The sequence below is a fragment of the Spirosoma sp. 48-14 genome (assembly GCF_001898575.1).
Classification (GTDB): Bacteria; Bacteroidota; Bacteroidia; order Cytophagales; family Spirosomataceae; genus Spirosoma.
This window is the reverse complement of the sequence record NZ_MKUD01000023.1, coordinates 1-57,671: the sequence shown is the minus strand read 5'-3', so window position 1 is coordinate 57,671 and position 57,671 is coordinate 1. Positions and strand designations below refer to the sequence as shown.

The window sequence follows — 57,671 nt, the reverse complement described above, 5'->3', positions numbered from 1 at the left end:
CCTGCTGCTGGGCGGTGAAGTAATCGATGGTGCGTTGGTCCTGAACCGGGTCTTTGAAAAAGCCGTCCTGCGTTTTGAGCCGCTCCGCTACGTTCGGTACTGTCGCATTCTCGAACGTAACGCTTGTGGATTGCCAGGCTTTCTGAAGCGCTGATGTCGTTTTGTACTTGGTTCGGAGCCAGTTGCGGAAGTAGTCGGTCATGGCCGGGCCAGTATCCGGGTCGTGTTCGATAAAGCCCCAGTAATGCCATTCGCCATAAATACCGCCCGCTATATGCATACCAATCAGGGCGTTACCTTCTGGCGTTTTCGAAAGTTTCTGGCACAATTCAACTAGTTTCTGGCCCGATTCCTGCCGCCAGCGTGTAGAAGCCAGACTGGCCCGTAAAGCGGCATGAATGTCGTGTTCTTCATTGTGGTACGGAGGGCTAGCCCGCAAGGTAGTATCCACGGGTGTATCGGCAAATTGAGTGCATTCTTCCGGGTGTGCTTTATTCCACCAAAAGGGAGCATTGACGTGAATGCGGAGCACGACACCCGCATCGGGGCATTGGTCGAGTACCCCCCGAATTTGCCGCTGCGCCTTTCGAATATCGAGTGTATCGCTGTTTTTGGTCCAGATGTCTTCGAACCACAAATCGACCTGAAACAGCCGAAACCCAATCTGACAAAAATTAGCCAGGTTTCGGGCGGGTACCTCCTCCCACGACCAACGTCCGCCGTAGGCATGGGTGAGCGCGTAAAACGTTGGCGTTTGCGGGTCCCCATTCACAAACAAGGTGGGTCGGCCATTAAACGGCTTTATCTCAGCCGATTTGGGTGATTGGGCCAGCAGTGATTGCCAACAAAAAAGTAAACTAAGGATATAAATGCCCGTTACGCGCCATTGGCGACCTCTGTAGGTTGTCATTTCGTTTTGGTTTTGAGCCAATCCATCAATTGCTCCTGATACTCGCCGAGGTAACTGTGTTCGACTCCCTCGATTTCTTTCCACCACAGTTGTACACCAGCCTTCAGAAAATCATCTTTGAGTTTACGGTTCTCGGCGTTCAGCCACTCCTTTTCGCCCCAAACCATCCAGACCGGCATGGCTTTAAATGTTGCGGCTTCCTCAAAGGTCACGTTTTTGCCTAGCGCTGCTGAATACAGCCCAACGGCTGCCCAGCGGGCTATCGTTTTTTGAGCAATGCGGAACGTACCACCGCCCCCCATCGAGAAACCATACAGGTATTGCCGTTTTGGATCGGTCTTGAACTGACTATCGAAATCCTGTAGGCACTCAAAAATATCGGTCTCAGCTATGTCGCGATAGCCTTTGTCGCCCCTGCCCCAGGGAAGAACCATAAAGCCCTCCCGGCGGCTCATTTGGGCGGTAGCACCCGCTGGTTTGGGTTGTAAATAATCGTAGAGCATGTGCCAGGGCGGATTGTTCGTGCCGCCACCACTTCCATGCAGTTCTACATAAAAAGGGAATTTCGTTTTCGGACGGGTATAGCCATTTGGCAGAAACAACCAGTAGTAGCTGTTTTTTTTGTCAGTTTTGGATTTGAAAGCCATGATGAGGGGCCGAGTGCCTTGTAAGTACGTTTCCCACTTCGCTCCCTCTGACTGAAAAAAGGCCAGTGTTCCTATAGCAGCCTTGATGTGTTTGTCATCAGGACGCAGCCCGTGCGTTGAATCCAGACTCATCTGTATAACCGACTCGAAATGGCGTTTTAATAGTGGGTTTTTCTCACTTGCGGCCAGTGTTCGAAGGTAAGCAACCAATTGCTGTATGTCAGTCCGATCACTGGCCAGTGGTAGTTTAGGCGCTTCGCTGCTGCCCGTAGCTGCCGATTGCGCATGCCCAGTCAGGTACGTAACGACTATAGCGAGCAGCAAAGCGTATTTCTTGACGATAAAAGCGAACGTATTCATTCGATGTAGTAGATTCCGGTTGCAAACAACACGTCTTGGGGGGCTTGTTTGTCCTGCTTTATCCTGACAGTCGACAAAGCAGGACAATGCCTTGACGGGAATTGACGTTCTTGCCCACCATTCGTTTATTGTCCTGTCAAGAACTATGAAATCGTTTTTTAAAGTCCTTCTACTCAATGCAATATCTGTTCATAGCCTGTCCGTAAGCTTCAGCCAGCCGCAAACCCAGTTTGGGGAAGGTACGGGTGAGTATGGACAATTTTTTACCAGCCTTAAAACGCAGTTAATCAATACGGAATACCGAAAAACGGTCCGGTTTGGCGGGAAGGAACGCAAGCAGTTTGTGCAATGGATACGCGACAATGTACACGTAATGAAGGCGATGAAATACCTGGAACCCGACATCAGCAGCTTCTGGCAATTCTTTATGGAAAACCAGACGCACGAAGGCCTGTATTACGATTACTATTACCCCATGGTGGCCCGCGAAAGTCACCGCATGAATCTGTTCGATAAACGATACTGGAAGATCATTGCGCGAGATACCATTCAAATGCATCGTCTGCCTGTCGAAGCTGATCTGGAATATCTGATGGTCGAAGGGGGGCACTACATCTGGCAGGCTACCGGCGACACAGCTTACATACACCAATGGATTGACAAGCTCGAAAAAGGGCTGATGTATGACATGACCGATCCATTACGCTGGTCGAAGAAGTACCAGTTGATGAAGCGCGGCTATACGCTCGATACCTGGGATTTTATGCAACTACCCACTACTCGGGCCGAATATGTTCGGCAGGGGAACGATGTACAGACGGGTATTTTTGACATCGACGAGAAAACGCCCATGGGAATCATGCATGGGGATAACAGCGGCCTGTATGCTGCCTGTCGGCAATTGGCGCAACTGTATGCCGTTTTGGGAAACGCTGCCAAAGCTACCCACTGGAACGAACAGGCGGATGGGATTCGGAAACGGACGAATGAGCTTTGCTGGAATGGTCGTTTTTATGCCCATTTCGTTCCCGATGATCCAACGCCATCCTACCTCAACATGGACCAGAAGAACACGTTGAGCCTGTCGAATCCCTATGATATAAACCGAGGCTTACCGAATGAAACTATGGCCGAGTCGATCATTCAGACTTACCTCAGCTTGAAAGGTAAAAATGTAGAGAATGCCTTTGCCGAATGGTTTGGCGTTTATCCACCCGTTGAACCAAGTTACGCCGATTACCTGCCGGGATCGTATATGAATGGCGGAGTGAATACCATTGTGGGAGGGGAGTTGGCGAAAGCTGCGTTTCAGCACGGCTACGAAACGTACGGGGTAGATATCCTGAATCGGATGATACAACTTAACGAAAAACATGGTGGCAAACTGCCCGTTTCCTATAAGCCTGACGGCACCGTAGATGCTGGCATTCCGGACAACTGGGGCCAGGCCGCTGTGATGAGTGCGATGGTAGAAGGTCTGGCTGGTGTAGTTGATAAGGGGGCTTTGTTTGAACAGGTTGAATTAACCCCCCGATGGCTGGCTGCTGGAAAAAATGATGCGACTGTTACCATCACCTATGGGCCCTCCGGCAAATCCGTCAGTTATGTTTACCAGCATACGACCAAAGCGAAGGCCATTACGCTTTCTATAAAGGGTGATCCTAAGCAGTACATTGTCCGACAGCTTTTACCAGCTGGCAAGCAGGTTAAGGGCCTCATCGTCGATGGGAAAAGGATGACGGCTACAATCGAAAAAGTTTTAACTAGTCAGTATGTGGTTGTTCCGACTATACCTGGTGGCGACCATCGGATTAAACTAATGTATCGATAGCCCGATGATGTGTTTTCCTGAAAATTTACCGAGATTTTTCTGAACGGTGGTTGGGTAGGAGGGAAGGGCAGAGAACGGCTCTTTTTGCGTCCAATAAACCCGTTCAATTTAGTAGTATGGGGGTGGGCCTGTTTGGCCGGACACTCTACTTTTGAGAGTTTGATAAAATTGGTTTTCAAAATCAATCGGAGGTCGGTAGCCTAAGCCCGAATGCAATCGACTTATTTTTACCGTCAGCTACCTTGCGCTGGTAGTAGATCTGTAGCTCACCTTTCATCCGGATCGCTGACATGGCCCCCAAATGAAAGAGAGATTTTAGACGTGAACGAGCATGTTGGCTCATGCTCCCGATCGGTATTCAAAGGGTGCCACACCGGCGTGACAGGCCAGTTTTTTAGGATCGTTGATAGCCTTGAATTCGTTGGTAGCCACCAATACTTCAGTCGCTATGGCATCGGGAACGGAGGTAATCCAGGCAAAAAGCTTCTTCAAGCGATCATCACTTTGGATGAGCGTATCGATCTGTTTTTCGGCACTTGCCAAATCGGCAGTGATGGCTTTTAAGGAGGCCTGGCAGTTTTTGGCCAGTTGCTTTTGGTGTGACTTTTCCGCGAAGCCCTGCTGTTCGTCAATAGGTTGTTGAAGTTGCTGGCGAACGCGAAGAAGCCGTTGACGAAGGGCACTTAATGTGGTTAGTATTGCAGAATAGGCCTTGGTGGATGCCAAAGGCACATTTTGTCGCGAAAACGGAAGGCGTACTGGGCAATGCGGATTGCGTCAATGGTGTCGCTCTTACCGCGCTGAAGGCCCCCGGCCTTCTTAATTTGAAGACTACTTTCCAACCAAATAGGTAGCTTCAATTTGTAAAGGGAAGATAAAAGATGCGCACAATAAATGCCTGTATGTTCGAGACAGCCGACCGATTCTATTACCGTAAATCCAGGCAACGCCTTCATCAATTTGACGGTTGCCCTAATCGCTGCTGGTGAGTTAACCGATTGGGCTTGCAATACTATGGTTTTGCCATCAAAGACGGCCCAGTCAAGTGTAGCTTTCGAAACGTCAACACCGATGAAGTAGCGAATGTCCATGAGAGATAGTAATTTAGGCAGGGCCGCCCTTATATCCTCAGCAGCAAAAGTACCAGAGCACTATCCCATTCCTTTTATACATTTTACAGTTTTATTTACCACGTTTACGGGTAGCGATTTCCCTAACTGATTGCCGATGTAGTTTTGATAAAAAAGGGAGAAGGCGATAATTATTTACAATACCATCAACCAGTATAACGAGACCTTTAACAACAGGACACAGCACCCCCTTATCAGCCCAATTCATCACCCGAGCGCATGTCAATCACGGCATTATCGAGCAGTTTGAACAGAAGCTGAATGCGTATTTGCAGAGTGAAACGCTACGAATCAATGGCGTTCCAACGGTTGCCTATTTCGCCCATGAGTTGAACCTTTCGGCCAACTATTTTGGTGATTTGATCAAGAAAGAAACGGGTAAATCGGCACTCGAATTCATTCAGCTACACCTGATCGATCTGGCAAAAGAGCGAATTTTTGACACCAGCAAATCGGTGAGCGAGATTTCGTATGAACTAGGCTTTAAATACCCGCAACATTTTACGCGGTTTTTTAAACAGAAAGTGGGTATTTCGCCAAATGCCTACAGAGGCCTTAATTAACTCAGATACAGTTTTCACGGCCAGGGCAGCTTGGTGAAATGGCCTGGTTTTACCGCCAGAACACAAAGATGCAGAGCATAATGATTGATTGTCAATGCTACGTTTCTTTGTGTTCTAACAGTAAATGAGTAACTGGCGGAGCGTTGAGAAGGATGACTCAGATGGATATCGCGTGTTATGTTCAGAAATAACCCCCTTTCTCGGTGATTTCCTGTATTGACTGACCTTCGTGAACCCAGTTGAAAATCATCTTCTCATTGGCAATGATTTCCTCAGCCCGCATCAATACGGAATAGGCGATGTCACGCGGAACGACGAGCACTCCGTCGATATCGCCCAGGATAATATCGCCCGGTTTGATGGTTACATCGCCAATCTGAATTGTAACCTGGTAGTGCGTAATCAGGCAGCGGCCCAGACTTCCATTCGAAATGCGGTATTTGTAAAAAACCGGGAAATCGGCTTCCAGAATCTGATGCGTATCCCGAATGCCTCCGTCGATACAGGCTGCCTTCACTTTTTTACCTTTGGCAGTGGCCGTCATAACGCCCCCCCAGAGTGTCGCTTTGCTATCGCTGGTTGTATCCCAGACTACAAAGGCGTCTTCGTGCATCTCTTCGAGCATTTGGGTGCGAAATTCCATCTCCCCCCGGATCATGGCATTAGGAGCACTTTTTACGGTAAAGGCAACCCCTGCTACTGTTCGATACTCGCGTAGGGGCAGAATATGGCCGGGTAATGCCTGGTTCAGCAGACAGAATTCACGCATGACGTCGTTGACAGCCCCTGTGTAAAGCTGTTCGAAACGCGCTAGCAATTCTTTTTCCGGGATGGGGAACGTGGTGTCGGAAACGCTTTCACGCTTTTCGATCAACTTCTCCAGATTCATCAATCCGACTTCTTTCTTATACTGATCGACACTCATGATTTTTCATTTAACTAGTTTATAATCAATTGAATAATGTAATTCCTTTGGCGTTTGTCGTCATACTGTTCAATGCACCTTGTTCGGCTTCGGTAACAACGAGTCCAAGTTTGCCGGTAGGGTCGAAGGCGCAGTTGGTTGGGTTTTTGCCAACTGTATTTAGTTTGCGAACAACCTTCCCCTCAGGAGAAATGATGTGGATATAGCCTGTACCATACACCGCAACGTACAGATTGCCATCGTCGCCAAATGCCATACCGTCGGGACCGCCCGGCCCTTGTGGCCCTTCAACGGTTGCCCAGACAGTTGCATTCGTCCATTCGCCGGTGTCAGGGTTCCACTCGCCTTTCCAGAGTCGATGTTTGTAGGTTTCGGCTAGTACCAGCGTTTTGCCGTCGGGGCCGAACGCTAGTCCGTTGGGGAAATATTTGTCGGTTGTAAATTTCTTTACGGTGCCATCCCGCATCCGAACGACTGCATAACCTGTTGGCTCCTGACGCGAATCGCCGGGGCAGGTGAACAGCAGATTACCCATAGCATCGAAGGTCAGGTCGTTAGGCTTGTTAAGCGGTTCCCCGTTTAGTTTATCCAGGATCGTTTCTGTTGTTTCGGTTATGGGATCGAACCGCCGGACGGCTCTCTGGGCCGAATCACAAAACCAGACACGCCCTTGTTTGTCGAGGGCAATGCCGTTAGGCCCTCCGCCTACATGGTAGCGTTTTAGTTTCCCATTTTTGTACTGAACCAGATGTTCGCCTTTCAGCTCAACGGCCCACAGGCTACCATCAGCAGCAAAAGCAGGTCCCTCGGGGAAGTTGAGCCCGGTGACTATACTGGCGACTGACGATGAGCCGGGGAGTGGGTGATGCGTGTGAATCCGGGCAATTTCATCGGCCGATAGCGCCCGGTCGAACACGGCTAACCCACCGAGTTGCCCAACGAAATCGTTGCCGATGGCCCCTAACCGATGAACAGCCCCAACCGTAAAGTCGGCCCCATCTTCTCCGCCATCGAAAATTCCTTCGTCGTAGGGGTATGGATTTCGGTCGGTGCGGGCGTCGAACTGGCCATTGCGGTACGATTTAATAAAATGTCCGTCGTAGGTCATGGCAACGAATGTCCACTCATCGTACCGAATCGGCGTTTGTCCAATCGACACATCGACACACCACTTTTCGCCGGGGGTGGGGCCACCTACACCCGAAATGTGTCCGCATACCTGACTTTTACTGTCGCGGAGCCGGATATTCAGAAACAGGCAGTATTGCCGTTTTTTCTGGGTTTCGTTCCACATCCCGGCAATGGCTTCGCACTCGGCATTATCCCGACTTTTGACCTGTCGTTTCACCCAGGCCAGCACGGTCACCTGCGCCTGTTTGCCGCGAATATTCAGACCAGGACAATCAGCGCGGGGAATGGTCAGGTATTCATGTTCCCGAATGTCGAGTGAACGATCCGACAAAACGCCTTCGTTAAGCATCGAAATCGGCCCGGTAGGCTCCTGCAACTGATACTTAAATTTACCTTTGGAACGTAGGGGCTGCTTGCCAGCAAAATCCCAAAGGCATAGCAAATTCGGGATTGCGAGCAGGTCTGATTTTGTGGATGAAGCGTGGGTCAGGTTGGTCATTATCAGGCCGCTGAGTAAGGTTGACTGGGTTATAAAATGGCGTCGGTTCATAGGGCAGCTTCTTTGTCTCGGTCAAAAAACAGGAAGGCTCCAGCCCATAGGAACAGGCTTCCCAGTACATACACGCCCGACAGACTGGCCAGACCAATTGTCAGGCCAAGCGTTGGTTTCAGAACGCCTAGCAGATAAGGGGCAATAGAGCCAATCAGAAAAGCACAGGCCAGCATCAGGCCATAAGCCGACGATCGGATTTTGGGCGACACCACTTCGTAAAGTGAGGCAACAATATTGGAGTCGTACCAGCCCCGGAAAATACCGAACAAAAACAGCGCTATGTAGGTAAATGTCGGTGTGTCGCTCATGCTGATACCGTAGATGAATGGGGCACCAAGCAATAAGCCCAGTGCCTGCACGACGAGTCGGCTTCGGGGATTGGCTTTAGCATAATGATCCGCGATTTTGGCTCCTGATAGTACGCCCAAAAAGGCACCGAGGTGATGATAGAAGAGCGACGAAAACCCGGCATCGGTCAGGCTCATGCTGAACTTATCGACCAGAAACGACGGCATCCAGGTTAGGTAGCCAACATTGACAAACACCATGCAACCAAAGCCCAGCGTGAGCATAATGACTGTCGGCTTACGAATCACGATGCGAGCCGTTTCGCCCATTTCAGCCAGCATCGGCTGACGGGCTTCGACGGTAGCTTTCACCAGGTCTTTCGGGATACGACTGAAAAAGACGAAAGCCAGCGCAACGCCCAGACTGCCAAATAGATAAAATGCCTTTTGCCAGCCATACTGTTCGCCGATGTACCCAGCGATAAGGCCGCTCAGGATAATGCCGAAGTAAACGGCCGTCTGGTGGATGGATAGGGCAAACGAACGGCTTTCTTTGTACGTCTCGCCCAGCAGCGCATTGGCGGAAGGAGCGTAAAAGGCCTCTCCGCCCCCTGTAGCCACTCCTCGCAATACAATAAACTGCAAGACACTGGAACAAAAGCCGGTCATCAGGGTGGCGCATGACCAGAACAGCAGACAGAAACCCAGAATATTCCGTCGCGAAAACCGATCACCGATGAACCCCGCGATGGGGACCAACAGTCCATAGGTCCAGACCAGTGCGGAGGCAATCAGGCCCAGTTCGGCATCAGTTAGGCCGAGATCTTTCCGAATGAGAGGCAACACGACGCTGAAAATCTGTCGGTCGGCCTGATTCAGAAAGAACGCCAGCCAGAGCAGGGCCAGTAACTCCCACCGGAATCCAGTCGGTTTTTGGGTAATCGAAGGCGGTGATTCAACCATAGTTAAGGGATTTTGGCGGTTGTGGGTGTGGCATTCCAGGCACTAACGGTGATCTTGGCGTTTGGTCGGGTGGAGGGTTCGCGCCAGATCACGTCCAGGTCGATCTCCTGTGTTTCGCCGGGCGCTATCCAGGTAAAATTATCTGAAGCGACAATCGCACGTTTGGTGCCTGTGATATCGACTCTGGCCATAAAGGCAGGCACTTTACCTGTGTTGGTTACCTTGACCCGAAGTTGACTTTGATCGGTGCCAGTAGGTTTCTGACTAACTACTGAAGTGGTCAGTGATGTAGTCGTTTTTGCTACCGTTGGTTTCAGAAATGGCCCTTTTTCCAGCGTTGGCCAAGGGATGGGGTCACTGGTATATTTTTGGTAAAAGGCCTGATCGTCGAGCATCGACAGGCTGCGTGGGTAATAAAACGAGCGTGACAACAGCTTACCCGAACCATCGTGCAGTTCGGCCACGAGAAGAAGGTATCGGTCGCGGTAATCTGCCGGAATCGTGTATTCGCCCAGGTTGGCGGAACGTACCGATGTACCAGCTGCAACGGCTACCTTTTGTTCCTGTTTCCAGAGTGGTTTGAAGGTATCATCAAATACCTGTACGGAAATTTTTGCGCCGGGTATTGCCTGTGGTAACGAATGCATTACGTTGACAGGCAACTTAATCCGTTCGCCTGCTTTCCAGAGCAGACGCGGAATATCAACTGCAACATGTGTAGGCTCGTAGGTCCGTTTGAGAAAATAATAGGGTGCCCCCGCGTTGCCAAACCAGTCCATCATCTGAATGGCGATAACGGGCCAATGTCGTTTGAATACCCATGGCAGCAATCCTGTCGTAACCGGATAATTGCCCTGCATTTTTTCGGAGAACACTTGATAAAACTCCCCGGCTCCCACCTGCGACGCTTCCGTAATGGCTTCAATCGTCGGATCGTTCATGTCCGCAATATGTGATGCCCGACTCAACATGCGGGGTACGCGGCTGGGGCCGTATTCGGTAAAGTGGTGAATGAACTCCGGGTGGTCCTTGTAAAATTCCTTATCCCACATGCGCCCCAGCCCTGTAAATTCTTTATTGTCAACGGTTTCGTAGAACATGTTGGCCTCAGGCATCGAGTGCATACCCGTTTCTGATATCCAGGGTTCGTAGCGGTAGCCAACACCGTACCAGGTCGGGTCCATGTCGGGGTAAGTATGAAGACTACCGTCGTCAGGCGTGGTACGGACGTATAATCTCGACTTATCGAAAATGTCCAGATTGCGCTCCAGAATGCCCATCGTAGCTGCGTTGCCGTAGGAATATGGATTAAATTCGTTGCCTCCACACCAAACCGCCAGCGACGGATGATTCCGCAACCGAACGATGGTCTGCACAACTTGCGCTTCCCAAATGTCCTGCGGATACAGGGGAGTATCCTGATTGCCAATTGGAAAATCCTGCCACACCATGATGCCCAACTCGTTACAGATTTCGTAGAAGTGCTCGGTTTCTAGTAGGCCACCGCCCCAGATGCGGATCAATTGAACCCCCATTTTTTTTGCGGCTTCAAGCGTCCAGCGGTAGCGTTCTTTCGAGGTTTCGAGCAATACGTCCTGTGGAGTGAAGTTCATGCCTTTCACAAAAAACTTCCGGCCATTGACCACAAACTGCCAGTTTTTCCACCGATCTGCAGTACGTGGGCCAGCCGACGCAATCCGCTCGATGGTACGTATGCCAAACGGAAATTGAATCTGGTCAACAACCTGATGATCTTTTTTAAGCACCACTCGAACCGTGTAGAGATTGGCTTCGCCCAGTCCGTTCGGGTGCCAGAGTTTAGGATTCGTTACGGTTAACTCATCGTCAAACCAGGTACGTCCTTTAAAGGCTTTGAATGGCTTTTCCTGCGTAAAGGCAACTTTCCCGGCTTTATCAACCAATTCGACAACTACGGATAAGTTGGCATTGGAAAGTGTAGTGCCTGGTACACGGCCATCGTAATGGTGCATCTGCGCGTTTTTCCACGGATGCAACTGGTAACCGAGTGAATTGGTATCGACCAGTACTTCACTCGAAAAGTGGAGCGTGGCTTTTCCATTCTGGATCGAGGTAGTGGTCAGATAAGGTCGTTCGAGGTGGTAGGGCTGCACAATTTCGAGCCGAACATCCTGCCACATACCCACGCTGAAAAACATCTCGCAGCCCGAGCTTCCCGAAATCACCCAGGGCTTAATAATCCGGCCACTGGCGCGTGGGTTGTAACCTTTACGCGTCTCAATCATGTACTCCCCATTACTGTTACGGGGCAGGCTTTCATAGTCGGTGGCTTTATTACCCCAGTTTCCGGCCCGTACTTCTACCAGCAATTCGTTTTGTCCGCTCGCTTTTAGCAGCTTACCAATGTCAACAGTTGGTCCGCCGAACATGCCTTCGTGAACACCTACTAACGTGCCGTTCAGCCAGACTTTAGAAAAATAATCGACTCCATCGAAACACAAGAATACGTAGCTACCGGATTTCGCACGGGCGGGTGTCGAAAACGTTTTGCGGTAGTACCACGCTTTCTCATCCATAAACTTATACTGGTCGGAGTTTTTGTGGTAATACGGATGGGGCAGTTTGCCAGCCTTGAAGTACGACCAGTGTACCGAGTTCGGAATGCTGGTCTGAAACGCATCCTTACGTGGAGCTTTCAGGTCGGTTATGGGGGCATCGGTATGCGACAGTTCCCACCCATCGCCCGACAACGATACGTGTTGTGTTCCCGACCGGGGTGTAATCCGGTACGGTTGCCAAAGCTTATTTTTCTCGTCAGCGAACGGATTGTCGGGTGCGTTGCCCGACGAATTGTTTTGCGCTGAAACCGAAGCGATCCGCAGTAGCGTTATTAGGAATAATAAAGAAATGTATCTACTTTTCATAATTAAAAGACTAAGCTTATGGAAGCACTCCGATTTGTCCAGCGCGTCACCGATGATACGTTGGTATTGTCTATGCCTGCCTCATACAGGGAGCAGGAAGTAGAAATTATCGTTCGCAGGAAAGAAACGGCGGCTAAACCCAAATTAACGGTAGAGGAAAAACTGGCGATTCTGAAAAAATATGAAGGATCGTTCCCTAAATGGGAGCCAGGGCCCGACTTTGAAGACGAAATGTATACACAGGAATGATCATTTTTCTTGACTCTTCTATCCTGATTGAACATTCGAAGGGCAATAGAAAGGAATTGATGATAGAACTGTTGAGCCGTGCACGAACCTTGCAGGAGGCTCAACGTATTCCCGACATACTTGGTAGCCATGATCCTCGTAGCCTGCTTAATCTGTTTGAACAAGCGACCGATCAACACCCTCCAGCCAACGTGGTTATTCGATTGATGAAGGCTTACAATATGTTGCCTAATGATGCAATTATTCTGGCTCATTGTCTGACTGCGAATATTTCTTATCTGGCTTCGTACGACTCTGATTTTCAACTTGCCTGCCAGGAGGAAGGCATCACGCTCATCGACAGTGTCGACGTACTGAACGCTCATTTTCCCGCTTCATAGGTTCCAGGCTTCCCATAACCACGCATAAGCAGCAAACCCCCGTCGATAGTAATGGTCGAACCAGTTATATAGCTGCCCGATGCGATTAAATCGACGAGTACACTGGCGATTTCTTCCGGTTGCCCCAACCGCCCGGCGGGTATACCGTCGTTCACTTCCTGAAGCAAGTCTGGATTTTCCCAAACCGCCCGATTGATGTCGGTTTGAATGGCGCCAACCGCCAGTGTGTTGACTCGAATATTGTGCGGGCCTAATTCCATAGCTACACCTTTCATCAATATTTCCAGTGCTCCTTTGGTAGCGCCATAGAGGCTTAGTCCCAATCCTGGCCGGATACCGTTGACCGATGTGATGGTCCAGATACTGCCTGCTACGGCATGTTTCACCATGTTTCGGGCAACGGCCTGTGTAAGAAAGGTGGTGCTTCGAAAGTTGACACCGTTGAATTGCTCGAAATCGGCTTCCGTTACGTCCAGAAAATGCTTTTTGTACGAAACACCCGCATTGTTCACCAGAATATCAAGTCCGCCCGCTATGTTCCAGGCTTGTTGGCCTAGCTGGATAGCCTGTGCCGTGTCCTGCAAATCGGCCTGTACTAGGTGAGCCGTACCTCCTTTCTGTCGGATAAGGTCCGCAACGGTTTCGGCATCTTCCCGGTTTTCGTGGTAATGCACGACTACGTCGCAGCCTTCTTCGGCTAGTCGAATCGCAATGGCCTTTCCAATGCCCTGCGATGCTCCGGTGACTAATGCTTTTTTCATTGTATGTATTTTTGACAGGATTTACATGATGAACAGGATTATTTATTCAAAACAAATCATGTCAATTCTGTAAATCCTGTCGAAAGAAAAATCACATGCCTCCCACCGTGGGATACCAATCGGGTCGGTATGGGTCTTGGTGGAAACGGGCGTAGTAATCGCCTTTTTCTTCGTAATACTTTTCGTAATGCTTCATCTTGTCCTCATCCAGCGACACGCCTAAGCCGGGACCGGTTGGGACTTTGATGCAACCGTTTTCGTACTTCATCAAGCCCCCTTCAATGATGTCGTCGGTGAGGTAGTGGTAGTGTGCATCGCCCGCGAAATTCATTTGCGGAATCGTTGAGGCCGTATGGATCATGGCTGCCAGTTCGATCCCAAATTCAGCTCCGGAGTGCATGGCAACGCCCAGATTGAACGTATTGCAAACAGCCGCCAGATCTTTCACCCCGCGTGGGCCTTCCCAATAATGAATATCAGTCAACACAATATCGACCGCACCCATGCGAATAGCGGGAGCCAGGTCATCGAATTTGGCAGGATACATGTTGGTCGCAATCGGAATCCGTATCTGTTTGCGGACGGCCGCATTGCCCTCTAACCCCCACGAAGGGTCTTCAAAATATTCGATGTTCAGGTCTTCCAGCCGACGGCCAATCTGTACGGCGGTCTGCACCGACCAGAGCCCGTTCGGGTCAATACGTAGTCCGAAATCATCGCCCAGTTTCTGGCGGCAAAGTTCCAGTACCCGCGCTTCTTCTTTCGGTGATTTTACCCCTGCTTTCAGCTTCATTGAATTAACACCCAGCGTTTCATGCAGCTCGACGCAGAAATCGGCCATATCCTCGGCCGTTTCGTCGTGGCCACCGCCGGGTCGGTCGTAACGCCAGAACAGGTAGGCAATAAACGGCACCTCGTCGCGAACACGCCCGCCCAACAAATCACTCAGCGGGCGATTCAGCACTTTGCCCTGAACGTCGAGGCAGGCCATTTCGATGGCGGCATACAGCCGGGCGTTCGACATGTAATAAATACTACGGAGTACTTTCAGCTTGATTTTTTCGAGATGAAACGGGTCTTCGCCTACGATACGCGGCTTTAGTTTTTGCAGAGCGCCCCGCTGATCGCCACCGCCCACTTCGCCCAACCCAACGATACCTTCGTCGGTAATGATTTCGAGAATGGTGCGTAGGAAATAGCCGGGGTGTACGCCCGTGTTGTGCCGGAGTTGCGCGTTGAGCGGAATAGCCACGCAGCGCGTACGGATGTCAATGATTTTCATGAGCGAAAGAGTGAAAGAGCGAAAGAGCGAAAAGGCCATTTCATTCGTTCAGTTAATGTTTATAAGTCAAGTTGTAGTGTATTGACCTGATCTTTAGCCAGTTTAAATGTCTTTTCGATAGTCTTCTTGCCGACGGTCACTTTTACGGTATAGTCGCCATAAAAGCCCCGGAATGTGATCGGTTTTCCATCAGTTATGGATGTCGTGAGTGCGGTTTTCCATTCTTTATTAATCAGATCGTTTAGAATAGTAAAAGCCGGTTTGGGCGAAAAATCGCGATTGAGTAGCCCACCGTTCCATTTGTCTTCACCCGCCACAGCTGTACCGTCGACCGTATTCCAGTAAATTATAGCTTCAACGGCCGGATGGCTAAACCAGATTCGGTAAAAGTTTCGGGCCATCTTAGCCTGCTGTTGCAAACCCGTTTCGTTGTTGGGCAGCGTCGGGAAGGTAATTTCCGATACGTGCAGGGGAACACCGAACGAACCAAGCAAATCCATAGCCCGAAACAATTCGGCAGGCGTGTGCGCCAAACCCTTCACGGTATTGTCGAACATAGGCTGTTCAAACAAATGGAACTGCATCCCAATTCCGTCAATGCGGGCATCTTTCAGTTTTAAGTTCTCGATCAGCAGGTAATAGGGTGTGAATTCCCGGCGGTATCCCTGCCACGAACTGGGGGTATTTTCATTGATAAATAGCCGTGTACTTTTGGGGAAATAGGCTTGTGCCGCCCGAAAGGCTTTACTGGCATAGTCGGGAGGCATGGGCACTTTATAGCGTGAAATCAACAGTTCGTTGGTTACGTCCCAGGTTTTGATGGTTTCGCCGTAGCGCTGGGCCAATTCCTGAATATGTCGGTCGATGATCGGTTGCATTTTCGATGTATCGGTTGGCATCCAGTCGGGAATGGCAAACATGGCTTCGTCCCAAACAAGGGTATGACCGCGTGGGGTGATCCCATTTTTACGGCAAAAGTCGAGCGCGACATCGGTGGGTGGTCGACGGTAAATGGGTTTACTATCGGCCGTGTAGCGCGGCTTTCCCTGCTCAGGTTCCAGCGTTTTCCAGTAAAATGGCATGGTTGCCAGATTAAACATCGACCTAAAAAACGACTCGTATTTTTCGTTTTCCTGCGCTGTCGGAAACCCGTTGAGCATAAAGATATTAGCCCCAAACAGAAACGCGTGTTTGGTCTGACGAATGTCGACGGTTGCTTTGCGGATCGGCTTCCCCTGTTTATCGACCAATGTCAGTGTGAAATCGCCCTTTCGGTGGGTTTCAATACCTCGTTGAATACGTGCTTCAGTGGCCGGGTCGCTCCACAACGAATCGTATCGAGCCGATTGAGCCAGACTTTGAACCGTAACGAACAGAAAAAACAAACTCAGACAACGCATAGGCTTAGGTAAATGGATAATGTGTAATGAAAAATGGATAATGAACCGTAAACAAACAAGGCAGTACAATCCTGATATACAATGTATTATCAATTGTACATTATTCATTAATTTTCAGTCCAGTACCACAACCTGCGTACGTGTGCCGCTTTTGGGGAACTGAACGTCTTTCTCATATTTCTTTCCGTTCCGCTGGGTGACCAGCTTATACGTACCATAGAAACCACGATAACTGACCGCGTTATTTTTAGGCGATGTCGTCAGGTTTGTGCGCCATTCCTTGTTAATCAATCGGTCAAGAACGTCGTAAGCAGGCTTTTTGGTGAAATCACGATTCAGGAGCCCACCTTTCCATTTGTCTTCGCCAGGAACTACCGTACCGTCTGATTTGATACGTGCCGGAGCTGCCGTTCCATCGACCAGATTCCACCAGATAATGCCTTCTACTTTCGGATGACTGAACCACAGTTTGTAATAATTCTCAGTCATCACTGCCTGATATTCAGGCCCCTTGTCTGATAAAGCAGATACTGTAATTTCAGTAATGTGAATCGGCAAATTGAAATCTGAATATAAATCGAGTGTATTGAACAACGTAGTGGGCGTCATGGCTTTCCCTTTCAAAATCTGCTCATATTCCGGCTCACTGAAGTTGTGAAACTGCATGCCAATGGCGTTGATTTTGGCGTTACGTAACCGCAAATTTTCGAGGAGCAGATAATCGGCACTGTATTCGCGTTTGTTGCTACGGTTCCAGATTCCAGTCGTGAAATTGAGCGTAAACACATTACTATTCGGAAACAGCCGCTCGCTTTCCTTAAACGCCTTAAACGCAAAATCTTTAGGCATCAGCACGTCGGGGTGGCGGTCGGTTACTTCATTCACCACGTCCCAGATCTGAATATCATGACCATACCGCTCACCGATTTCCTGAAGACGCTTGCTGATTTTCTGCTCCATGATTTTTTCATCCTTAGGCAGCCAGGTTGGAATTGACCAGCGCGGGTTGTCCCACACGAGCGTATGGCCTTTGGGGGTGATGTTATTTTTTCGAGCAAATTCCAGCACTACATCGGGTGCCGGACGTCGGTAGCTGTATGGGCTATCTTTCCCGAATCGCAGTTTACCCGGCTCCGGCTCCAGTTCAGGCCAATAGAAGGGAATTGTTACGAAGTTGAATAGCTTCGTAAAGTACTCTTCGTAGAGTGCATCTTCTTTCGGATTCTTGAACCCTTTCACCATAAATCCATTGGCCCCGAAGTAAAAGTCATGGTGAGTTTGGGTTAGAGAAACCTCGCCCGGCGAAACCGGATTGCCGTCCTTATCGGTAAACTGAATGGTGAAGGCACCCATGCGGTTTTCGCGGATACCGTCGGCAATTCGTTGTTGCACTGCCGGGTCACTCCATTGATTCTTGTAGTCGTCGGAAAGCTGGGCTGAAGCCTGAAAGGCAAAGGCCACCAGCAATAGGATATGAATAAACTGCCTCATGTACTGTAAGTCAATACGGTCAAAATGATAAAGGAAGCATGCAACTCTAACAATCAGGTAGTCAACATGGGTCGACTACCTGACCAACCAACCTATCTGAAAATGAATGGACAATGAACAATGAAGAATTGATAGTGTGAGAGTAGGCAGACTGATAAAATGCATTGTCCATTGTCCATTATCCTAATACCCAGGATTCTGATCGGTGGCGGCAAGCGCCGTATTATAATTCAACTCCGATACCGGAATGGGCCAAAGCAGATGTTTGTCAGCTACATCTTTCCCGACCGCAGCTTTAATAACAGCCTTTAGTTTGTCGGTCCCTAACCGCTTTAGATCGTGCCAGCGTTTTGCTTCCAGTTGGGTTTCGTACCCACGCTCTTTCAGTACCAGATCGTTAAAGGTGCTGGCGGTATAATCGCTTAGTTTGAAATCAACGCTGGAGACGGTCGTTGGATTAACACCATACGCACGTCGGTGTACCTGATTGAGAGCCTCCATCGCATCGGCCGTTGGACCGTTCCCGGCCCGGCTCGCGGCTTCGGCGTAGAGGAGCAGCACATCGGCGTAGCGGTACATGGGGAAGTCGTTACCACAGGCATCCTGAAACGGGGCCTGCGGGTCAATGAATTTTTTACTAAGTGTACTGGTTGGGCCTAAGCCAAGATCCCAGACGTACCAGTTGCCTTTGCGCAAATCCTTGTCGTCCCAGGCTGCGTAGACCGAATTCCGTATATCGGAGCTGATGCCGTAGAAACCGCCCGCGCCGACAAATTTGGTACCGGGGTGGTTAGGAAACATAACAAAGTACATGCCCTGGCCGGCCTGGCGGGTATATTTTAGGTAAAAAATCTCCTCGGTTGTTGTCACTACAGACGGGCCGAAAATATTCTGTAAATCGTCGGTTTTCGTAATAGGTACGAGCGAGTATTTTCCCGATTGGATTACCTCATTGGCTTTGTCGCGGGCTTCGGCATTTTTCCCCTGATAGAAATACACATCGGCGAGGACAGTTTTGGCCGACCATTTCGACGGGTGACCTACCTGAGCTGGTTTGTCGGGCAGGGTTGTTTCTGCATTCTGAAGATCGGATACAATTAACTGGTAAACCTCGCTGGGCGAACTCCGCTTAACATTGGGCTGGTCCAGGTTCGCTTCCGTACGCAGAGGCACTGCCCCCCAGTTTTTGACGAGCGTAAAATAGGTCAGTGCCCGCAGGAAACGTGCTTCACCTACATATTTGGCAATGTCGGTGGTCGAAACACTTTTAGCATTGGGAGCATTCTGAATAACCAGGTTAGCATTCCGAACGCTGAGGTAGAAGACCGTCCACATATTGCCTACCCGAACAATATTCGTACTGTTTAACCCCTGAAAATCGCTCAGGATAGCGTAACTGCTTCCCGACCGTCCGTAACAGTAATCGGTGTAGGCTTCCAGTTGGGCTGCATATTCGCCCCCGATACCACTGGTTGCGTTGCGCAGGCCACTGTAAATAGCAGCTACGGCAGCATCCAGTTCGCTGGTTGTATTATAAAATGTTTCGACGGCAATGGATTTTGGGTGTTCTTCCAGTATATCCTGGCAGGACGAAAACAGTACCGAGAGGAAAAGAAACGTAGTTAGGCCGGGTCGGAGAGGAGACCCTTTTCTAACGTAGCGATGTAAAAAAGTAGGTATGAAATTCATGACTCAGTAAGGCCTTGGTTTAAAGTGATTAGAAGCCAATTCGCAACCCAAACGTGACCGATTTGGTAGTTGGGTACGTATAATAGTCGATCCCCTGCCCAATGGAGTTGGCTCCCCCCAGCGAATTGACTTCGGGGTCCCACCAGGAATACTTGGTGATGGTGAGCAGATTTTGTCCGCTGGCATAGATCTGTATCCGGCGCAAATTGTTAAGTCCCCACTGTTTCAGAGGTAGTGTATAGGCTAACTGAATGTTACGGAGCCGCATGAACGAGCCGTTTTCAATATTCCGATTGGAGAAATTATAGGAATTTTTGCTTGATATAACGGGGTACTTCGCGTCGGTGTGCGTTGGTGTCCAATGGTTGAGGTATACCTCATGGGGCATGTTTAAGCCGTAATTGAAATCGAGCGTATTGCCAATCGCGCTAAGGTTTGCTAGGTCATTCCCCTGCACGCCCTGAATAAAAAATGACAGTTCCAGCCCCTTGAAAGACACTGACGAATTGAAGCCGTAGATGAACTTTGGATTCGGGTTGCCAATAACGGTTTTATCGTTCTGATTAATGACGCCATCGCCGTTTAAGTCCTTGTAAACGACCTGCCCTTTATCGGAATAACCTTGCTCAACGTAGCCATAGAAAACCCCTACGGGTAAACCCTGCCGGAGCAGGTTGGCCGCATCGGAAATCAGCGTAACATTGAAATTGCCGCCCAGAATATCCTGGTTATTGTAGAGTTTAATGACTTTACTGCGGTTGAACGCGATGTTAGCCGATACATCCCACTTAACCGCTTTGTCGATCACTCGGCCATCTACCGAAAATTCGAAGCCTTTATTCTGAATCTCGCCAACGTTACGGATTGTGGTGGTATACCCGAACGAACTGGGCAATTGCACCGTATTGAGCAAATCGCGGGTGTTTTTTATGTAATAATCGGCCGTAGCATGTAGGCGATTGTTGAAAAAGGACATATCGACACCCGCATCGGTTTGTTCAGTCGTCTCCCATTTCAGGTCGCCGGGTAGGGTTGTACTGGGGGCAAATGTCGTGTAGAGGGCATCATTGAAAACCGTTTTGCCCGATGAGAGCATGTTGAGCGTTGCGTAGGCATTGATTGCCTGGCTACCCGATAGGCCCCAGCTCGCCCGTAATTTGAGGTCCGACAGAAAAGCAACGTTTTTCATGAATGGCTCTTCCGATACACGCCAGGCCAGCGCTCCAGAGGGGAAATAACCCCATTTGTTGCCCTCCGAATATTTCGATGAGCCATCGGCCCGGAAGCTAATGGTGGCCAGGTAGCGGTTGTTATAGCTGTAATTAATACGACCCAGATACGACAGGAGCGTACTAAAACCATAACTCGTGCTCGGTATGCCGGGTGTAGTGGCCGATGCCAGATTATACGTCTCGGTAACGTTGCTAAGGAATCCCGTGCCCGAGCCACTCAATGAGGTATTAAGAAAGTCCTGGTACGTAAACCCGGCTACAGCCGCCAGGCTGTGTTTCTGACCAATCGTTTTTAGGTAGCTAACCGTATTTTCGCTGAGAAAACTGGTGGCTCGGGTAACGCCAACGCTGGCATTGCCCAACGAGTTGATCAGCCTGGTTGTCTGGTAGGTATCGGTGCGGTCATCGGCATTCTCAATACCACCCGATATTTTTATAGCCAGCCCATCAAACGGTTTAAAGGTCAGGGCAGCATTGGCCAGAATCCGGTTTGCATCTAGCTTGTCGCTCGTTTCATTGATCACATTGATGGGGTTTACAATTCCATTAGAGATAAACGGATAGGCCGTTGTTAAGACCCGATAGCTGCCATCGTCGTTATAAGGTGTCAGGGTGGGCGGGGCCGAAATAGCGGCTGAAATCAAGCTTGATCCCCGATTACCCCCCGAGTTATTCTGGCGGTTGGACGTGATTTTGCTTAAGGTAGCCCCATAGGTCAGTGAGAATTTTGAACTCACATCGGTGGTAATATTTGCGCGCAGTGAATACCGCTTAAAATCACTGTTGGGAATGATTCCCTGTTGCGTAAGCAGGCTCCCACCAATAGAGAAATGGGTTTTTTCGTTACCTCCACTTACGGTCAGGTTGTGCGTTTGCATGGGCGCTTTCCGGAATACGAGATCCTGCCAGTCATAACTCTGGCTAAATCCGTCGATCTGAGCTTGAGTGAAATAAGGGGCTTTGCCATCGTTGGTAGCTTGCTCGTTGTAAAAGGTCGCGTATTCTTTTGCATTCATCAGGTCCAGTTTTTTCCGAAGCGACTGAACGCTGTAGCTTCCTTCATAGTCCACCTGAACTTTGCCTGCTTTGCCCTGTTTCGTGGTAATCAGAACGACGCCATTTGCCCCCCGTGACCCATAAATAGCAGTAGCCGATGCATCTTTAAGAATTTCCATCGACTCAATATCGTTGCTATTCAAAATAGACGGACTGCCACCCGCAATAGGGAAGCCATCAATCACATATAAGGGTTCATTGCTTCCCTGAACCGAGTTCGCCCCCCGGATACGAACACTAATGGCGGCACCTGGTGCCCCCGTATTCTGAATCACTTGTACTCCAGGTGCCCTGCCCGATAACGCCTGTAGCACGTTGGGAGCCGGAAACGAAGAGAGTTCTTTGGCTTTTACCTGGGCTAGTGAGCCGGTCAAATCGCTTTTTCGTACCGTGCCATAGCCAACAACAACAACTTCATTCAGTTGCCGGGTGTCGACCGCTAGGCTCACATTGATAACCGATTGATTGCCAACCGCAATCTCCTGACTTAGAAAACCCACTGACGAAAATACCAGCGTTGCAGTTGACTGGCTACCGACCGAAATCCGGTAAGTTCCATTGGCATCGGTGGTTGTTCCGGTAGTGGTTCCTTTCAGTGATACAGTGGTACCGGGTAGAACTGCATTATCGCCCGCTCCAGTTACCTTCCCTGTTACGACCGACTGGGCCCACCCAACCGAGCAACTAAGCAGAGTGGTTAAGCAGACACTGATCCATCTGCATATACATTGTTTCATTAGGAGTAAGGTTTAAGGTTAATTTTTATAATATAAAAATTAATTTTATTTTATTACAATAGTAAGGCGGTTTATAGATTAACTCCAAATTCTTTGTTGATTTTTCATAAAAAATCTCGTTTTAACTGAGGAGTGGTTTATTGATAGGGCATAAAAAAAAGGCCGAAGCCTTTCAAATAATTAACCGTATAGTATTCTATATCAGTTTGTTATTAATTTCATCGGCGCATTTTCGGAGCGAGAGCACAAGTTTCCGTTTATCCATGGTCATATAACGGTACTCAGGCAGGTAGATGCTCAGGCTCGATACAACAAGCCCATTTTTATAAATCGGTACAGCTAGCCCTATAACATGCCGATTGGGAATAGTTTGTAAGGCTAGTTTCTCCTGATGGATCAATGATAAGGCTTCGTGCAACTGAGCTTCGGACTGAATTTCGGGCCATGAATCACCTATTGGAAGTCCATATTTTACCACAAAGCGCAGAATTTTTTCTTTAGGGAGCATAGCCAGCAGGAGTCTCCCTGAAGCTGAATCATATATCGGTTTCAGGTCGGCTGTGCGGACTTGTAAGTCCTGTTCTGCAAACGTTCTGTGTATGACAACTCGCTGATTATCTTTAAGTACGGCTAAGAGGCAGTTTTCGTTGATTGATCGGGTCAGCGTCTCCATTGGCTCACGGGCCGCTTCGAGTAAATCCTTCTGGTAGGCTTCATTCCCGGTTAATGTATAGGATTTCGCACCCAGAATATAGCCTTTTTTTGTTCCAATTTGCTCAACGTAACCACGGGCTACCAGAGTTTTTAAAATGTTGGCGCAGGTACCATGATTCAGGCTGAGCCCATCGGCCAATTCACCCAGGGATTTGGGTTGTTCGGGTTCATTGGCTATTAATTCCAGCAGGTCCAGTGCCCGGTTAATTACTTGAATCATTGATTTTTAATTTTATAATGCAAAATTATTGTAACAATTGACAAAGTAAAGTTTTTCTTAGAAGGCATTGTGCGAACTGCATTGAGTTGAAAAGAAAAGAATGGACAGTAGGCGGAGCTAAAGCAATAATCAATCAGGTGGGTGGTCATGAGTTTTATGAAGACTGGCATAGGCATTAAGTGTAGATTTGTTATAGCGGAACATACCTGTGTATGTAACATAGGCTGAACTACGTTAAGGAAATGTTAAACAGCATCAGTTTTTTATTAAAATTATTTGGGTGTTATAATTATATTGCTGTAAAATTGTATTATTAATCAAAGGAAGCAGGCTTGTCATTTCAAAGCCAGGCCTTAGTTAACCAATAGGAAGCTTCATATATGAGTAGTTAGAGCAGTTGGCTATGTTTTTATAGCTAATTTTTTTTACATGAAAAAGTGTCAAAAAGACACTTCTGTCATGCTGAAAGTATTCATTAGCGACTGCTGTACGTCATTAAGGGGTGGGCTAAAAACAAGTAAGGGTAAGGCATCCCGATCGAGCGATAGAGGAAAACAAGTAAGTCTGAAGGAAAAAATAGTAGTGTATTTTAACACTAGAGCGTATTCAAAGCTATGTTATCAGTCAACGAATCAATTGCTTACAGTGTTATTCTAGCTGGCATTTGCCTGATTAGTTTACAATTCAAGCCGATTAATCCAGCTGAGGATCGGACTCTGAAAGAGGCTTATAAAAATTATTTTCCAGTGGGTGTCGCTGTGGCTCCACGAAACCTCAAAGGCCCCGAAGCTGACTTAATTACGCAGCAATTCAGCAGCATTACCCCCGAAAACGCCATGAAAATGGGGCCTATCCACCCCCAGGAGAATCGGTACTTCTGGGACGATGCCGATGCCATTGTTGACTTCGCCAGCCAGAAAGGTATCCGGGTGAGGGGCCATACACTCTGCTGGCATAATCAAACGCCCAGATGGTTCTTTACCGATTCGGCAGGAAAGCAGGTAACGAAAGAGGTGCTGTTAGCGCGGATGAAACGGCATATTACGGATGTCGTGAGCCGCTATAAAGGCAAAATTTATGCCTGGGATGTTGTTAATGAAGCGGTTCCTGATACTGGCACCGGGATCTATCGCCAGTCTAACTTTTACACGATAGTAGGGGAGGAGTATATCGAAAAAGCGTTTCAATACGCCCATGAAGCCGATCCGAAAGCGGTGCTGTTTTATAATGATTACAACACCGAAAACCCATCCAAACGGGACCGGATCTATCAGGTTGTCAAGAAATTGAAAGACAAGAAAATTCCGATCCATGGGGTTGGTTTACAGGGCCACTGGTCCATTTATGAGCCATCTGCCCAGGAACTGGAGGCCTCTATCAATCGGTTCGCGAGCCTTGGCCTGGCCGTACAAATCACTGAACTTGACCTTTCTGTCTATCCAAAAGAGCATGAGCGACGTCCGCGGAAGGAGACCGATAAGTCGGAGTTTACCCAGGAAATGGCTGATAAACAGGCTACCCAATACAAGATGCTGTTCGACGTATTCCGCAAGTATAAAGGAAAAGTAACGGGTGTTACCTTCTGGAACGTTTCAGACAAAGCAACCTGGCTGGACAATTTTCCCGTTGCCGGACGCAAAGACTATCCACTTTTGTTTGATCAGAATTACCAGCCCAAGAAAGCGTTCTGGGGTGTGGTTAACTTCTAATGATAACTCTTTCATCAACAAGCAACGCATAGATTTTGATACTTTTATGACTCTTCAGGACCAGGCGTTATGGCAGTTATATCGTGATGGCGATAAGCAGGCATTGGGCCAACTGGCCGAGCGGTATTATCGTGCGCTGAAGCACTATGGGTTAAAATTTATGGTCGATGAGTTGGTTGTAGAGGATTGTATTCAGGACCTCTTTTTGCAGCTCTGGCAAAACCGACTCCAGATCAATGCGACAGAATCTGTCAAGCATTATCTATTCAAAGCCTTACGCCATCATGTGCTTCAATACCTGCGGTCGCAAAAACGGGCTTTTGTTGACGAGTTGGACTGGGATAGTTCTGTGGCAGAAGAGACGGATTCAGAAACGTTATTGATTCAACGGGAATCATTAACCAGTTTAACAAACACGATACAGGAGCTACTGGCTTCGTTGCCAGCTCGCGAACGGGAGGCTCTTTACTTACGCTACTACGAGAATCTGTCCATACCCGAAATCGCTGAGGTGATGAACGTAAATCGTCAATCGGTATCCAATTTTCTGCAAAAAGCTATTCATAAACTTCGAAGCAGGTGGCTTTCGCCAGTCTTCTTGGCCTTCTGTGTTTTGGTAAACAGACTCTTTTTCTAGACCTTTTTTCCGAACAGTTATCTATCCTACTTACAGGCGGCTCGGCACAGGTGGTATTTTTTTTGAAAAAAATTCACTTTAAGTAGGGTATCGTTGGGGGGCTTCTTCATACTATCAATAAAAATAGTAGAAAAGTACCAATGGATTACCTGCCCGAGAATCTGTCAACTGTTGAGGAATTCCTAGAGAATGACGCTTTTCGGGCGTGGGTGCTGGAAAGACGGCCGGATGATCGGGTACGCTGGCAGGCCTGGTTGGCTCAGCACCCCGAGAAAAGGGAGCTATACGAACAGGCAGTAGTCACCTTGTTGACGTTGCAGGGTAAGACGATCGAACTCTCGGATCAGCAGGTACAGACCAAAACTGCGGAGATTATAGACCAAATGCCTGATACGTTTACCGTTACCAGACCACTACCAGGCTGGCATTGGGGGCGTTGGGCCAGTGCTGCTGCCGCAATCGGCCTGATTATCTGGTTTCAACTGGGCCGCACTTCCGTCAATCCGTTGGCTGAAGCCAGCATTCAGACCAAACAGCCTATAGTGGATCGGGAGTGGAAGATTGTCAAGAACATTACGGGCCAATCGTTGGTCGTACTCCTGCCCGACAATTCATCGGTACTTCTATCAACAGGTAGTGAGCTGCGTTTTCGTAAGCAGACCGGCCATACGCTCCGTGAGGTCTACCTTCAGGGAGAGGGGTTCTTTGAAGTAGCCAAAAATCCAGCGAAACCATTCATTGTGTACACGGCCAACTTAACCACAAAGGTACTGGGAACCAGTTTCCAGGTGCACGCTTTTGCTAAGGAGACAACGGCTTATGTGAAGGTAAAAACAGGGAAGGTGACGGTTACACCAACGAATTCGCCCAATAAGCCTATTTTACTGACTGTAAACCAGGAACTTAAACTTGGTACAAACACAAAGCAACTGATCAAACACGATCATTTTGTGCCGGAAGAGGGGGCTTCCACTATTGTTAGCCAGCAGTTTACGTACAACTACACGCCCATTCCAACCGTGTTTGACCAGTTGGAGGCCAGCTATCATATGCCTATCCGCTATGATCGGCAGTTGTTACGCGCCTGCACCTTTACCGGGCAACTCAACGATGTACCATTTCTTGAAAAAATCAGGCTGATCTGCCTGGCTACTGAGTCAACGTACGAAGTTGTTGACAATCAGATATTCATCCACAGTAGCGGCTGTAGTTAATTATCTATCAACCCATAACCCATCGTATTGCTATGCATTAGTACGAATCGCTTTTTAACCAAAAAAGCGATAGTGCTGCCAACACTATCGCTCGAAACGCCCTAAATGTGTCTTGCCTACACATTCCCCTTTTACTTGCAGGGGTCAGCGCTTTATTGTCAGTTCTTCCCAGAAACCAACAACAATTACAAACCTATGCATTCTTGTCTATTGAACCGTAATGTATGGCTCAGGATTATGAGAATTTCAAGCCTGCAACTTTTATTCGTCCTTACATTGACAAATGTAAGCTTAGCTCTGGATGGTAAAGCCCAGGAGCTTTTAACTCGGCGTGTTAGTATCTCAGCACAAAACGAGGATGTTGAGGTAACGATCAAACGGATCGAAAAACTGGCGAATGTTCAATTCCTCTTTAGCCGGGAAATCATTCAGTCGAAACGAAAGATTAACTACCAGGCTAAAAATGAGCGTCTTTCGCTCGTATTAGACCACATTTTGTCTCCGCTCAATCTGAGCTATGAGGTGGTTGGCCAGCAGATCGTTATTAAGCGGGACATAGCCCCAGTTGCGATTCCGCAGGATAAAACCTCGGGTGAGATTCCACTGGAGCAGCCGCAGGACCGGCAGATCACGGGCCGGGTCACGGGTGAAAACGGAGAAGCGTTACCAGGCGTAAATATTCAAATAAAGAATACAACGCGGGGAACAACCACCGATGTTAATGGTAATTACCGATTGTCGGCTCCCGACGACGCGGGTACGGTACTGGTTTTTTCCTTCATCGGCTATGCGACTCAGGAAGCAGCCGTAGGGTCTCGGTCGGTGGTTAATATTACGATGGCTGCTGATGACAAAACACTGACTGAAGTAGTGGTCGTTGGGTATGGTACGCAGCGCAAGCGCGACATTACGGGAGCTGTGGCGTCGGTGAATGAGACTACCTTAAAGGAAGTGCCTGCTCCTAACCTGCTCAATCAGCTAAAAGGTCGGGCTGCCGGGGTGTCTATTGTGAGTAACGGAACAACGCCCGGTGCGCAGCCCCAAATCCGTATTCGGGGTAACCGGACGCTGACCAGTAGCACAAACCCAAGCACGGGCGATAACCTGGATGGACCGTTAGTTGTCGTGGATGGGATACCCTACGGAGGACTGAATGATATCAATCCGGACGATATTGTTAATCTGGAGATTCTGAAAGATGCCTCTGCTACGGCGATTTATGGATCGAGAGGTTCAGGGGGCGTTATTCTGGTAACTACTAAACGGGGGAAAGTGGGAAAGCCGGTATTCTCGTACGACGGCTATCATGGCGTAACTAACATCATGGGCAAATACAATGTCTTTAACGGCTCAGAATATGCCCAGTTTAAAGCTGACGCCATTAAATACAATCGGACGGCTCCCGGTACTACGGCCTATCCACTCACCCAGAAAGAGCAGGACGCCTTAGCCGCTGGTGTTTCGACCGACTGGCAGGATTTGATTTACAAATCAGGTTTCATGACCAACCACCAGTTGGGAATGACGGGTGGTGTCGAAAATACGCAGTATTCGCTGGGTCTTGGCTATTTCAATGAGACAGGGATTATTCCGGGTCAAAATTTTACCCGGGTAAACATTCGGGCTACCATCGACCAGCGCATTGGCAAGCGGATTAAGGTTGGCTTGAATACGCTCAATACCCTGACCTATACCAATACACCAGGAGGTGGTGGAATTCCGGGTGGTCTGGTGAGTTTAACGCCGTTGGCTTCGCCCTATAATGCGGATGGCTCGGTAAACCTGTTTCCGGCAGAAGGCTCCATCGATGCCGCCCGGATCAGCCCATTGACGATCATCACCAAGAAAGATTCGTATTTGAATACCACTCGTTCGTTACGGACCTTCAACAGCTTATATGCCGAGGTAAACCTGCTACCTGGTTTACGCTATCGCTTCAATGCCGGTTTGAATTTCAGCCAGTCGAACTTCAATGGCTATAACGGCCCGCTAACCTATTTTAACACCGCTACGGTTCAGTCGTCGTCCAACGCCGAGATCAGCAATACCGAATACTGGGATGTAAACCTCCAGCATTTGTTGTATTTCGATAAAACGTTTGGCAAACATAAACTGGGCGCTACCGCACTGTACGAGTATACCAAGAACCATTCGCTGGGTAGCCGGTTTACGATCACGGGGGTTCCGGCCGATTACATTAAAACGGGGAATTTCTCACTGGCTTCCGGCACACCCGTTGCCGCTTCGGACTTTGGGAATTCGTTTTCCGAAACGGGCCTGCTTTCGTACATGGGTCGGGTAAACTATAGTTACAACGACCGCTACCTGCTGACCCTGACGTTGCGCCGGGATGGTTCATCGACGCTCTCGCCCGCCAATCGATACTTTAACTATCCGGCCATTGGAGCAGGCTGGAATATCATCGAGGAGCCGTTTATGAAAAGTGTTCCAACGATTTCGAACCTGAAACTACGGGGTAGCTGGGGTTTATCGGGCAACCGGAACGTAGGTGCCTATGCAACGCTCGGAGCGTTGTCGGCCGGTTATTACAATTTCGGTACCGGCACGGCTGGTCAGCAGTTGGCCTATACAGTTACCAGCCTTCCAGCCACCAATTTAGGCTGGCAGTCGACAGAACAGATTGACCTTGGTCTTGATTTTGGCGTATTGAATAACCGCATTACAGGTTCGATTGATTACTATCATCAGAAAACGAAAGACATTCTACTATCGGTGCCGCTGCCAGCGAGTAACGGTGCTGGATCGACGCTGAAAAACCTGGGCAAAACGGAAGGGAAAGGTCTGGAAACGTCGCTGACAGTCGATATCTTCAGAAATCCCAAAGGATTTAACTGGAGCGTGGATGCCGTTTACTATTTCAACCGCGAGAAAATCACCCAGCTCACCACCCCAACCGAACTATCGAACGTGGGCGCAGGCTGGTTTGTTGGGCAACCCCTATCGGTCATCTACGACTACAAGAAGATCGGTATCTGGCAAACCTCCGATAAAGAGAATGGAACGCTGGCCAAACAAACCTCGCCGGTTCAATTCCCTGGCCAGATTCGGGTGGAAGATGTCAATGGCGATGGCAAGATTGACCCTTCTGACCGGCAGATTCTGGGTAATTTCCAACCCAAGTTTGAGGCTGGTCTGACCAATCGGTTCAACTATAAAAACTTCGATCTGTCTATCGTTACGTTTGCCCGCATGGGCATGAAAGTGGTGGTTCCCTACCTGACTGGTAATTCGGGCGGTGGCGGTGGATTCGCCTTCTTCAACCAGGCGCGTTCCAATCAGGTGAAAGTTGATTACTGGACCGAGACCAACCCAACCAATGCCTTCCCGGCACCTGACGCGGGTAGTGCGGTTGCCTACTTTGCCTCAACACTGGGGTATTATGACGGCTCGTTCATTAAAGTCAGAAGCATTAACCTGGGCTACACGGTTTCGGGGCAGTTTCTCAGAAAAGTGGGTATGAACTCGGCCCGGCTGTATCTGAACGTCACCAACCCGCTGATCCTGTATTCGCCGTTGGTTCGCGATAAACTGGCTGTCGATCCAGAAGGGAACGGCTATGCAAGCTCTACCGTAAGTTCCCAGGGAGCGGATACGGCCACCCAGCAGCGTCAGATTGCCATAAACCTCAACAACCCGCCCGTTCGCCAATTTACGTTTGGTGTCAATCTTAAATTCTAACTGTCGACATTCCCATGAAAGCAATAAAAATTGGATTTATCGTTAGCCTGACTGCTCTGATGAGTACAGGCTGCGAAAAAATATTGGAGGAGAATCCACAGTCACAAATTGTTCCGTCTTACTTCAACAGCGCAGCGGGGGTGCTAGGGGGCATTGCCGGGGTGTATAATGATATCCGATCCCAGTGGGGTACGGAAGGATTCACCGTTGAAATGCAGGCGGGTACCGATGAGTTTTTGCAGGGGGCCAGCTCAGGTGGTGGTACAGCCTACACCTATAATGGCATCAACGGGAGCAACTTTGGTGCAGCCTGGGGCACTGCCTTCCAGGACATCAATACGCTGAATGGTGTGCTTCAGTATGGGCAGACGATTGATTTGCCTGAGGCAACCCGGAAGCAATACCTGGCTCAGGCCAAGTTCCTACGGGGTTTCTGGTACTTTTATCTGGTTCAAACTTGGGGCGATGTGCCACTCAATACCACCTTTATTACGGTTGCTTCTCAGGCAGCTTCTCGCCAGCCGGCGGCTCAGGTCTATGAACAAATCATTAAGGATCTGACCGAAGCGGCTGCTGATCTGCCCAATACACCAACCGCGCCGTTTCTGGGGAAAGCCGCTACTAAACCGGTAGCCCAGTTGCTGCTGGCGAAGGCGTACTTAACGCGTGGCTGGCTCAACAATACAGCCGCTGATTTTACGCAGGCCGCTTCTATCTGTGCGGATATCATTGCTAATAAATCATCGTACGGTCTCGATTTATGGCAGGACTATGGCGATGCGTTTGTACCCGCCAATGATTACGGAAAAGAAACCATGTTTGTCAGCGACCACGTGCTTGATCCCAAATATGGCTACTATACAGTCGGCGGAGCAGCTAGTGGTGGAGCGGCCCAAAACCTGAGCCCCTGGTTTACAAACTGGAATTATCCAAACAACAGTGGTATCAATTCCTACAAAAGTGCCACGGGCGGATACGTTAATAGTGGTACGTCGCTCATGACCCGGGATTCACAGTATGGGCGTCCGTATGTACGGATGCGGCCCAATAGCTATAAATGGACTACGGGAGCGAATGCCGGTAAGAACTATTTTCTGGATCAGGCCTTTACGAATCGCACGGTCGATTCACGGTTTTTGAACTCGTTCTATACCGTGTATATTTCTAACATCTCGGTTACAAACAGTGCTACAGCCGCCAATAACAAGCGGGGTATTAGTTATACGACAGTAGCAGGGGCGGATACAGCCGTTTGGATCCCCGACTTTGAAGTCGAAGGCGCTCCCCAGTTCATCGGTACACGTCCATTCAAGGGCCTTGTTGTACCGCCAAGCATGTGGGATAATGGCATTTTTCCGGCGCTGAAGAAATTCATGGACCCGAGCCGTGGCGCTAACTTCAACGACCCATCGACCCGCCCTTGTGTGTTGTACCGTTTTTCGGATGTGTACCTGACGGGCGCCGAAGCCTACCTAAAAGCAGGTGATGCAACTAAGGCAGCCTCATTGCTGAACGTAGTTCGGCAGCGAGCCGCTTACCGGAAAACAAATACGGCTGCTCAAAACGCTGCCGCTGCGACGGCCATGACCATTACGGCTGATAATGTAACCGTTGACTTTATTCTGGATGAGCGTAGTCGCGAATTCTTCGGTGAATGGCAACGGTGGCATGACCTGGTTCGTACCCGCTCGCTGGTGCGCCGGGTAAAAGCCTGGAACCCGGAAGCTGCGCCTTACATTCAGGATTTCCATATGCTACGACCCATTCCGCAGTCGCAAATAGACCGGGTGGTTGATGGACCTAAATTCCCGCAAAATCCGGGGTACTGATCAGCGTGGCTGAAAAGTGTCATTATGAGTCGATTAGGGAAAGTTTAAGAAGCTGTTTGCGTTCGTGATGTCAGGTTCTTAAACCTGACGTGGTCGGTTTCTCAAAACCGAACGGTATGTCTGGTTCGGTTTTGAGAAACCTCACCAGGGCAGATTTGAGAATCTGCCCTCACCTTACCAGGGCAAAACGCAGTTGACTCAGACAACGTTTAAACAGACTTAGAAGCGAGAGGACTAATAGATTTTAGCCTCTTGCTTCTTTTTAGCGTATACTAATTCACCGAACCGGATGAGACGTCTCCTTTGCCTTTTTTTCCTGATTACCGTAACCACGCTTAGCTATTCGCAAAATAAACCGCCGTTAACGCTCTGGTACGATAAGCCTTCGGGCCAAACCTGGGAGAATGCTCTACCCATTGGCAATGGCCGACTGGGGGCGATGGTGTATGGCAATGTGAGCAAAGAAACCATTCAGCTCAATGAACATACGGCTTGGTCGGGTAGCCCCAACCGGAACGACAACCCGGATGCGCTGGCCGCCCTGCCCGAAATCCGGCAATTGATTTTTGATGGCAAACAGAAAGAAGCCGAGAAACTGGCCAACAAGTCGATCATCACCAAAAAATCGCATGGGCAAATGTTTCAACCCGTTGGCAGTCTGCATCTGACCTTCGATGGGCATGAACAGTATACTAATTATTACCGGGAACTGGATATTGAGCGGGCTGTTGCCAAAACGTCGTATACCGTCGATGGGGTAACCTACACCCGCGAGATACTGGCCTCTTTTCCCGACCGCGTTATTGTGATGCAACTGACGGCCAGTAAGCCGGGCAAGCTGTCGTTTTCTGCCTCTTACTCCACCCCACAACTAAAACACGTCATCAATGCATCGGGCAATGAGTTAACCCTCGCCGGAAGCACGTCTGATCATGAAGGCGTAAAAGGACTGGTCCGATTCAAGGGAATAGCCCGAATCAAAACACAGGGGGGTAATCTCTCGGCCAACGACTCCGTACTGACCGTAAAGGGAGCTAATACCGCCACGATTTATATTTCCATTGCCACCAATTTCAAGAACTATAAAGATCTTAACGGGGACGAAAACGCCCGTGCCAAATCGTACCTGGATAAAGCCTATTCCAAAAATTACGCAGCTATTCTGACTCCTCATATTGCAGCCTACCAGAACTACTTTAACCGGGTTAAACTTGACTTAGGCACTACCGAAGCAGCAAAACTCCCCACCGACGAGCGACTGAAAAATTTCCGCTCGGTCAACGACCCGCAGTTGGTGACGATTTACTACCAATATGGGCGCTATCTGTTGATTTCGTCGTCACAACCGGCCCGTGATGGCGAACTGGGGCAACCAGCTAATTTGCAGGGTATCTGGAACAACAAAATGCAGCCACCCTGGGACAGTAAATATACCATCAACATCAACGCTCAGATGAACTATTGGCCAGCCGAAAAGACGAACCTGGCCGAACTGCACGAACCATTTTTACGGATGGTCCGGGAGCTATCGGAAACGGGGCAGGAAACCGCGAAAGTCATGTATGGCGCTGGTGGTTGGATGGCGCATCATAATACCGACATCTGGCGGATCAATGGCCCGGTGGATGGGGCTTTCTGGGGGATGTGGACAGCCGGTGGCGGCTGGACCAGTCAGCACCTGTGGGAGCATTATCTGTACAATGGAGACCAGGCGTATCTGGCCTCGATTTACCCGGTTTTAAAAGGGGCGGCTCAGTTCTACGCCGATTTTCTGGTCGAACACCCGAAATACCACTGGCTGGTCGTCAATCCAGGAATGTCGCCCGAAAATGCGCCAAAAGCCCACGGCGGGTCATCGCTGGATGCGGGTACGACGATGGACAACCAGATTGTGTTCGACGTATTTAGTACGGCGATCCGTGCGGCTGAGCTGCTAAAAAAAGATACTGATTTTATCGCCATGCTGAAGCAGAAGCGGAGTAAGCTGCCGCCCATGCACATTGGCCAACATGGGCAGTTGCAGGAATGGCTGGAAGACATCGACGACCCAGAAGATAAACACCGGCACATCTCGCATTTGTATGGTCTGTTTCCTTCCAATCAAATCTCCCCCTACCGCACACCGGGCTTGTTCAATGCCTCACGCACGACATTAACGCATCGGGGCGATGTATCGACCGGCTGGAGCATGGGCTGGAAAGTAAACTGGTGGGCTAAACTCCAGGACGGCAATCACGCTTATACGCTAATCCAGAATCAACTTACCCCGCTGGGCGTAGTCAAAGACGGTGGCGGCACGTACAACAACCTATTCGACGCTCACCCACCCTTCCAGATCGATGGTAACTTCGGTTGTACGTCGGGCATTACCGAAATGCTCATGCAAAGCAGCGATGGAGCTATGCATCTGCTGCCTGCGCTTCCTGATGTGTGGCCGACGGGTAGCATTACCGGGCTACGGGCGCGAGGTGGGTTTGAGGTGGTACGTATGGAATGGAAAGACGGTAAACTCACGAAGCTGGACGTTAAGTCGAACCTGGGTGGCAACCTCCGCTTACGGGCACCGAATGCGATAAAGGTAAGCAGCGGAACAGCCTTGAAATCGGCATCGGGCCAGAACCCAAACCCGTTCTACCAGATCGAGGAGACGCCCACCCCCATTGTATCGCCCAGTGCAAACGTGCCGAATCCAACCTTAAAACCGACCCAGCTTTATGATCTGGCTACCCAGCCGGGAAAGGTCTATACGCTGATAGGGCAGTAGTCACTTGCTTTTTTTTCGACAGGATTAACAGGATTGACAAGATGTATCGAATAAAAAATCATGTCAATCCTGTTAATCCTGTCGAAAAAAAAGAGCGATATAGAAAAGAAAAAGCATCAAAAACGCATGAAAAAATACCTTATATTCAGCGGATTAATCGCCTTTCTTACCGGATTGGCGTCTGCCCAGACCACCCTGGTCAACCCAATCCTGACCGGGTTTTATCCCGACCCCAGTATCGTGAAGGTTGGTCCCGATTATTACCTGATCAATTCGACGTTTTCGTACTTCCCCGGCATTCCGGTCATGCACAGCAAAGACCTAAAAAACTGGAAACAAATCGGCAACGTGATCGACCGTCCCGAACAGATGGATTTCATGGGCGAGCGACTAACTCGTGGGTTATTTGCTCCGGCAATCAGCTATTATAAAGGCACCTTCTACGTCACCTGTACCGACATTGACCACGACGGCAACTTTGTTGTTACGGCCAAAAATCCGGCCGGTCCCTGGAGCAATCCCGTTAAAATTCCTCAGGTGCGTGGAATCGACCCATCTATATATTTTGATGAAAGTACCGACAAAGCGTACATCATCTACAACAGTGATGCTCCCGACCGCAAGCCTTTGTACTCCGGCCACCGAACCATTCGGATGTATGAGTTTGACTATCAGAATCTGAAAGTAGTTGGCGAAGAAAAACAACTGGTCAACGGCGGGGTCGACCTGTCGAAAAAGCCCGTTTGGATTGAGGGACCGCACATTCTGAAACACAATGGCTGGTACTACCTCTATGCAGCCGAAGGCGGTACGTCGGTCAATCACTCCGAGGTAGTCTTACGGAGCAAAGACGTTTGGGGACCCTACGTGCCGTTTGAAGGTAATCCGATCCTGACGCAGCGTGAGCTGCCCGCCGACCGGAAAGATGCCATCACATCGGCGGGGCATGCTCAGTTTGTGGAAGGCCCTGACGGAAAATGGTACTCGATCTTTCTGGCCGTTCGGCCCTACGAAGGTGATTATTACAATACCGGACGCGAAACCTTCATTGCGCCCCTCACCTGGACAAACGATTGGCCAATGATCGAGCATGGCGAAAAGGCCATTTCGTATAGCTATCCGGTTACGTTTAAAGAAGTTAAACAGAAAGGAGCCTTACCGCAATCGGGCAATTTCGCCTATACGATCAACTTCGATAAGGAACTTGACCCGTCGTTATTGTTCATGCGCACCATCGATAAAAACGCTTACTCGCTTTCGAAAAAAAATGGCCTGACGCTGAAACTAAAGCCCGAAACCATCATGGAAATGGGAAATCCATCGTTTATTGGCAAACGCCAGCAGCATCTGTACAGCACCGCCGAAACGGAACTGCTGTTTACCCCAAAATCGGACAAAGAGAAAGCTGGTTTCGTGATCTTACAGGACGAAGGGCATTTCTATTTCCTGTGCAAATCGAAAGCGCAGGATAAAGACGTACTACAACTCTATCAAAGCAAACCCCGATCAAAGGAGATGGAACTGCTGACCGAAGTGCCGCTGGAGGCCAAAGCAGCTAAAGTAGGCTTACGGATTGAATCGAAGGGAGATAGCTACAGTTTCTATTATGCTACCGACGCTAAGAACTGGCAATTGTTGAAAGATAAGGTAGACGGCAAATTCCTGAGTACCAAAGTGTCGGGAGGATTTATCGGTTGTGTATACGGCCTGTACGCTACGTCGTCGGGAGAAACCAGTACGAATTCGGCGTCGTTCCAGTACCTCAAATACGCAGGTGATGATCCAATGTATAAAAAGTGATATACCGTTTTTTTGTCATCCCAACGCAGGAGGGATCTTCGGTAGAGCAATTTTTTGTATCGTGCGAAGATCCCTCCTGCGTCGGGATGACAGAAAAGGGATGACAAAAAAAGACAAAAAACGCCATAGCTCTTGAAAACGAGACTCTTACCTATCGCCTTCCTCTTGCTTAGTATCCCGGCGCTGGCCCAGATGCAGCCGTTTACGTTGCAGGAAGTAAAACTAACCGGCGGAGCGTTCAAAAATGCGCAGGACGTTGACCTGAAGTACATACTGGCGCTCAACCCCGATAAGCTCCTGGCTCCGTACTGGATCGATGCCGGGTTGCCCCTGAAAGCCCAGCGGTATGGCAATTGGGAAAGCTCCGGTCTGGATGGGCATATTGGTGGGCATTACCTGTCGGCGCTAGCGATGATGTATGCCTCGACCGGAGATGCTGAACTCAAAAAACGGCTGGATTACATGATTTCGGAACTGGCGCAGTGTCAGGCCAAAAACGGAAACGGTTATGTGGGCGGTATTCCGCAGGGGAAAGTGTTCTGGGAGCGGATTCACAAAGGCGATATTGATGGCAGTGGTTTCGGTTTGAATAATACGTGGGTGCCACTCTACAACATTCACAAGCTGTTTGCCGGTTTGCGCGATGCCTACGAATACGCGGGTAATCAGCAGGCGAAGCAGGTGCTGGTTGGTCTCGGCGACTGGTTCATCGACCTCATCAAACCCTTGTCCGACGAGCAGATTCAGCAGATACTCCGTACCGAACATGGCGGCATCAACGAAACCTTCGCCGACCTCTACCTGATTACCAACGATAAAAAGTACCTCGAAACCGCCCAACGGTTGTCGCACCGTTCGCTCCTGAATCCGTTGCTGGAAAAGCAGGATAAACTGACGGGACTTCACGCCAACACGCAGATTCCGAAAGTGATTGGTTTTGAGAAAATTGCGTCGCTGACCGGACGTTCCGACTGGTCGGATGCGGCCATGTATTTCTGGCAAAATGTGTCGCAAACCCGCAGTGTTGCTTTTGGGGGTAATAGCGTTCGCGAACATTTCAACCCCATCAACGATTTCAGCCGGATGCTCCGCTCGAATCAGGGGCCCGAAACCTGCAATTCGTTCAATATGCTGCGACTGAGCAAAGCCCTGTTTCTGGATAAGGCCGACCCGAGCTATCTGGACTTCTACGAACGGACGCTGTACAATCATATTCTGTCGAGTCAGCATCCGCAGAAAGGCGGGTTTGTTTATTTTACGCCCATTCGTCCGAATCACTACCGCGTGTATTCGCAGCCCGAAACCAGTATGTGGTGCTGCGTGGGTTCGGGCTTGGAAAACCATACCAAATACGCTGAGTTGATTTATAGCCATTCGACCAACGATCTGTTCGTCAATCTATTTATTCCATCAACGGTCAACTGGAGCGACAAGAAGATACAGCTTACTCAGGCAACCGAGTTTCCCTATAAAGATCAGTCGGAACTGGTGTTGAAACTGACGAAACCGCAGACGTTCGCGCTCAACATTCGGTATCCCAAATGGGCCGAAGCCGTTGAGGTGCTGGTCAATGGCAAGCCACAAGCTGTTGACAGCAAGCCATCGAGTTATATGGCTATTCGCAGAAGCTGGAAAACGGGCGACAGGGTAACCGTTCGCTTTAAAACCGCAACCCACCTGGAGTATCTGCCTGATGGTTCTAACTGGGCCGCTTTTGTGCATGGGCCGATTGTGTTAGCCGCTAAAACATCGACCGATAACCTGGATGGTCTTTTTGCCGACGATAGCCGCATGGGCCACGAAACCAAAGGCAAGCTATACCCACTCGATCAGGCGTATGCGCTGGTTGGCGATTCGACTACCTACACCGCTAAGCTAAAGCCCGTTGCCCCACTGACCTTCCAACTGGATTCACTAACGCTGCAACCCTTTTATAGCATCCACGACGCGCGGTATCAGATGTATTTCCAGACGTTTACTTCGGCCGCTTTTCAGCAACAGCAGGCCCGGTTGAAACAGCAGGAAGCCGAAGCATTGGCTCTTGAAGCCCAAACGGTCGATAAGGTGAATTGTGGCGAACAGCAGCCTGAAGTCGATCACGGTTTCGAGGGCGAAAAAACGCAATCGGGCTACGATGATGAGCGTTTCTGGCGCAGTACCCGCTCCTTTATGAGTTATCAGCTACAAAATAAAAATCGGGCAGGTAAATTTCTTGAAGTCAGTACTTTAGATAGTATAAAGGCCGATGCGGTTCGTTTCCTGATTAATGACCAACCGGCTGAAATTATTGCCAGCGAAGGCAAAACCATTCGACTAAAAGCGATTGATAACGAAGTTCTTAAGCTAAAAATCGTTGCTAACAACGGGGCCGCTACACCTCGGTTTTACCAGATCAAACTTTTAATCCGCTAAAATTTTATGCGTTAAAACTTAATTAGGAGGGGAAAATTGTCTCTAATTTAAAAAGTGTCAAACTAACACTATTACAAGTGCCAAACATGCTTTTTACAACAAAACCTATGTGCCAATTCATCGCTAAAATCCACTTTCTAACGTTAGGACTGCTGCTGAGTTGGGCAACCTATGCGCAATCCAACTTCACCAGCAAGGTCATTGGGGTGGGTGTCGTTGTAGCCGATCTCGACCGCTCGCTCGACTTCTACGTCAACGGTATCGGTATGGTCAAAACGGGTAGCTTCACCATCAACGAAGATTTTGGTAAACGCTCCGGCCTGACCAACGGCGTAGCCACGAACGTAACCATTCTGAAACTCGAAAACAGCCCCGATGCCACCGACTGGAAACTGATGAGCTTTGGTAGTAAGCCCTCCCATCCGAAACCCAAACACATTCAGGACGATACGGGGATGCAGTACATCACCATTCAGGTAAAAGCGCTAAAACCCATCATTGAGCGATTGACCCAAATGAAAGTGCCGTTCCTGGGCAGCACCCCAACACCGTTGAACGCCAAGGCTCACTTTGTGTTCGTGCAGGATCCCGATGGCAATTTCATTGAACTGATTGGCCCAATGGAATAAGCGTGAGAGAAGAGGTTCATAATAAAGCATTTGTATGAAATTATTCCTTTTTCGTCCTGGCCTGTTGGCCGTTGTGCTTCTGCTAATGCAGTTCTCCGCAAAAGCACAAACGGCGCATAACCCGATCATTTTTGCCGATGTGCCGGATATGGCCATGATTCGGGTGGGCAACACCTACTACATGAGCAGCACCACCATGCACCTGAGTCCGGGACTACCGATCATGAAATCGAAAGACCTGGTTAACTGGCAGATGGTCGGCTATGCCTACGATACGCTGGCTAGTGTCGATGCATTGAATCTGACTAACGGCAAAAGCACCTACGGACGTGGTTCGTGGGCCAGTAGTTTGCGGTATCACAACGGAACGTACTATGTCACGACGTTCGCCCAAACGACAGGCAAGACCTACATCTACACGACCAAAAACATTGAAAAAGGCCCCTGGAAAGAAGTTTCCTTCAAACCATCCTACCACGATCACAGTCTGTTTTTTGATGACGATGGCCGAACGTACCTGATCTATGGTGCGGGAAAACTCAACATATTGGAACTCAATGCCGATGCGTCGGGTGTAAAACCCGGCACTACAGAGCGGGTATTGATCGAAAACGCCAGCACCCCTTCAGGCACGGGCGGTGGCTTACCCGCCGAAGGGTCGCAGCTTTTCAAGGTCAACGGCAAGTATTATCTGTTCAACATTAGCTGGCCCAAAGGTGGCATGCGAACCGTACTTATTCATCGGGCCGACAAACTTACGGGGCCTTGGGAAGGGCGGGTCGCCTTGCGGGATTTGGGCGTGGCGCAGGGTGGCCTCATCGATACGCCCGACGGCCTGTGGTTTGCTTATCTCTTTCGCGATTTTGGCGGTGTGGGGCGTATTCCATATCTGGTGCCGGTGAAGTGGGAAGGCGGTTGGCCGGTGCTGGGTGTTAATGGCAAAGTACCCGAAACGCTTGATCTTCCGGCCAGTAAGGGATTAATCCCCGGCATTGTGCATTCCGACGAATTCACTCGTAAAAAAGGAGAACCCACCCTGCCCTTGGTCTGGCAATGGAACCACAACCCCGACAACAGTCTCTGGTCAGTAACGGAGCGAAGCGGCTATCTGCGGTTGAAAACCGGACGGGTCGATACCTCGTTTGTTCTGGCTCGAAACACGCTTACCCAGCGTACCATCGGCCCGACCTGTTCGGGCTCTACCGCGCTCGATGTATCCAATCTGAAAGATGGTGATTTTGCGGGCTTGAGTCTGTTGCAGAAGAATTACGGTCTGGTCGGCGTAAAGCGGGAAAATGGGCAAAACGCTATTGTAATGATCAGCGCAGCAACCGGGAAACCTGTTGAGGTACAACGGGTACCGTTGAGCCAGAAAACGGTCTATCTGAAAGCTGAATGTGATTTTCGGGATCGTAAGGACACCGCCATTTTTTTCTACAGCCTCGACGGTAAAGCCTGGACAAAAATCGGTGAGCCGCTGAAAATGCCTTATACCATCCCACATTTTATGGGCTATCGCTTCGGTCTGTTCAACTACGCTACTTTGCAAACGGGCGGTTTTGCCGATTTTGACTATTTCCGAATCACCGACCAATACTAAATGACTATGAATAAAATCTGTTTACTAGCCCTCTTTGCCTTTATCGGCTTTAGGGCTTCGGCTCAAGACAAAAACTTTTACATCTTCCTCTGCTTCGGTCAGTCGAACATGGAAGGTAATGCCAAAATAGAACCACAGGATACGGTCAATGTGAACAGCCGGTTTCAGGTATTGGAAGCCGTTGACTGTCCCGGTCTCAACCGGAAAATGGGTCAGTGGTATACGGCAGTGCCTCCCTTGTGTCGCTGCCAGACCGGACTAACGCCCGCCGATTACTTTGGTCGCGAACTGGTCGCAAATCTGCCCGAAAAGGTCCGCATTGGCGTTATCAATGTGGCCGTGGGCGGCTGTAAAATCGAACTGTTCGACAAAGATCATTACCAGTCGTACACGGCTAATGTGCCGGGCTGGATGAAAAACTTCATCAACGAATACGGCGGAAATCCATACGCCCGTCTGGTCGAAATGGCGAAGCTGGCACAGAAGGATGGCGTCATCAAAGGCATTCTGCTGCACCAAGGTGAGTCGAATACCAACGATACGCTGTGGACGAAAAAAGTGAAAGTCGTGTATGACAACCTGATGCATGACCTCGACCTTAAACCCAAAAAAGTCCCCCTACTGGCTGGCGAAACGGTCAACGCCGATCAGGGCGGAATTTGCGCGAGTATGAACAAAATCATTGCCACGCTTCCGCAAACGATTAAAAATGCGCACGTGATCTCATCGGCTGGCTGCACCGATTCGGCCGATAATCTGCACTTCAATGCGGCTGGCTATAGAGAACTAGGAAAACGATACGCCACACAAATGCTGACATTGCTGGGTTATAAACCGAACTCAGGAAAATAAGATGACCGTGCGTTTTGTCATGCTGACGAAGGAAGCATCTTCGGTAGCAAAAAAAGGAGTCTCATCCGAAGATGCTTCCTTCGTCAGCATGACAAAAACGCGTTAGACCAAATTGGATTTCTTTATATGAAACGGTTCAGTTTAACAAATAAAGGCATATTAGTCGCATCAGCCGTCTGGCTGCTGGCAGCCCCCTTTGCCGCAACCGCTCAGGAAATTATGCCGCTCTATCCGGGGGCTGTTCCGAATGCAAAAGCATCCGACTTGCAGGAAACTGGAGCGTCAACGGGTGTTTTCAAGGGCATTACTAAACCCACGCTGGAGTATTACAAACCTAATCCTGCTAAAGCGTCCGGTACGGCGGTCGTTATCATTCCCGGTGGTGGATATGGAGTTGTGGTCTATCAGGGCGAAGGTATCAATATCGCCAAAGCCTTCGCTGAAAAAGGCGTGGCCGCTTTTATCCTGAAATACCGATTACCCAGCGATGCTATTATGGTCGACAAGAAAATTGGTCCGTTGCAGGATGCGCAGCAGGCCATAAAACTGGTTCGCGAAAGTGCCGCTAAGTGGGGTGTCGATGCCAGTAAAGTAGGCGTCATAGGCTTTTCGGCGGGTGGGCATCTGGCGTCTACATTGGCGACACATTTTGAAAAAGCCTATGTCGAAAACGGTAATAATACCAGTCTACGCCCTGATTTTCAGATACTGGTGTATCCTGTTATCAGTATGCAGGACAGCCTGACGCATGGCGGTTCGCACGACAATCTGCTGGGTAAAAATCCATCGCGGGCGGACGTTGAGCTATTTTCCAATGAGTTGCAGGTTCGGGCCAATACGCCACCCACCTACCTGACCCATGCCGCCGACGACAAACTGGTCGATGTCGACAACAGCATTGTCTATTTCGAAAAACTCCGGCATCAGAAAGTACCCGTCGAAATGCACATTTACCCCAAGGGCGATCACGGGTTTATTTTCCGGCATCCCGGCTGGATGGAGCCGCTGTTTACCTGGATGCAGCAGAATAACTGGATCAAAGAGTAGTAATGTCAATTGACTGTTTAAAAGCAGATAGGGAAGGTTTAATAGCTTCCATCTTAACAAAATGAGTAGAATGAGGCAACATCTTTTTAGTCTGTGGCTAATCCTGAGTCTGGCTTTTTACAAAATTGGATTAGCTCAGCCAACACCTCCGCAACCCGTTGGTCCGCTGCCCAGCGACAACCAGTTGCGCTGGCAACACATGGAATACTATGCCTTCATCCATTTTTCGATAAATACGTATACCGACATGGCCTGGGGACTCGGCAACGAAGACCCGAAGCTGTTTAATCCGACCAAACTGGATTGCCGACAGTGGGCGCGTATCTGCAAAGAGGCCGGTATGAAAGGCATCATTTTCACGGCCAAACACCACAGCGGCTTTTGCCTCTGGCCCTCGAAATACACCGAATATTCCGTTAAAAATGTTCCCTGGCGGAACGGGAAAGCCGATGTAGTGCGGGAACTGGCCGATGCCTGTAAAGAATACGGTCTGAAATTCGGCGTCTACCTATCCCCCTGGGACCGGAATCATCCCGACTATGGCAAGTCTGAATACATTACCTATTTCCGCAACCAGTTGACAGAACTCCTGACCAACTACGGGGACATTTTTGAAGTCTGGTTCGACGGGGCCAATGGCGGGTCGGGCTATTACGGTGGAGCCAACGAAACCCGTAAGATTGACGCCAAAACCTATTACGACTGGCCCAATACGTACAAACTCGTGCGAAAGCTCCAGCCCAAAATTGTCATCTGGAACGATGGTGGCGACCGGGCCGATCTGCGCTGGGTGGGTACCGAAGCGGGGTACGTCGGCGAAACCAACTGGAGTCTCTTAAACGCGACGGGCGATGTGCCAGAGCAAATGCTTCGTCATGGGGTCGAAAATGGCAATGCCTGGGTACCGGGCGAAGTAAACACCTCCATTCGGCCGGAATGGTTTTACCACGAGCGGGAAGACCGAAAAGTGAAAACCCTCCCCCAACTGATGGACATCTATTACCATTCCATTGGTCGGAACGCAACGCTGCTGCTCAATTTTCCGATCATGCCCAACGGACTGATTCACGAAAAAGACGAACAGGCCGTACAGGCGTTTGCCAAAGCGACTAAAGAAGCCTTTGCCGTGAATCTGGCCAGGAACACCCGTGCCACTTCCGACCAGATACGCGGCAAAAGCGCAATCTATGCTGCCAGCAAAGCCATTGATGGCGATAAAGAAAGCTATTGGGCGACAGACGATGCTGCTCGTAGCGCATCGCTGACCCTCCAATTCAGTAAACTCACGGCGTTCAATCGGTTTCTGGTGCAGGAACCCATCCGATTGGGGCAGCGGGTCAAAGCCTTTACGGTAGAAGCTTTTGTTGATGGGAACTGGAAAGAAATTGCCAAAGAAACAACCATCGGCTATAAACGGATTCTGCGATTCCCGACTGTCGAAGCCACGCAACTGCGCCTGAACATTCTGGATGCCAAAGGTTGTCCGCTGATTTCAAATCTTGAAGTCTATAAAGCGCCCCTGATTCTGACGCCCCCCATCATCACCCGCGATCAGGCTGGCGATATCCACATCAAATCCGGCGATACAGAATCGGAGGTGTATTATACCCTCGATGGCAGTACGCCAACGGCAAAATCGAACCAATACACGGCTCCGGTAAAAACCAGTCCCGGTAAAGTTGATCTGAAAGCGATCACTTACAATCCGTTTACGAAACAAAGCAGCGTGGTCAGTGATGAGAAATTCGACATCGCCCGCAGTAGCTGGAAAATCCTGAGTACGGAGGCCAGGTCGGCGTATCAGGCGTTAGATGGTAATCCAGCTACCTCCTGGCACCAGCCGAAAAGTCAAGCAATGCCAACAGACCTGGTTATTGATTTGGGTAAAGAAGAAACGCTGACCGGGTTTCGGTATCTGCCCGCTCAGAACTGGTGGGAAGAGGGCAGCATCATTACCCACTATCAGTTTGAGGTATCGGCGGATAACCAGACCTGGAAACGGGTCAGCGAAGGCGAATTTTCGAACATTAAAAACAGTCCATTCTGGCAAACCAAAACCTTTGAACCAACGAAAGCCCGATATATCAACCTGCGGGCTCTGAAAAACACGCAGGACGGCTCAGCGTCAGGCTATGCCGAAGTGGATGTCATTACTAAGTAAACGTTTTTCTGACAGGATTTACAGGATGAACAGGATTTTTTGCCCATTTAAAATCCTGTTCATCCTGTAAATCCTGTCAGAAAAAATAATATTCCTAAACCTCAATAAAAATGAACCAACAATTAATCCGCCGAATAGGGCTTTTCTGGAGTCTGTTTGGTCTGTATCTGGGGGCGCTGGCCCAACAGCCGACTCCTGTAAAAGTAGTAGGTGGTCTGGTACAGGGAACGTCGGAAGATGGCCTGACCGTTTACAAAGGCATCCCTTTTGCGGCTCCACCCGTTGGTGATCTGCGCTGGAAAGCTCCCCAGCCGGTGGCTAAGTGGGAAGGTGTTCGTGAAACGAAAAAATTTGCGCCCGCTCCCATGCAGGGGGGCAATCCGCCATCGGGCAAAAGCGAAGATTGTCTGTATCTAAACGTCTGGACTCCGGCCAAATCGGCCAATGAACGCATTCCGGTTCTCGTCTGGATTTACGGGGGCGGATTCAGCTTCGGCGCTACGTCGGAGCCCAGTTACAATGGCGAAAAGTTAGCTCAAAAGGGCGTCGTACTGGTCAGCATTGCGTATCGGGTTGGGCAGCTTGGTTTTATGGCTCATCCAGCATTGAGTGCCGAAAATCCGCATCACGTTTCGGGTAATTACGGGTTGCTGGATATGATTGCGGGCCTTCAGTGGGTACAGAAGAACATCGCTGCCTTTGGCGGTGACCCAAACAAAGTGACCATTTTCGGCGAGTCGGCAGGTGGGATTGCCGTCAGTATGCTCTGTGCTTCCCCGCAGGCAAAAGGATTGTTTCAGGGCGCTATTTCGCAGAGTGGCGGCTCGTTTGGACCAACCCGCCCTACTACCTATCCGGGTGAAAATATGAAGCGACTGGCAGATGCCGAAAAGGCGGGCGAAGCCTATGCAAAAGCCGCCGGGGTGTCGTCGATTGCCGAATTGCGGAAGATTGAGGCCGACAAACTGCCGGGTGGTCGGGGAGTGGGTATGTCGTGGCCAATCGTCGACGGCTGGATCATTCCGGACGACCAGCACAAACTCTACGAAGCCGGGAAGTACAATCACACACCCATTCTGGTTGGCTATAATTCGGATGAGGGCGCCAGCTTTGGACCGCCCAAAACGCCCGAAGACTATATCGAAAGCACCCGAAAACGGTACGGAAAGTTCGCCGACGATTTGATCAAAGCGTATCCCGTAGAGTCGAATTCTGTTCCCAAAACCGCGCGTGACCTGATGCGCGATGCGGCTTTTGGCTGGCAAACCTGGAGCTGGGCCCGGCTTCAGGCGCAGACCAGTAAATCGAAGGTCTTCTACTATTATTTCGATCAGCATCCCGATTATCCCGCCGATTCGCCCAAAGCAGGGTCCGGCTCAGGGCATGGGCAGGAAGTGTCGTATGTCTTTGAAACACTCAATCCTTCCAGTCCGCAAACGACCAAAACGGATCTGGCCATTTCGGATGCGATGAGTACGTACTGGACCAACTTTGCCAAGTACGGCGATCCGAATGGGAAAGGAATGCCCAAATGGCCAGCCTTTAGCGATACGAATCCCGTTGTGATGTATTTCAGTCAGACACCGCATACCGGACCCGTACCCAGTGCCGAAGCCCTGAAAGTTCTGGACAAGTATTTCGATTGGAGACGAACCGCCGACGGCGAAGCCTGGGCTAAATAGCTTGGTATGTTAAAAGGCTCTGATTACCAGCTTTTTTTGTCATCCCGACGCAGGAGGGATCTTAAAGCCGCCACTTTGAGCGAAAGGATACATTAAGATCCCTCCTGCGTCGGGATGACAAAAAAATGAATTGACTCCTAAACCTTCATAAAGATGAACCAACAATTAATCCGCAGAATAGGGCTGTTTTGGGTTCTGTTCGGTCTGTATCTGGGGGCACTTGGCCAGCCGCCCCGTGGTCCGCTGGTGGTATCTCCCCAGGTGAACGCCGATAAATCTGTCACGTTCCGGTATCTGGCGCCACAGGCTAAAGACGTACAACTAAGCGCACAGTTTGAGAAAGCCCCCGTGCCCATGACCAAAGATGCGCAGGGTATCTGGAGCGTGACATTAGGCCCGGTCAAGCCCGATATTTATCCGTATAGTTTTCGGGTCGATGGCGTTACGGTCATGGACCCGGCCAATGTCGCCTTCTTTCCCAACGAGCGGTTCAAAGCCAGTCTGGTCGATGTACCGGGCGATACACCGCTGATCCACGCCATGCGCGATGTTCCCCACGGCTCCATCAATTACGAATACTATCCGTCGATAACGGGGACTACGGGTTCGCTGGTTGTCTATACGCCACCGGGTTATGACCAGTCGACCTCCAAAAAATATCCGGTTTATTACCTCATCAGCGGCACAACGGATACCGAAGAAACCTTTTTCAAAGTTGGCAAAACCAACCTGATTCTGGACAATCTGATTGCGCAAGGCAAAGCGAAACCGATGATTATTGTGATGCCCTACGGAAACATTGCCGCACGAGTAGCCGAGCAGAAGGGTGGTTCGAAACCTGCCGATCCAACCGTTCGGGATGGGGCCGATGCCGTAAAACGCGCCAACGATTTTGCCGAGGATTTGGTGAGCAACGTGATTCCCTACATCGAAAAGGCGTACCGGGCCATCCCAAACCGAGAGAACCGGGCCATTGGTGGGTTTTCGCGTGGGGGCGGACAAACGCTCCGAACCGCCTTTAACAACATGGACAAATTCGCGTGGGTGTGTGCTTATAGCTCGTACCTGTCGCCCCAGGAGATGGATGGCAATTTCAGCCAGATCGTAGCCAAGCCCGAACAGACTAACAAACAACTGAAACTGCTGTGGGTGAGCGTGGGAAGTGACGATTTCCTGTACAAGGGTACGGTGGAATTTATGGACTATCTGAAAGCGAAACAGGTGAAGTTCAAAAGCCTGATTACCGACGGTGGCCATACCTGGATGAATGTAAAAACCTACGTTGCCGCCACCACGCCACTGCTGTTCCAATAATAAACCCGTACGACCATGAAACGCCTTTTTTACATCCTCCAAGTCGTTGTTTTTTCGGGAGTTACGGCTATGGCTCAGCAACGACCACCCGCTATCAGTTCGCCCGATGTACACCCCGACCATAGTATCACGTTCCGGTATTTCTCCCGAAACGCGAAAAAAGTCATGCTGTCCGGTGAATTTCTGAAAGCCCCGGTGGCTTTGACCAAAGACACATCGGGCATCTGGAGCGTAACGGTTCCGCCCGTCAAACCCGATATTTATCCCTACAGCTTTACGGTCGATAGTGTGCAACTGGCCGATCCGAACAACACCTACATCTTTGCCAATGAGCGCTTCAAACGGAGTATCGTCGATGTGCCAGGCGATCAGCCGCTGGTTCATTCGCTACAGAACGTACCCCACGGCAAAATCAGCTACCGCTACTACAAGTCGGGCACGCTGGGAACAACCCGCCAGTTGCTGGTCTACACCCCACCTGGTTTTAATCCGAACGGCAAGACGAAATACCCCGTGCTGTACCTGATTCACGGCGGTTCCGATACCGAAGAAACCTGGACCAAAGTGGGCCGTGCCAACCTGATTGCCGATAATCTGATTGCGCAGGGCAAAGCCAAACCCATGCTGATTGTGATGCCCTACGGCAATGTTCGCCCGGCACCGATGCCGGATTTTACAAAAGATATGGTCAACGATATTGTTCCATTTGTCGAAGCCAATTATCCCGTCATCAACGATAGCAAAGGCCGGGCTGTGGCTGGGTTCTCAGTCGGGGGCGGCCAAACACTGAACATCGGAATGACCAACACCGACAAATTTGCCTATATCTGCTCGTATGCGCCCTATACGGCTACCGAGGAGTTTCAGAAGAACTTCACGAACTGGTCGCCAGATGCGGCCAAAATTAACAGCCAACTGAAATTATTCACCATCAGCGTGGGCACTGAGGATTTTCTGTACGAACCCGTAAAAAAGAACATCGCCATGTTTGAGGAGAAAAAAATTCGGACGAAAAGCTACATCGTTCCCGGTGGCCATACCTGGATGAACTGCAAGCAGTACCTGGCGACGACGTTACAGGAATTGTTTCAATGATGGTTTCGGTCGGGTGTTCCGTAGAGACGCAACACCTTGCGTCTCCTGACCGGATGGTACTAGTCCGAATACCCTAGAAGGTATGCTATTGATGGCAACAAGTACTGTTGCTGACGCATCTAGAGACGCAAGGTATTGCCGCACCGGCGGACCGGTCTCTACACAATATTGATTTCCTACAATAAACCCTTACAAAAATGATTCGAATAACACTCGCGACTTTGTTCGCCATCGCTTCAACCAGCACTACCTGCCTTGCCCAGGCAAGCCAACCGGCCATTGCTGAGGATTTTAAACCCTCGTCATTGAACCAGCCGGGGCAGGAATACCCGCAGGTAAACTCGCAGGGCTATGCCCGATTCAAGATCAAGGCTCCCAAAGCCGATAGTGTCCGGGTAAGCCTGGGACTGGGCGGAAAAGGAGGTACCATCCTCACCAAAGGCGAAGACGGATTCTGGACCGGAACCACAGCCGGACCAATGGACGAAGGCTTTCATTACTACAACGTAACGATTGACGGCGGGAAATTTAACGACCCCGGTGCGTTGAATTTCTACGGCTCTGTGCGGTGGGAGAGCGGCATTGAGATACCCGCTCATGATCAGGATTTTTATGCGCTGAGGGATGTCCCGCACGGAAACGTGCAGCAGATTCTGTTCCCGTCGAAAAGCACCAATACGTCCCGCCGGGCTTTTGTGTATACGCCACCGGGCTACGAGAAAGAGAAGTCGAAAAAATACCCGGTGCTGTACCTGCAACACGGTTGGGGCGAAGACGAAACAGCCTGGAGCAATCAGGGACACGCCAACCTGATTATGGATAACCTGATTGCGGAAGGTAAAATCAAGCCGTTTATTATCGTAATGACCTACGGCATGACCAATGAGGTAAAGTTTGGCAAAATACGCGAGTTTAAAATCGATCCATTTCAGACCGTGATGGTCGATGAACTGATTCCGTATGTAGACGCTAATTTCCGCACCTTGTCCAACCGCGACAACCGGGCGATGGCGGGCCTGTCGATGGGGGGTATGGAAACCAAAATGATCACCCTCAACAAGCCGGACGTATTTGGGTATTATGGTCTGCTTAGCGGTGGCGTTTATGCGCCGGAAGATCTCAAGGACAAGACCAAACCGAAGCTGGTTTTTATTAGCTGCGGCAGTAAAGAACGGCCCGATGGTGTCCAGAAATCAGTTACCGACCTGAAAGGGGCTGGCTATAATGCGGTTTCGTATGTATCCGATAAAACGGCCCACGAATTCCAAACCTGGCGTCGCAGTCTGCATGAGCTTGCCCCGTTGCTGTTTAAGTAAGCTTTTTCTGACAGGATTAACAGGATTGACATGATTTGGTAGATGAAAATTAATCCTGAAAATCCTGTCAATCCTGTCAAAAAAACATTCCCTTGAACCATGAAACATAGTTTATTTCTGAAAGGCGCTTGTCTCGCCATTTCTCTGCTGGTGGGAGTATCCGCCTATTCACAACCAATCGATAAGGAAATGCCGAAAGGCTTCGATCAGGTACAAACAGGCATTGCCACCGGCAAACTCGACACCATCCGGTACGAATCGAAAACGGTTGGCACGACCCGCAAAGCACTGGTGTACACCCCGCCCGGTTTCAATAAGAAAAAGAAATACCCGGTCCTGTACTTGCTGCATGGCATTGGGGGCGACGAAAAGGAGTGGCTGAACGGAGGCAAGCCGCAGGTCATTCTGGATAACCTATATGCCCAGAAGAAACTGGAACCGATGATCGTGGTGATGCCCAATGGCCGCGCCATGAAAGACGACCGCGCCGTCGGTAATATCTTCGACAAAGACAAAGTCGAAGCCTTCGCGACCTTTGAGAAAGACCTGCTTAATGACCTGATTCCGTTTATCGAAAAGAAATACCCGACCCTGACCGACCGCGACCATCGGGCCATTGCCGGCCTGTCGATGGGTGGGGGGCAATCGCTGAATTTCGGGCTGGGCAATCTGGATAAGTTTGCCTGGGTGGGCGGTTTCTCGTCGGCTCCCAACACAAAAGTTCCCCAGGAGTTAGTGCCCAATCCCGCAGACGCGAAAAAGAAGTTGAAGCTGCTCTGGATTTCGTGCGGAGATGCCGACGGCCTGATTACGTTCAGCAAACGCACCCACGATTACCTGTATCAGAACGATGTACCGCATATCTATTACATCGAGCCGGGCGTACATGATTTCAAAGTCTGGAAAAACGGGCTGTACATGTTCTCGCAGTTTCTGTTTAAACCGGTCGATGGGTCTACGTTGACCAAATACACGATTCTGGGCACGCCAGCATCCACCAACATGCGGAATGCCAAGTACCCGCAGATTCTGCCCGACAACCGCGTCGTGTTTCGGGTAAAAGCACCGGATGCGCAGAAGGTTCAGGTCGATCTGGGTAAAAAATACGACATGGTGAAAGATACCGCCGGATTCTGGAACGTAACCACCGACTCCATCAGTCGCGGCTTTCATTACTATTCACTGTTGATCGACGGGCTGCCTGTAGCCGACCCCGCCAGCGAAACCTTCTACGGCATGAGCCGCATGGCCAGTGGCATCGAAATACCCGACAAAGACGAAGGGTACTATGCACTGAAAGACGTGCCCCACGGCGACATTCGTATTAAACGCTACCTCTCGAAAGCTTCAAATTCCTGGCGCGAAATGTACGTCTACACCCCACCGGGTTACGACAAATCGACCGAGAAATATCCTGTCTTGTATCTGCTGCATGGTGGGGGCGAAGACCAACGGGGTTGGGCTACGCAGGGCAAAACGGGCCTCATCCTTGACAACTTGATTGCGGAGGGGAAAGCGAAACCAATGGTGATCGCCATGCTCGATGGCAACATGAACATGCAGGGCGGCCTCGCTGGCTTCAACGAAAACGTGCTTCGTTCTTCCGAAAATGAGCTGAAACAGGGAGCGATTCCCTTTGTGGAAAGCAATTTTCGAGTCGAAACCGACGCGAAGAACCGGGCTTTGGCGGGCCTGTCGATGGGTGGTTTACAGACGCTTTATGCGGGGATCAAAAACACGAACATGTTTTCGAGCCTGGGTGTGTTCAGTTCGGGCTGGTTTGCCAATAACCCTAAACTCTCCGATCCGCAATATGCCTTTATGAAAGACAATGCCAGCACCATCAATAGCAATCTTCAACACTTCTGGATTTCGATGGGGGGGAAGGAAGACATCGCGTATCAGAACTGTCAGATCATGATGAAGAAGTTCGATGAAATGGGGGTCAAATACCAGTATAGCGAGTACGCGGGTGGGCACAGTTGGCCTGTCTGGCGTCACGATTTATTTATGTTCAGTCAGTTACTGTTCAAATAAAGGACAGAAATGCTGTTTGTGTGCTTTTTCAATAGGCGTTTTTGCCCTCCAGACGCAGTAGGGAGGGCAAAAACAAAACATCAAAAAACGCTCAATTCCTACTACGTATGCGCTTAAACAAATACGCCATCGCTAACGGTGCAACTGCACTCTTACTGGCAGGCTTTTCCGCACTATCGAATACCGCTATAGCTCAGACGATTCCTTCCCTGCGGGATGCGTTTAAAAAGGATTTTGGGATCGGAACGGCGCTCAACAACGCCCAGATTGAGGAACGGGACCCGCAGATGACGGAATTTATTGCCCGGCAGTTTAACATGGCAACGCCCGAAAACATCATGAAGTCGGCCCTGATTCATCCGAAGTGGGATACGTACGATTTTTCCATGGGCGACAAGCTGATTGACTTTGGGAAGAAGCACAACATCAAAATAAACGGCCATACGCTGATCTGGCACAGTCAATTACCTGCCTTCATACGGGGTATTCACAGCCAGGATTCGATTCGCTCGTTCTTTACGGATCATATAAAAACGGTGGCCGGGCACTATAAAGGCAAGGTCTTCTCGTGGGACGTCGTAAACGAAGCGTTGAACGAAGATGGCACATTGCGCAAATCCGTTTTTCTTCAATACCTCGGGGATAATTACATTACAGACGCGTTCCGGCTGGCTCAGGAAGCCTCTCCCGGCACGGAGTTGTACTACAATGATTACAACAACGAGCAGCCTGCCAAGCGGGCAGGTTGTATCGCCCTGATCAAAAAGGTAAAAGAGGCTGGCGTCCGTATCGATGGCGTGGGTATTCAGGGCCATTGGCATGTGGGCAAACTCCCATTGAAAGACATCGAAGAGAGCATCGTCCAGTATGCGGCTCTGGGTATGAAGGTGATGATTACCGAGCTGGATATTGATGTCCTACCCCGAAATTTTCAGGGGGCCGATTTAAGCCAGCGTATGACGGCCAATGAGCAGTCGAATCCCTACGCGGCTGGGTTGCCTGATAATGTGCAACAGCAGTTGGCGGCTGATTATGGAGCCCTGTTCAGACTATTGCTGAAGCACAAGGATAAAGTGACCCGCGTAACCTTTTGGGGCGTCAACGATGGAAATAGCTGGCTGAATAATTGGCCTGTCCGTGGGCGAACCAATTACCCGTTGCTCTTTGACCGGGCCAACCAGCCCAAACCTGCTTTTGAGAAAGTCATAGCGGCCACGAAGTAAATTTCTATGTAAGTGATTGCCATAGGTTGATCGAAAAAGGCCTTTCAGAGTTCTGTGTGGGCTTTTTCTCCCGTTGTCGACCAATGCATTGACCAGGCGAATCAGTACTGAAAGTCATCGAACACACTATAAGCTCAAGATCGATCATGTCAGCTTTCCTGAAAATAGAATCCGTTGAATACAATGGCTTAACCCTGAGTCATCTGGAAGATAACATTCTGTTCTGTGTGGATGATGGAGCCATTATTGACTGGCTTAGCGAATTCGACTATCCGATTCATCTGTTGGGTGAAGACAGTATCCACGCTGAGCTCGTGTATCGGGATGGCGAACTGGATCTGGTGGTCATCTCGAATTACATGGCAGAAACCAACAAAGGATTGACGGTCGGCGTTTGGCTGGATTTTATTCACCACCAAAGTGACCTTAGTAATTTAGGCCGACCCTACGAAGGTGAATTTGTCGATACGTACCTGAGCTTATGGAAGGCGATTGGCAGGCAGTTACAGGAACTCCAGAAACACATTGATCTGCCCCCTGTTTACTTTGCGCTTACCGATGGCGAGTTCTTTAAACCCCATTTTCGTTACGCCTGAAAATAGGGCTAGTACACTTCTGAATAGATTTTAATAGACTGTGATTTGTGGTGTCGGTTTCTCAAAACCGACACGCTATGCCAGGGGTAGGCTGTACGTACTCGAAGTTAATACGGGGCCAGAATCTTTACAGATATTGGTCAAGGGCTTGTCGATGAAATTCGATAAGGTCATCAGCTAAGGGTTGCGGGGAGATCACTTTGACCGAATTGCCCAGACGGGCCAGTTCGTAAACCAGTTCTTTATTGACGATAATCGACAGGGTCACCCGAAGTTCATGCTCGCTGTCGACCAGGACATCTTCTTCCTGAAACGGATAAAAGGGTTGCGCCCGAAAAATCAAACCCTGCTGCCGCGTAAAGGATAGCACCACGTCTTCGGGAGGGGTATCGTAAGCGGCAACCCCCAGTGCTTTATGAAAATACAGGTTGCCATCAAACGGAGGAGCATCGTAGGTGTCGTCGGTAATCTGGAGGGTGCCGTCGATGATGCGATCCAGGCCGAAAACCCGGATTTCGCCATAATCCAGTTGCCAGCCGACCACGTACCATCGGTTCCGGTGTTCTTTAATGACATACGGAAATAGCCGATGGGTTTTAGTTATCTCCGTATCGAATCGCTGATGCGCGAACGTCACCACCCGCTGGGCATGGATCGCCTGCAAAAACAGTTCTACATACGTGCTTCCTTTGACGAACGGAACCGACTCGAACAGGATGTGTCGGCCGAAATCGTCGGAGGGGCTGGTGCGAAACCGAACCGCTTTGTCGATCTTATCGACCGTTCCGCGAAGACCATCGAACAGATGCAGGTGCTGGTACTGGTTGAGCGTTGCCACGGCCGCATGAAGCGCCGTCAGGTCTTTCTCCGTAAAGGTAATGGACGCGGCCAGATTGAACGGCTCCGTGTAGTAATAGCCATTGGGTTTACGGCTGTAGGCGATTGGGGCGTAGTGAACCTCTTTGAGATAGGCTATGTCCTGCTTGATAGTCGATTCGGCCACGGCGCACAGACGGGCGAGTTCGTCGGTCGTAGCCGGACGGTTACCCCAGCGGTTCAGGCGGCTATTGATGGTATGTAAACGCTCCTCGCGTTTTTTGACAATGGGCATGGTTGAGGGATAGAAATTTTTTGCAAAAAATTAGCTCCCGTACACAAAGGCTATACGCAAGCCGATTGACCTTTGGGCTGTTGAAACAAGACGGTGCAACGAGTAGAAAATTCATTAACTTGTATTCATGTATTTCCGCCCATTTGATAAAGCCACATGCAGTTCAAACTTACCCTTCGACCCACTGCCCGACAAACGCTCGTACCCTTCAATTACGCGTACCGACTTAGCGCGTTCATCTACGCCGTATTGGCCGAAGCCGACGTAAAGTATGCTACGTTTCTGCACAGCCAGGGCTACGAATATTCGCCAACAAGACGGTTTAAGTTGTTTACGTTTTCGGATCTGATCATTCCGAAGCCGCGAATCGATACAGCAGCGGGTGGCCTATGGGTCACAACACCCTACATTGAATGGGTTGTTAGCTTCTATGTCGATAAAGCGGCCCAGCATTTCATTATGGGCTTGTTTCAGGATCAGCGGTGCGTCATTGCTACGCCCAGACATCGGGCAGAGTTCATTATTGAGCGGGTCGAAGCCATACCCGTAGAGATAACAACAACGGCCGTTCAACTCCGGACGCTCTCTCCGGTCGTGATTGCCGAAAAATCGGAACGTGGAACCGGAGGGCGGAGTATAGACCAGTATCTGCATCCGGCCGACGTACACTACGGACCGTTACTGATTGACAACCTACTGGCGAAGTGGAGCAGCGTACCCAGAGCCGTATCGGCCAGTGGCATAGTTGACGATGATATTGCGACGTCGGCAGTGACGTATCGACTATTGCCGAATCGTGAACCTAAATCACGGTTGATAACGATCAAAGAAGATTCGCGAGCGGAGACGAAAGTACGGGGCTACTACGGCTTCACGTTTGAGTTAAGCGGCCCACCCGAATTGCTTGAACTAGCCGTGTTGGCGGGAGTGGGAAGAAGTAACGCGGAAGGATTTGGAGCGGTGGGGTTAATATGATGGCACTGGACGAATTGTTTCAATTCCAATTGGTACGATTGACTATGCAATTAATTGCTTATCTTTGCAATCAACTGATAAGTTTGATTGCCTGCATAACTCATCACTGTTTGGGGGCTGCCAGTATTGGCACGGGGGCAAAGAGATTTATTAGTTTTTTTATTGCCCAAAAAATGGGCCTGCCTTTTCTAAACGGAACGGCTTCGTTACTCCCTCGTACAGATTTCCTTCAGGGTTTTCTTGGTCGTATAAGTCCAATACGCTTACCATTTTATGCTCAATGGCTTCCCAAAAGCGTATTTCGTTTCGGAGAATATAGCGTTGCAAAGCCCACAGCATATAATCAACAATACTCATTTCGGGCATTTGCGCACTGGGTTCTATACTACAACGATACGTCGGCATCGACGACCAGTTATGCTGTTGCCGATCATAGCCAATCGCCTTATCAATGGCCATCAATTAGTTGGGATCAAGGCCAATACTTGTGGAGGGCGTTGTATTTTTCTAGGTTTGTGGCTTCACCCAAGTCTAGCTCATTTTGGAAAGTTTCTT

At 49.7% G+C, this 57,671-nt stretch carries 41 protein-coding genes and 1 pseudogene (1 of these 42 running past the window's edge); 25 read left to right on the top strand and 17 right to left on the bottom strand.

Features of this window, described 5'->3' with window-relative positions:
• A protein-coding gene (locus BGO59_RS14475; protein ID WP_293684332.1) for a hypothetical protein crosses the window boundary here: on the bottom strand, positions 1–910 show its beginning. It extends 1,298 nt beyond the left edge of the window; 910 of the gene's 2,208 nt are visible here — the first part of the coding sequence; the start codon lies at positions 908–910; its stop codon lies beyond the left edge, outside the window.
• Positions 907–1,917 (bottom strand): hypothetical protein, encoded by a 1,011-nt coding sequence (locus tag BGO59_RS14470; RefSeq protein ID WP_293684331.1) that lies wholly within the window; start codon positions 1,915–1,917, stop codon positions 907–909. Before BGO59_RS14470 ends, BGO59_RS14475 begins: the two co-directional genes overlap by 4 nt.
• Positions 1,918–2,062: 145 nt before the next feature.
• On the opposite strand from BGO59_RS14470, the gene BGO59_RS14465 reads away from it, so the two are divergent.
• Positions 2,063–3,748 (top strand): hypothetical protein, encoded by a 1,686-nt coding sequence (locus tag BGO59_RS14465; RefSeq protein WP_293684330.1) that lies wholly within the window; start codon positions 2,063–2,065, stop codon positions 3,746–3,748.
• 339 nt (positions 3,749–4,087) lie between these two features.
• On the opposite strand, the gene BGO59_RS14460 is transcribed toward BGO59_RS14465, so the two are convergent.
• Complete coding sequence (locus BGO59_RS14460) at positions 4,088–4,474, bottom strand: transposase (RefSeq protein ID WP_293684329.1); 387 nt, start codon at positions 4,472–4,474, stop codon at positions 4,088–4,090.
• Positions 4,441–4,839 (bottom strand): transposase, encoded by a 399-nt coding sequence (locus BGO59_RS14455; RefSeq protein WP_293684328.1) that lies wholly within the window; start codon positions 4,837–4,839, stop codon positions 4,441–4,443. Before BGO59_RS14455 ends, BGO59_RS14460 begins: the two co-directional genes overlap by 34 nt.
• A gap of 239 nt (positions 4,840–5,078) precedes the next feature.
• Between BGO59_RS14455 and BGO59_RS14450 the strand changes: the two are divergent.
• Positions 5,079–5,441, top strand: a pseudogene (locus tag BGO59_RS14450) (helix-turn-helix domain-containing protein); the annotation flags it as partial.
• 181 nt (positions 5,442–5,622) lie between these two features.
• Here the strand turns inward: BGO59_RS14450 and BGO59_RS14445 are convergent.
• The 4 genes from BGO59_RS14445 to BGO59_RS14430 are packed head-to-tail and all read right to left on the bottom strand — an operon-like array spanning position 5,623 to position 12,203.
• Positions 5,623–6,366 (bottom strand): RraA family protein, encoded by a 744-nt coding sequence (locus BGO59_RS14445; protein ID WP_293684327.1) that lies wholly within the window; start codon positions 6,364–6,366, stop codon positions 5,623–5,625.
• 25 nt (positions 6,367–6,391) lie between these two features.
• Positions 6,392–8,047 (bottom strand): SMP-30/gluconolactonase/LRE family protein, encoded by a 1,656-nt coding sequence (locus BGO59_RS14440; RefSeq protein ID WP_293684326.1) that lies wholly within the window; start codon positions 8,045–8,047, stop codon positions 6,392–6,394.
• On the bottom strand, positions 8,044–9,300 hold the full coding sequence (locus BGO59_RS14435; protein ID WP_293684325.1) for an MFS transporter: 1,257 nt from the start codon (positions 9,298–9,300) through the stop codon (positions 8,044–8,046). The genes BGO59_RS14440 and BGO59_RS14435 overlap by 4 nt, the downstream gene beginning before the upstream one ends.
• Positions 9,301–9,302: 2 nt before the next feature.
• On the bottom strand, positions 9,303–12,203 hold the full coding sequence (locus tag BGO59_RS14430) for a sugar-binding domain-containing protein (RefSeq protein ID WP_293684324.1): 2,901 nt from the start codon (positions 12,201–12,203) through the stop codon (positions 9,303–9,305).
• A gap of 18 nt (positions 12,204–12,221) precedes the next feature.
• Between BGO59_RS14430 and BGO59_RS14425 the strand changes: the two genes are divergently transcribed.
• Both BGO59_RS14425 and BGO59_RS14420 read left to right on the top strand, forming a co-directional pair.
• Entirely contained in the window at positions 12,222–12,452 is a 231-nt protein-coding gene (locus BGO59_RS14425; protein ID WP_293684323.1) for a hypothetical protein, read from the top strand.
• The gene (locus BGO59_RS14420) at positions 12,449–12,832 is read left to right on the top strand and encodes a PIN domain-containing protein (RefSeq protein WP_293684322.1); all 384 of its coding nucleotides are present in this window, start codon (positions 12,449–12,451) and stop codon (positions 12,830–12,832) included. Before BGO59_RS14425 ends, BGO59_RS14420 begins: the two co-directional genes overlap by 4 nt.
• Here BGO59_RS14420 and BGO59_RS14415 read toward each other — a convergent pair.
• The 7 genes from BGO59_RS14415 to BGO59_RS14385 all read right to left on the bottom strand — a co-directional run bounded on the left by BGO59_RS14415 (position 12,814) and on the right by BGO59_RS14385 (position 23,414).
• Complete coding sequence (locus BGO59_RS14415; RefSeq protein WP_293684321.1) at positions 12,814–13,593, bottom strand: SDR family oxidoreductase; 780 nt, start codon at positions 13,591–13,593, stop codon at positions 12,814–12,816. The two genes, BGO59_RS14420 and BGO59_RS14415, sit on opposite strands and share 19 nt — an antisense overlap.
• 91 nt (positions 13,594–13,684) lie before the next feature.
• Positions 13,685–14,875: an enolase C-terminal domain-like protein gene (locus BGO59_RS14410; protein WP_293684320.1), complete on the bottom strand. Its 1,191-nt coding sequence runs from the start codon at positions 14,873–14,875 to the stop codon at positions 13,685–13,687.
• Between the two features lie 59 nt (positions 14,876–14,934).
• Entirely contained in the window at positions 14,935–16,275 is a 1,341-nt protein-coding gene (locus BGO59_RS14405; RefSeq protein WP_293684319.1) for an endo-1,4-beta-xylanase, read from the bottom strand.
• Positions 16,276–16,389: 114 nt separating this feature from the next.
• Positions 16,390–17,766 (bottom strand): endo-1,4-beta-xylanase, encoded by a 1,377-nt coding sequence (locus BGO59_RS14400; RefSeq protein ID WP_293684318.1) that lies wholly within the window; start codon positions 17,764–17,766, stop codon positions 16,390–16,392.
• Positions 17,767–17,949: 183 nt separating this feature from the next.
• A complete protein-coding gene (locus tag BGO59_RS14395; RefSeq protein ID WP_293684317.1) occupies positions 17,950–19,455 on the bottom strand; it encodes a RagB/SusD family nutrient uptake outer membrane protein in 1,506 nt (501 codons plus the stop codon).
• A 28-nt stretch (positions 19,456–19,483) separates the two neighbouring features.
• Positions 19,484–22,480 carry a TonB-dependent receptor gene (locus BGO59_RS14390; protein ID WP_293684316.1) on the bottom strand — a complete coding sequence of 999 codons (2,997 nt, stop codon included), beginning with the start codon at positions 22,478–22,480 and terminating at the stop codon, positions 19,484–19,486.
• Positions 22,481–22,676: 196 nt separating this feature from the next.
• A complete protein-coding gene (locus BGO59_RS14385; protein ID WP_293684315.1) occupies positions 22,677–23,414 on the bottom strand; it encodes an IclR family transcriptional regulator C-terminal domain-containing protein in 738 nt (245 codons plus the stop codon).
• Between the two features lie 614 nt (positions 23,415–24,028).
• On the opposite strand from BGO59_RS14385, the gene BGO59_RS14380 reads away from it, so the two are divergent.
• From BGO59_RS14380 to BGO59_RS14285, 20 genes are all read left to right on the top strand, one after another.
• A complete protein-coding gene (locus BGO59_RS14380; protein ID WP_293684314.1) occupies positions 24,029–25,123 on the top strand; it encodes an endo-1,4-beta-xylanase in 1,095 nt (364 codons plus the stop codon).
• 46 nt (positions 25,124–25,169) lie between these two features.
• On the top strand, positions 25,170–25,760 hold the full coding sequence (locus tag BGO59_RS14375; protein ID WP_293684313.1) for a sigma-70 family RNA polymerase sigma factor: 591 nt from the start codon (positions 25,170–25,172) through the stop codon (positions 25,758–25,760).
• Between the two features lie 140 nt (positions 25,761–25,900).
• Complete coding sequence (locus tag BGO59_RS14370) at positions 25,901–26,974, top strand: FecR family protein (protein WP_293684312.1); 1,074 nt, start codon at positions 25,901–25,903, stop codon at positions 26,972–26,974.
• A 237-nt stretch (positions 26,975–27,211) separates the two neighbouring features.
• Positions 27,212–30,673, top strand: a complete 3,462-nt coding sequence (locus tag BGO59_RS14365) for a TonB-dependent receptor (protein ID WP_293684311.1) — start codon at positions 27,212–27,214, stop codon at positions 30,671–30,673.
• A gap of 14 nt (positions 30,674–30,687) precedes the next feature.
• Positions 30,688–32,502 carry a RagB/SusD family nutrient uptake outer membrane protein gene (locus tag BGO59_RS14360; protein ID WP_293684310.1) on the top strand — a complete coding sequence of 605 codons (1,815 nt, stop codon included), beginning with the start codon at positions 30,688–30,690 and terminating at the stop codon, positions 32,500–32,502.
• Positions 32,503–32,791: 289 nt separating this feature from the next.
• Positions 32,792–35,266 carry a glycoside hydrolase family 95 protein gene (locus BGO59_RS14355; protein ID WP_293684309.1) on the top strand — a complete coding sequence of 825 codons (2,475 nt, stop codon included), beginning with the start codon at positions 32,792–32,794 and terminating at the stop codon, positions 35,264–35,266.
• Positions 35,267–35,392: 126 nt separating this feature from the next.
• The gene (locus tag BGO59_RS14350) at positions 35,393–37,066 is read left to right on the top strand and encodes a glycoside hydrolase family 43 protein (protein ID WP_293684308.1); all 1,674 of its coding nucleotides are present in this window, start codon (positions 35,393–35,395) and stop codon (positions 37,064–37,066) included.
• 132 nt (positions 37,067–37,198) lie between these two features.
• Entirely contained in the window at positions 37,199–39,478 is a 2,280-nt protein-coding gene (locus BGO59_RS14345; protein ID WP_293684307.1) for a glycoside hydrolase family 127 protein, read from the top strand.
• Positions 39,479–39,585: 107 nt separating this feature from the next.
• Positions 39,586–40,107, top strand: a complete 522-nt coding sequence (locus BGO59_RS14340; RefSeq protein WP_293684306.1) for a VOC family protein — start codon at positions 39,586–39,588, stop codon at positions 40,105–40,107.
• A gap of 34 nt (positions 40,108–40,141) precedes the next feature.
• A complete protein-coding gene (locus BGO59_RS14335; protein ID WP_293684305.1) occupies positions 40,142–41,707 on the top strand; it encodes a glycoside hydrolase 43 family protein in 1,566 nt (521 codons plus the stop codon).
• Positions 41,708–42,559, top strand: a complete 852-nt coding sequence (locus BGO59_RS14330; protein ID WP_293684304.1) for a sialate O-acetylesterase — start codon at positions 41,708–41,710, stop codon at positions 42,557–42,559. It begins immediately after the preceding gene.
• Positions 42,560–42,685: 126 nt separating this feature from the next.
• Entirely contained in the window at positions 42,686–43,606 is a 921-nt protein-coding gene (locus BGO59_RS14325; protein ID WP_293684303.1) for an alpha/beta hydrolase, read from the top strand.
• Between the two features lie 70 nt (positions 43,607–43,676).
• Positions 43,677–45,767 (top strand): alpha-L-fucosidase, encoded by a 2,091-nt coding sequence (locus BGO59_RS14320; protein ID WP_293684302.1) that lies wholly within the window; start codon positions 43,677–43,679, stop codon positions 45,765–45,767.
• 110 nt (positions 45,768–45,877) lie between these two features.
• Positions 45,878–47,449: a carboxylesterase family protein gene (locus BGO59_RS14315; RefSeq protein WP_293684301.1), complete on the top strand. Its 1,572-nt coding sequence runs from the start codon at positions 45,878–45,880 to the stop codon at positions 47,447–47,449.
• Positions 47,450–47,602: 153 nt separating this feature from the next.
• Positions 47,603–48,763, top strand: a complete 1,161-nt coding sequence (locus BGO59_RS14310; RefSeq protein ID WP_293684300.1) for an esterase — start codon at positions 47,603–47,605, stop codon at positions 48,761–48,763.
• Positions 48,764–48,778: 15 nt separating this feature from the next.
• Positions 48,779–49,858 (top strand): esterase family protein, encoded by a 1,080-nt coding sequence (locus BGO59_RS14305; protein ID WP_293684299.1) that lies wholly within the window; start codon positions 48,779–48,781, stop codon positions 49,856–49,858.
• A gap of 197 nt (positions 49,859–50,055) precedes the next feature.
• Positions 50,056–51,174 (top strand): alpha/beta hydrolase-fold protein, encoded by a 1,119-nt coding sequence (locus BGO59_RS14300; protein ID WP_293684298.1) that lies wholly within the window; start codon positions 50,056–50,058, stop codon positions 51,172–51,174.
• A gap of 99 nt (positions 51,175–51,273) precedes the next feature.
• Positions 51,274–53,211, top strand: a complete 1,938-nt coding sequence (locus tag BGO59_RS14295) for an alpha/beta hydrolase-fold protein (RefSeq protein ID WP_293684297.1) — start codon at positions 51,274–51,276, stop codon at positions 53,209–53,211.
• Positions 53,212–53,318: 107 nt separating this feature from the next.
• A complete protein-coding gene (locus BGO59_RS14290; protein WP_293684296.1) occupies positions 53,319–54,434 on the top strand; it encodes an endo-1,4-beta-xylanase in 1,116 nt (371 codons plus the stop codon).
• Positions 54,435–54,580: 146 nt separating this feature from the next.
• A complete protein-coding gene (locus BGO59_RS14285; RefSeq protein ID WP_293684295.1) occupies positions 54,581–55,030 on the top strand; it encodes a hypothetical protein in 450 nt (149 codons plus the stop codon).
• Positions 55,031–55,157: 127 nt separating this feature from the next.
• Here the strand turns inward: BGO59_RS14285 and BGO59_RS14280 are convergent, their stop codons facing one another.
• Complete coding sequence (locus tag BGO59_RS14280) at positions 55,158–56,141, bottom strand: WYL domain-containing protein (RefSeq protein WP_293684294.1); 984 nt, start codon at positions 56,139–56,141, stop codon at positions 55,158–55,160.
• Between the two features lie 156 nt (positions 56,142–56,297).
• Between BGO59_RS14280 and cas6 the strand changes: the two genes are divergently transcribed.
• A complete protein-coding gene (gene cas6 / locus BGO59_RS14275) occupies positions 56,298–57,116 on the top strand; it encodes a CRISPR-associated endoribonuclease Cas6 (protein WP_293684293.1) in 819 nt (272 codons plus the stop codon).
• Positions 57,117–57,275: 159 nt separating this feature from the next.
• On the opposite strand, the gene BGO59_RS14270 is transcribed toward cas6, so the two are convergent.
• Positions 57,276–57,575 (bottom strand): hypothetical protein, encoded by a 300-nt coding sequence (locus BGO59_RS14270; protein ID WP_293684292.1) that lies wholly within the window; start codon positions 57,573–57,575, stop codon positions 57,276–57,278.
• Between the last annotated feature and the right edge of the window lie 96 nt (positions 57,576–57,671).

Excerpts from the sequence above, each read along its gene's own strand:
- BGO59_RS14300 (WP_293684298.1), top strand. The coding sequence starts at position 50,056 with ATGATTCGAATAACACTCGCGACTTTGTTCGCCATCGCTTCAACCAGC.
- BGO59_RS14455 (WP_293684328.1), bottom strand. The coding sequence starts at position 4,839 with ATGGACATTCGCTACTTCATCGGTGTTGACGTTTCGAAAGCTACACTT.
- BGO59_RS14335 (WP_293684305.1), top strand. The coding sequence starts at position 40,142 with ATGAAATTATTCCTTTTTCGTCCTGGCCTGTTGGCCGTTGTGCTTCTG.
- BGO59_RS14355 (WP_293684309.1), top strand. The coding sequence starts at position 32,792 with ATGAGACGTCTCCTTTGCCTTTTTTTCCTGATTACCGTAACCACGCTT.
- BGO59_RS14400 (WP_293684318.1), bottom strand. The coding sequence starts at position 17,766 with ATGAGGCAGTTTATTCATATCCTATTGCTGGTGGCCTTTGCCTTTCAG.
- BGO59_RS14330 (WP_293684304.1), top strand. The coding sequence starts at position 41,708 with ATGACTATGAATAAAATCTGTTTACTAGCCCTCTTTGCCTTTATCGGC.
- BGO59_RS14315 (WP_293684301.1), top strand. The coding sequence starts at position 45,878 with ATGAACCAACAATTAATCCGCCGAATAGGGCTTTTCTGGAGTCTGTTT.
- BGO59_RS14340 (WP_293684306.1), top strand. The coding sequence starts at position 39,586 with ATGTGCCAATTCATCGCTAAAATCCACTTTCTAACGTTAGGACTGCTG.
- BGO59_RS14410 (WP_293684320.1), bottom strand. The coding sequence starts at position 14,875 with ATGAAAATCATTGACATCCGTACGCGCTGCGTGGCTATTCCGCTCAAC.
- BGO59_RS14290 (WP_293684296.1), top strand. The coding sequence starts at position 53,319 with ATGCGCTTAAACAAATACGCCATCGCTAACGGTGCAACTGCACTCTTA.
- BGO59_RS14270 (WP_293684292.1), bottom strand. The coding sequence starts at position 57,575 with ATGGCCATTGATAAGGCGATTGGCTATGATCGGCAACAGCATAACTGG.
- BGO59_RS14435 (WP_293684325.1), bottom strand. The coding sequence starts at position 9,300 with ATGGTTGAATCACCGCCTTCGATTACCCAAAAACCGACTGGATTCCGG.
- BGO59_RS14430 (WP_293684324.1), bottom strand. The coding sequence starts at position 12,203 with ATGAAAAGTAGATACATTTCTTTATTATTCCTAATAACGCTACTGCGG.
- BGO59_RS14385 (WP_293684315.1), bottom strand. The coding sequence starts at position 23,414 with ATGATTCAAGTAATTAACCGGGCACTGGACCTGCTGGAATTAATAGCC.
- BGO59_RS14325 (WP_293684303.1), top strand. The coding sequence starts at position 42,686 with ATGAAACGGTTCAGTTTAACAAATAAAGGCATATTAGTCGCATCAGCC.
- BGO59_RS14420 (WP_293684322.1), top strand. The coding sequence starts at position 12,449 with ATGATCATTTTTCTTGACTCTTCTATCCTGATTGAACATTCGAAGGGC.
- BGO59_RS14305 (WP_293684299.1), top strand. The coding sequence starts at position 48,779 with ATGAAACGCCTTTTTTACATCCTCCAAGTCGTTGTTTTTTCGGGAGTT.
- BGO59_RS14425 (WP_293684323.1), top strand. The coding sequence starts at position 12,222 with ATGGAAGCACTCCGATTTGTCCAGCGCGTCACCGATGATACGTTGGTA.
- cas6 (WP_293684293.1), top strand. The coding sequence starts at position 56,298 with ATGCAGTTCAAACTTACCCTTCGACCCACTGCCCGACAAACGCTCGTA.
- BGO59_RS14465 (WP_293684330.1), top strand. The coding sequence starts at position 2,063 with ATGAAATCGTTTTTTAAAGTCCTTCTACTCAATGCAATATCTGTTCAT.
- BGO59_RS14440 (WP_293684326.1), bottom strand. The coding sequence starts at position 8,047 with ATGAACCGACGCCATTTTATAACCCAGTCAACCTTACTCAGCGGCCTG.
- BGO59_RS14380 (WP_293684314.1), top strand. The coding sequence starts at position 24,029 with ATGTTATCAGTCAACGAATCAATTGCTTACAGTGTTATTCTAGCTGGC.
- BGO59_RS14280 (WP_293684294.1), bottom strand. The coding sequence starts at position 56,141 with ATGCCCATTGTCAAAAAACGCGAGGAGCGTTTACATACCATCAATAGC.
- BGO59_RS14295 (WP_293684297.1), top strand. The coding sequence starts at position 51,274 with ATGAAACATAGTTTATTTCTGAAAGGCGCTTGTCTCGCCATTTCTCTG.
- BGO59_RS14415 (WP_293684321.1), bottom strand. The coding sequence starts at position 13,593 with ATGAAAAAAGCATTAGTCACCGGAGCATCGCAGGGCATTGGAAAGGCC.
- BGO59_RS14365 (WP_293684311.1), top strand. The coding sequence starts at position 27,212 with ATGAGAATTTCAAGCCTGCAACTTTTATTCGTCCTTACATTGACAAAT.
- BGO59_RS14405 (WP_293684319.1), bottom strand. The coding sequence starts at position 16,275 with ATGCGTTGTCTGAGTTTGTTTTTTCTGTTCGTTACGGTTCAAAGTCTG.
- BGO59_RS14285 (WP_293684295.1), top strand. The coding sequence starts at position 54,581 with ATGTCAGCTTTCCTGAAAATAGAATCCGTTGAATACAATGGCTTAACC.
- BGO59_RS14470 (WP_293684331.1), bottom strand. The coding sequence starts at position 1,917 with ATGAATACGTTCGCTTTTATCGTCAAGAAATACGCTTTGCTGCTCGCT.
- BGO59_RS14360 (WP_293684310.1), top strand. The coding sequence starts at position 30,688 with ATGAAAGCAATAAAAATTGGATTTATCGTTAGCCTGACTGCTCTGATG.
- BGO59_RS14395 (WP_293684317.1), bottom strand. The coding sequence starts at position 19,455 with ATGAATTTCATACCTACTTTTTTACATCGCTACGTTAGAAAAGGGTCT.
- BGO59_RS14350 (WP_293684308.1), top strand. The coding sequence starts at position 35,393 with ATGAAAAAATACCTTATATTCAGCGGATTAATCGCCTTTCTTACCGGA.
- BGO59_RS14390 (WP_293684316.1), bottom strand. The coding sequence starts at position 22,480 with ATGAAACAATGTATATGCAGATGGATCAGTGTCTGCTTAACCACTCTG.
- BGO59_RS14445 (WP_293684327.1), bottom strand. The coding sequence starts at position 6,366 with ATGAGTGTCGATCAGTATAAGAAAGAAGTCGGATTGATGAATCTGGAG.
- BGO59_RS14320 (WP_293684302.1), top strand. The coding sequence starts at position 43,677 with ATGAGGCAACATCTTTTTAGTCTGTGGCTAATCCTGAGTCTGGCTTTT.
- BGO59_RS14370 (WP_293684312.1), top strand. The coding sequence starts at position 25,901 with ATGGATTACCTGCCCGAGAATCTGTCAACTGTTGAGGAATTCCTAGAG.
- BGO59_RS14310 (WP_293684300.1), top strand. The coding sequence starts at position 47,603 with ATGAACCAACAATTAATCCGCAGAATAGGGCTGTTTTGGGTTCTGTTC.
- BGO59_RS14375 (WP_293684313.1), top strand. The coding sequence starts at position 25,170 with ATGACTCTTCAGGACCAGGCGTTATGGCAGTTATATCGTGATGGCGAT.